The organism is Klebsiella sp. X1-16S-Nf21, assembly GCF_002837615.1.
In the GTDB taxonomy this organism is placed as follows: Bacteria; Pseudomonadota; Gammaproteobacteria; order Enterobacterales; family Enterobacteriaceae; genus Klebsiella; species Klebsiella variicola.
The window spans coordinates 1-57671 of the sequence record NZ_PJDK01000024.1 but is presented as its reverse complement, the minus strand read 5'-3'; the positions used below and the strand labels follow the sequence as shown (position 1 = coordinate 57671).

The 57671-nt window shown below is 56.8% G+C and carries 50 protein-coding genes, 1 pseudogene and 1 riboswitch (1 of these 52 running past the window's edge); of the genes and pseudogenes, 27 read left to right on the top strand and 24 right to left on the bottom strand.

Going from position 1 to position 57671, the window contains the following annotated elements; genetic code table 11:
• The 4 genes from CW267_RS13245 to CW267_RS13230 all read right to left on the bottom strand — a co-directional run.
• Positions 1-70, bottom strand: partial view of a polysaccharide biosynthesis tyrosine autokinase gene (locus CW267_RS13245; protein ID WP_032754960.1) — the beginning only. Its footprint begins 2093 nt before the window's first position; only the first 70 of its 2163 coding nucleotides appear in the window; the start codon lies at positions 68-70; the stop codon falls past the left edge of the window.
• 14 nt (positions 71-84) lie between these two features.
• Complete coding sequence (locus CW267_RS13240) at positions 85-522, bottom strand: protein-tyrosine-phosphatase (protein WP_032754962.1); 438 nt, start codon at positions 520-522, stop codon at positions 85-87.
• Between the two features lie 2 nt (positions 523-524).
• The gene (locus tag CW267_RS13235) at positions 525-1661 is read right to left on the bottom strand and encodes a polysaccharide export protein (protein ID WP_032440188.1); all 1137 of its coding nucleotides are present in this window, start codon (positions 1659-1661) and stop codon (positions 525-527) included.
• 144 nt (positions 1662-1805) lie between these two features.
• The gene (locus tag CW267_RS13230) at positions 1806-3239 is read right to left on the bottom strand and encodes a capsule assembly Wzi family protein (RefSeq protein ID WP_100781302.1); all 1434 of its coding nucleotides are present in this window, start codon (positions 3237-3239) and stop codon (positions 1806-1808) included.
• Between the two features lie 286 nt (positions 3240-3525).
• On the opposite strand from CW267_RS13230, the gene CW267_RS30540 reads away from it, so the two are divergent.
• A complete protein-coding gene (locus CW267_RS30540; RefSeq protein ID WP_373876382.1) occupies positions 3526-3651 on the top strand; it encodes a hypothetical protein in 126 nt (41 codons plus the stop codon).
• A gap of 545 nt (positions 3652-4196) precedes the next feature.
• Here CW267_RS30540 and CW267_RS13225 read toward each other — a convergent pair.
• Together CW267_RS13225 and galF are read right to left on the bottom strand one after the other, a co-directional pair.
• Positions 4197-4826 carry a phosphatase PAP2 family protein gene (locus tag CW267_RS13225; protein WP_032754971.1) on the bottom strand — a complete coding sequence of 210 codons (630 nt, stop codon included), beginning with the start codon at positions 4824-4826 and terminating at the stop codon, positions 4197-4199.
• A 315-nt stretch (positions 4827-5141) separates the two neighbouring features.
• A pseudogene (galF, locus tag CW267_RS13220) lies at positions 5142-6116 on the bottom strand (GalU regulator GalF).
• 770 nt (positions 6117-6886) lie between these two features.
• Between galF and CW267_RS13210 the strand changes: the two are divergent.
• Positions 6887-8470 carry a TerC family protein gene (locus CW267_RS13210; RefSeq protein ID WP_049139673.1) on the top strand — a complete coding sequence of 528 codons (1584 nt, stop codon included), beginning with the start codon at positions 6887-6889 and terminating at the stop codon, positions 8468-8470.
• A 568-nt stretch (positions 8471-9038) separates the two neighbouring features.
• Here the strand turns inward: CW267_RS13210 and asmA are convergent.
• From asmA to alkA, 4 genes are all read right to left on the bottom strand, one after another.
• Positions 9039-10886 (bottom strand): outer membrane assembly protein AsmA, encoded by a 1848-nt coding sequence (asmA, locus tag CW267_RS13205; protein ID WP_065803050.1) that lies wholly within the window; start codon positions 10884-10886, stop codon positions 9039-9041.
• 30 nt (positions 10887-10916) lie between these two features.
• Positions 10917-11498: a dCTP deaminase gene (dcd, locus tag CW267_RS13200; protein WP_004151145.1), complete on the bottom strand. Its 582-nt coding sequence runs from the start codon at positions 11496-11498 to the stop codon at positions 10917-10919.
• 90 nt (positions 11499-11588) lie between these two features.
• Positions 11589-12230 (bottom strand): uridine kinase, encoded by a 642-nt coding sequence (udk, locus tag CW267_RS13195; protein WP_002912442.1) that lies wholly within the window; start codon positions 12228-12230, stop codon positions 11589-11591.
• A gap of 114 nt (positions 12231-12344) precedes the next feature.
• Positions 12345-13193, bottom strand: coding sequence for a DNA-3-methyladenine glycosylase 2 (alkA, locus tag CW267_RS13190; RefSeq protein ID WP_044614006.1), 849 nt, complete (start codon positions 13191-13193; stop codon positions 12345-12347).
• Between the two features lie 137 nt (positions 13194-13330).
• On the opposite strand from alkA, the gene yegD reads away from it, so the two are divergent.
• From yegD to CW267_RS13165, 5 genes are all read left to right on the top strand, one after another.
• Positions 13331-14683: a molecular chaperone gene (gene yegD / locus CW267_RS13180; RefSeq protein WP_077139368.1), complete on the top strand. Its 1353-nt coding sequence runs from the start codon at positions 13331-13333 to the stop codon at positions 14681-14683.
• 289 nt (positions 14684-14972) lie between these two features.
• The gene (locus CW267_RS13175; RefSeq protein WP_023322983.1) at positions 14973-16829 is read left to right on the top strand and encodes a sensor histidine kinase; all 1857 of its coding nucleotides are present in this window, start codon (positions 14973-14975) and stop codon (positions 16827-16829) included.
• A 14-nt stretch (positions 16830-16843) separates the two neighbouring features.
• Positions 16844-17545: a response regulator transcription factor gene (locus CW267_RS13170; RefSeq protein ID WP_012541069.1), complete on the top strand. Its 702-nt coding sequence runs from the start codon at positions 16844-16846 to the stop codon at positions 17543-17545.
• Positions 17546-17782: 237 nt separating this feature from the next.
• Positions 17783-17923, top strand: a complete 141-nt coding sequence (locus tag CW267_RS31700; RefSeq protein ID WP_046621842.1) for a small membrane protein — start codon at positions 17783-17785, stop codon at positions 17921-17923.
• Between the two features lie 115 nt (positions 17924-18038).
• Complete coding sequence (locus CW267_RS13165) at positions 18039-18650, top strand: helix-turn-helix transcriptional regulator (RefSeq protein ID WP_008804083.1); 612 nt, start codon at positions 18039-18041, stop codon at positions 18648-18650.
• 274 nt (positions 18651-18924) lie between these two features.
• On the opposite strand, the gene CW267_RS13160 is transcribed toward CW267_RS13165, so the two are convergent.
• Positions 18925-20199, bottom strand: coding sequence for a dicarboxylate/amino acid:cation symporter (locus tag CW267_RS13160; protein WP_008804082.1), 1275 nt, complete (start codon positions 20197-20199; stop codon positions 18925-18927).
• A 300-nt stretch (positions 20200-20499) separates the two neighbouring features.
• Here CW267_RS13160 and CW267_RS13155 point away from each other — a divergent pair, with 300 nt between their 5' ends.
• From CW267_RS13155 to yegS, 8 genes are all read left to right on the top strand, one after another.
• Positions 20500-21738 (top strand): MdtA/MuxA family multidrug efflux RND transporter periplasmic adaptor subunit, encoded by a 1239-nt coding sequence (locus CW267_RS13155; protein ID WP_049152698.1) that lies wholly within the window; start codon positions 20500-20502, stop codon positions 21736-21738.
• Entirely contained in the window at positions 21738-24860 is a 3123-nt protein-coding gene (locus CW267_RS13150) for an MdtB/MuxB family multidrug efflux RND transporter permease subunit (RefSeq protein WP_049152700.1), read from the top strand. Before CW267_RS13155 ends, CW267_RS13150 begins: the two co-directional genes overlap by 1 nt.
• Positions 24861-27938: a multidrug efflux RND transporter permease subunit MdtC gene (gene mdtC, locus CW267_RS13145; protein ID WP_012541065.1), complete on the top strand. Its 3078-nt coding sequence runs from the start codon at positions 24861-24863 to the stop codon at positions 27936-27938.
• A gap of 1 nt (position 27939) precedes the next feature.
• Positions 27940-29355, top strand: a complete 1416-nt coding sequence (locus CW267_RS13140) for an MFS transporter (RefSeq protein WP_012541064.1) — start codon at positions 27940-27942, stop codon at positions 29353-29355.
• Positions 29352-30854 carry a two-component system sensor histidine kinase BaeS gene (gene baeS / locus CW267_RS13135; protein ID WP_008804077.1) on the top strand — a complete coding sequence of 501 codons (1503 nt, stop codon included), beginning with the start codon at positions 29352-29354 and terminating at the stop codon, positions 30852-30854. The genes CW267_RS13140 and baeS overlap by 4 nt, the downstream gene beginning before the upstream one ends.
• Positions 30851-31573 carry a two-component system response regulator BaeR gene (gene baeR / locus CW267_RS13130; protein WP_004201558.1) on the top strand — a complete coding sequence of 241 codons (723 nt, stop codon included), beginning with the start codon at positions 30851-30853 and terminating at the stop codon, positions 31571-31573. Before baeS ends, baeR begins: the two co-directional genes overlap by 4 nt.
• Before the next feature lie 318 nt (positions 31574-31891).
• A complete protein-coding gene (gene yegQ, locus CW267_RS13125; protein WP_008804076.1) occupies positions 31892-33253 on the top strand; it encodes a tRNA 5-hydroxyuridine modification protein YegQ in 1362 nt (453 codons plus the stop codon).
• Positions 33254-33495: 242 nt separating this feature from the next.
• The gene (gene yegS, locus CW267_RS13120) at positions 33496-34392 is read left to right on the top strand and encodes a lipid kinase YegS (protein ID WP_008804075.1); all 897 of its coding nucleotides are present in this window, start codon (positions 33496-33498) and stop codon (positions 34390-34392) included.
• Between the two features lie 239 nt (positions 34393-34631).
• Here yegS and CW267_RS13115 read toward each other — a convergent pair whose 3' ends face one another.
• The 10 genes from CW267_RS13115 to dalD all read right to left on the bottom strand — a co-directional run bounded on the left by CW267_RS13115 (position 34632) and on the right by dalD (position 46280).
• Positions 34632-35405 (bottom strand): ABC transporter ATP-binding protein, encoded by a 774-nt coding sequence (locus CW267_RS13115; protein WP_012967575.1) that lies wholly within the window; start codon positions 35403-35405, stop codon positions 34632-34634.
• Positions 35406-35415: 10 nt separating this feature from the next.
• Complete coding sequence (locus tag CW267_RS13110; protein WP_032736203.1) at positions 35416-36279, bottom strand: ABC transporter ATP-binding protein; 864 nt, start codon at positions 36277-36279, stop codon at positions 35416-35418.
• A complete protein-coding gene (locus CW267_RS13105) occupies positions 36251-37156 on the bottom strand; it encodes an ABC transporter permease (RefSeq protein ID WP_002912641.1) in 906 nt (301 codons plus the stop codon). Before CW267_RS13105 ends, CW267_RS13110 begins: the two co-directional genes overlap by 29 nt.
• Complete coding sequence (locus CW267_RS13100; RefSeq protein WP_012541059.1) at positions 37153-38190, bottom strand: ABC transporter permease; 1038 nt, start codon at positions 38188-38190, stop codon at positions 37153-37155. The genes CW267_RS13105 and CW267_RS13100 overlap by 4 nt, the downstream gene beginning before the upstream one ends.
• Positions 38187-39809: an ABC transporter substrate-binding protein gene (locus tag CW267_RS13095; RefSeq protein ID WP_048330991.1), complete on the bottom strand. Its 1623-nt coding sequence runs from the start codon at positions 39807-39809 to the stop codon at positions 38187-38189. The genes CW267_RS13100 and CW267_RS13095 overlap by 4 nt, the downstream gene beginning before the upstream one ends.
• A gap of 119 nt (positions 39810-39928) precedes the next feature.
• Complete coding sequence (locus CW267_RS13090; protein WP_008804070.1) at positions 39929-41083, bottom strand: mandelate racemase family protein; 1155 nt, start codon at positions 41081-41083, stop codon at positions 39929-39931.
• A 297-nt stretch (positions 41084-41380) separates the two neighbouring features.
• On the bottom strand, positions 41381-42043 hold the full coding sequence (locus CW267_RS13085) for an HAD family hydrolase (protein WP_086070609.1): 663 nt from the start codon (positions 42041-42043) through the stop codon (positions 41381-41383).
• A gap of 48 nt (positions 42044-42091) precedes the next feature.
• Positions 42092-43369 carry a D-arabinitol transporter gene (gene dalT, locus CW267_RS13080; protein ID WP_008804068.1) on the bottom strand — a complete coding sequence of 426 codons (1278 nt, stop codon included), beginning with the start codon at positions 43367-43369 and terminating at the stop codon, positions 42092-42094.
• A gap of 70 nt (positions 43370-43439) precedes the next feature.
• Positions 43440-44903: a xylulokinase gene (xylB, locus tag CW267_RS13075; RefSeq protein ID WP_100781300.1), complete on the bottom strand. Its 1464-nt coding sequence runs from the start codon at positions 44901-44903 to the stop codon at positions 43440-43442.
• Between the two features lie 9 nt (positions 44904-44912).
• Entirely contained in the window at positions 44913-46280 is a 1368-nt protein-coding gene (dalD, locus tag CW267_RS13070; RefSeq protein ID WP_032736020.1) for a D-arabinitol 4-dehydrogenase, read from the bottom strand.
• A 206-nt stretch (positions 46281-46486) separates the two neighbouring features.
• On the opposite strand from dalD, the gene CW267_RS13065 reads away from it, so the two are divergent.
• On the top strand, positions 46487-47428 hold the full coding sequence (locus CW267_RS13065) for a sugar-binding transcriptional regulator (RefSeq protein WP_012541054.1): 942 nt from the start codon (positions 46487-46489) through the stop codon (positions 47426-47428).
• Positions 47429-47509: 81 nt separating this feature from the next.
• Here CW267_RS13065 and fbaB read toward each other — a convergent pair whose 3' ends face one another.
• The 3 genes from fbaB to thiM form a co-directional block, all read right to left on the bottom strand.
• Complete coding sequence (fbaB, locus tag CW267_RS13060) at positions 47510-48562, bottom strand: class I fructose-bisphosphate aldolase (protein ID WP_047666802.1); 1053 nt, start codon at positions 48560-48562, stop codon at positions 47510-47512.
• Between the two features lie 147 nt (positions 48563-48709).
• The gene (gene thiD / locus CW267_RS13055; RefSeq protein ID WP_008804064.1) at positions 48710-49510 is read right to left on the bottom strand and encodes a bifunctional hydroxymethylpyrimidine kinase/phosphomethylpyrimidine kinase; all 801 of its coding nucleotides are present in this window, start codon (positions 49508-49510) and stop codon (positions 48710-48712) included.
• On the bottom strand, positions 49507-50280 hold the full coding sequence (thiM, locus tag CW267_RS13050; protein WP_064180637.1) for a hydroxyethylthiazole kinase: 774 nt from the start codon (positions 50278-50280) through the stop codon (positions 49507-49509). The genes thiD and thiM overlap by 4 nt, the downstream gene beginning before the upstream one ends.
• A gap of 34 nt (positions 50281-50314) precedes the next feature.
• A riboswitch (TPP riboswitch) is annotated at positions 50315-50412 on the bottom strand.
• 1060 nt (positions 50413-51472) lie between these two features.
• On the opposite strand from thiM, the gene CW267_RS13040 reads away from it, so the two are divergent.
• The 11 genes from CW267_RS13040 to CW267_RS13010 all read left to right on the top strand — a co-directional run.
• Positions 51473-52300 carry a hypothetical protein gene (locus CW267_RS13040; protein ID WP_100781299.1) on the top strand — a complete coding sequence of 276 codons (828 nt, stop codon included), beginning with the start codon at positions 51473-51475 and terminating at the stop codon, positions 52298-52300.
• Between the two features lie 89 nt (positions 52301-52389).
• Positions 52390-52548 carry a hypothetical protein gene (locus CW267_RS30530; RefSeq protein WP_160805878.1) on the top strand — a complete coding sequence of 53 codons (159 nt, stop codon included), beginning with the start codon at positions 52390-52392 and terminating at the stop codon, positions 52546-52548.
• A 10-nt stretch (positions 52549-52558) separates the two neighbouring features.
• A complete protein-coding gene (locus CW267_RS31520; RefSeq protein ID WP_264755079.1) occupies positions 52559-52681 on the top strand; it encodes a hypothetical protein in 123 nt (40 codons plus the stop codon).
• A 40-nt stretch (positions 52682-52721) separates the two neighbouring features.
• Positions 52722-53297, top strand: coding sequence for a hypothetical protein (locus CW267_RS13030; protein WP_100781298.1), 576 nt, complete (start codon positions 52722-52724; stop codon positions 53295-53297).
• 385 nt (positions 53298-53682) lie between these two features.
• A complete protein-coding gene (locus tag CW267_RS30055; protein WP_016161520.1) occupies positions 53683-53928 on the top strand; it encodes a recombinase family protein in 246 nt (81 codons plus the stop codon).
• A gap of 15 nt (positions 53929-53943) precedes the next feature.
• A complete protein-coding gene (locus tag CW267_RS30525) occupies positions 53944-54108 on the top strand; it encodes a hypothetical protein (protein WP_153677459.1) in 165 nt (54 codons plus the stop codon).
• A complete protein-coding gene (locus CW267_RS30050) occupies positions 54101-54307 on the top strand; it encodes a hypothetical protein (RefSeq protein WP_133124643.1) in 207 nt (68 codons plus the stop codon). Before CW267_RS30525 ends, CW267_RS30050 begins: the two co-directional genes overlap by 8 nt.
• 101 nt (positions 54308-54408) lie before the next feature.
• The gene (locus tag CW267_RS13025; RefSeq protein WP_023341984.1) at positions 54409-54705 is read left to right on the top strand and encodes a hypothetical protein; all 297 of its coding nucleotides are present in this window, start codon (positions 54409-54411) and stop codon (positions 54703-54705) included.
• Between the two features lies 1 nt (position 54706).
• Positions 54707-55090, top strand: coding sequence for a hypothetical protein (locus tag CW267_RS13020; RefSeq protein WP_100781297.1), 384 nt, complete (start codon positions 54707-54709; stop codon positions 55088-55090).
• A 112-nt stretch (positions 55091-55202) separates the two neighbouring features.
• Positions 55203-55577, top strand: a complete 375-nt coding sequence (locus CW267_RS30045; protein ID WP_016161525.1) for a hypothetical protein — start codon at positions 55203-55205, stop codon at positions 55575-55577.
• 5 nt (positions 55578-55582) lie between these two features.
• The coding region (locus CW267_RS13010) for a hypothetical protein (protein WP_133124740.1) at positions 55583-57671 on the top strand (2089 nt) is incomplete at its 3' end.

The window sequence follows — 57671 nt, the reverse complement described above, 5'->3', positions numbered from 1 at the left end:
CGCCCACTAATCGACTTAAATCGATATCATCTTCATTTTTACTTGCTGATGTTTTCGTTACAGATACCATTCGCTTATTCCCGATTATTTAGCACCTAGTTTTTGGGCCCATAGATTTCCAGCTTGTGCAATCAATTGATACACCAGAGAAAATGCTTCCTCACTTTTCTTATAAGGATCAGGAATTTCACGTTGCTGAAGCCAATGCCCAAAAAGCATTGTTTTACCCCGTAACTCTGGAGCGATTTTCCCTATTTGTTCAATATGTTTTTTTTCCATTACCAAAATTAACTCGTAATCCCTTCCCATAGATGCCGTAAATTGCTTTCCGATATGGCCATCCAACGACAAGCCATTCATTCTTGATATTTTATCAGCATTTTTATCTGCAGGATGATCAACCAAGGCCCCTGTCCCTGCCGAGGCTATTTTTTTATGTGGAAGTAAACTTTGTAAATATCTTTCTCCAATTGGAGATCTACATATATTACCCGTACAGACAACAAGTATTGAGTCGAACATTTTTACGGCCACTCCTTAATAAATTTTGCTGTTTCTGTCATATCATGTACTCCAGTAATTGTAGGTACAAGTTGTGATATCACACGATTCCAGCGCACTATTGGTGCGGTCGTAACATATACTATATCATATGGTTGTAAATGGAATTCTGTTCCTAAGACCATTGCTGAAGCATCTTGGGCATTCAGTTGGTAAATATTCGCAATTTTTCCTTGCTTATCTCCTTTTAGCTGGCGAATAACAAAAACGCCTGTTGCATCACTGAATGCTTGTGACATGCCTTCAGCATTACCAATTGCCTCGGCTAAGGTCATACCACTACGATCCATTTTCAAGGTACTTTGCTTAACAACTTCTCCCATCACAAACACTTTAAGATCGTCATTACGAGGCACAAACAATATATCGCCAGGATAGAGGAGTCTATTCTGTGATAAGTCACCTTTTTGCATTAAAGCATATAACGAAATCTTAGTATCTTTACCATTATGAGTTAATACAACATTGCGCCAATCAGCATCAGGCGCCAGTCCACCAGCAGCATTGATCGCATCCATAACTGTTAAAGGTATATTTGTTATCGGCTGTTGACCAGACTTCATTACCTCACCGGTAACATAAGTTTTTTGCGACCTAAAAGCAGCAATGCTTACGTCTACTTGAGGGCTCTCAATATATGTAGTTAAACGACTTGCAATATCTTGGCGAACTTGGCTAAGGGTTTTACCCGCCACCTGTACCTTACCGATATAAGGATAGAAAATGGTACCATCGGAGTTTACCCAGTTACCAGTGTCGCTGGCGCTACGGTATTGGCCAGCAGGAGTAGTTAGTTCAGGGTGGTCCCATACGGTAACCATGAGCACGTCACCTACCCCAATACGATATTCATAACTACGGAGTAAATTATCCAACTGCGGGTTGGGACGAGCAAGAACGGTCTCCGGACGCAGTTGATCGATTAGACCCGGAGTCATTGGGTACACATTGACCAGTTTATCCAGATCATAGTCGCTGTCAGGAAGTTCCACGACGTTCTTACGCAGACTGTTTAATCCCTGACCAGGGATGATTGTACAACCCGATAAAAACCCAATTGCCAATGCTAATGCCGAAAATCTAACAAGTTTTTTCTTCATAATGTCACATCATCAGTAAAACAAGATTTGCCAATTCCTGAGCAGCTGTCATAGCCGTTGCTTCCCTGCCGGCTTATGGAGAGATAAAAGCTGACTGCTTCCTGCAGCGCTACCACCCCTCTCCCCAGATTTCAGCATTCAGCCTTATAAACTAAACGGTATCTCTATCCCTGCGCTGGCCCCAACGTCATCGCTGTCGCTGTTGTTAGCGTTGGTGTACCACAGTGAAGTATTCAAGCGGACCGACTGATAAACATCGCCGCTCCAGCCCAGCTGTACACCTTTTAGAGTATCCGCATGAGGGAACGCTTTGTTGATCGACTGATTTTCCGGGTTAACCTTCGCGTATACTAAGCGCGTGCTCCAGCGCTGGTTATCCTCCGTAATAAGCTCAACTTTACCGGCAACGAGTTGACCATCACCACCCATTGCGTCACCCAGCGGATAACCCTGCTGATAATAGCCATCTTTATAGATATGATGGGTATAACTGTAATTGGTTCGGCTCATATTGGTACGCGTATCATGTGCTTCCAGGTACCAGTTTACAGCATCTTTTCCCCATCCGTGGTGCCCTTCGACCCCGCCGAGGAACATATTTGCCGAAGGCAGATAACCTGACTCATCTTCGCCGATCATTTGTCCGTAGAAACTGACCGGCCAGCCGAGGGTCGGCTCGAGTTTAAACTTAAAGTCAAAGCCAGCCAGCTGGTTACCAGGTTCGTTATCTGTCCCGGTATTGTCTTTCCCTGTAAAGCCATCCCAGAAGCTACTAAATGACTCAGGCCGCCCTTCCCCGCCCCACTGCATAATGCGCGATGCGCCTAGTTCAAGTGACTGGAAAGGAGAGAAAGTAAAGCGGCCACCAATAATTTTGGCACGCGGTACAGCGGTGTACTGATTCATCTGGCTGGCAGAGATCTGGTACTGCCACGGGCCTACCCAGCGCAGCCACCAAGTCTCCGGCGCTGTCTGCTCTGCTCGCTGCATCAGGAAGCCAGTCATCGGCCGCATTGCATCCCCACGGATCAGGCTGCCTTCATACCCTGGCCCCCACCACTGGGGTACCTGGCCAAAGGAGAGCCACTGATTCCAGAACTTCACCGCGCCGTAGGCGCCGTTGGCGTTGAAGCGCGAGCCGTTGCTGATCCGCTCTCCCCCTTCGACGTTGCCCTGGAGATGGACATCCCACCACTCGCCGCTGTTGTTGAACGCCAGGCCTAACGAATTATCTGCCGGCTGCGTCTGGCCAAACCCCTGCGGAGTGCCCGGCTGGTCGGTCGAGGTATAGCCGGTAATCCGGAAATCGGCTTTTAAAGCAGACAGTCGCTGGTTAATGCGGGCCAGCACCACTTGCTCAGAAGAATAGGACGGTTTGGCCTTTTTTAGCGCCCGGGCGATCTCTTCCTGGCTCAGCGGCCAGGTCGACAGGCTCAGATGGATGACCCCGCGATCAGAAAGCCAGGCAAGGTCGTTTCGCAGATCGTTATCATTTACGACTAACCCGGCCGCGTAAGCCTGGGCTCCCAGTGAAGAAAGCAAGCCCAATGTCACGGCAATGCGCGCAATTTTTATCATTGTACAAGATCCATTTTCAGCCCCGCTGTCGTATCTCAATGAGAATGAGGGGAATACCAAGATAGAAAGCGCTCGCGGTACCAGCTGACTTCACTGTGCAACACCGGCGAGGCAAGTACATTTACCCTAAGCTGCTTGTTAGCCTTATAACATCCACTCAGCTCACAATGTAGGCGAATTTTACCCTACAGGCTATCGATGAGACAGGAAAGTTAATGTCCAGGCGATATCAGCAGCCGTTCCTGGCCAACTTCTGAGGATATCCGTTGAAAATTGATAGATATCTATTGAGGGCGATCATCCTGACCGGGACGATTTTTCAGCCGTTGAAGAGAACCTCTGTGCAGCAGCAAGCGGCTTTAGCGACGCTACCGCCCCTGGCTTAACAGCTACCAGCGTACTGACTACCTGAACGACTTAATTTTTATCGACCTGTGGATGAATAATTGGTCAGGCCATTATTTTTAGCGGCGTTAAGTTTACGGGATTTCGGTCACAATTGGGAGTGTTGTTACCGAATATCTGCCAATTAATGCCCCTGTCGTTCTACTGACAAAAAATAAGCGGGTCACCAATTAAGATTATTCACTGATTTCCATGGTTAGAAATCTTGCCGGTACTACTACATCATCACACATGCAGCTAACTGACTGTAAAAAAACGTCTTTTTCCATAACCCATCATCATGCAAAAATCAGATGATGGCGTTATAGTCAACTACAATTTCTAATAGTTTCCAGTGTCTGGATATTCAATGAATGTGCATCAGGTAACGTCCCAGCGCATTTAAGAAACGTCTGATCAAAGCTATATCCAGGCAAATTGACAATAACAATGTAGTAGCACTGCATTATTTCATAAATATGAATTATCAATTGCCGGGTATATAGTAGATTATTTTCTTATTTGTCTAATTAACCGGCGAAAACTTAATTTCCCCTGTAAAACAAATGGCGATTACCAGGCCTGCTTTTGAAGGTCTTCTCTGGTAAAAGGTTTATCCAGCGGCCCAATTGCGGTCGCGATTTGCTCCAGCAGGGACTGAGTCGGCGCTTTACTGCCGCTATGCAACAGGATAAGCGGGACCATCACCAGGCATGCAACCCCACCCCAAGGTATAGTTTTATAATCAGAATTAGAAATTCGTTTTTGCAGCAACAGGAACAAAGCGCTACCAGCAGCGCCGAGCAGCAGGCCAGCGATCACTTCCGAGACGGAATGCGCATGGATGACCAGCCGTGAATAACCCACCACAGCGGCCAGAATATAGCCGGTGGCGACGGCTGCTTTTTGCAAGCCCGCGGAAAAACGAGCACTAAGCAGCCACAGGAAGATAGGCCAGAAGGCCGCGGAAAGCGCTGAGTGGCCGCTGAAGCCGGTGTAATCCAGCTCGCGAATACCCAGACCCCAGCCCATAAAGGCCAGTTTGGAGGCGCAGACGATGGCGCCGGTGATGCCGAACAGCAAACTCCACTGCCACGCCAGCAACCGCGACGTTTTACGCAGCATCAGGACAATAAACAGCGCCGCTGCGCTGGGCAGCAAAACGGTGCTATCACCAAAAAATGAGATGAGTTGCCAGTTCATATACCTGTGATCCTTCGATGATGTCCACTGCCGTGCTCAGGGATTATCCGTAATGTCTGTACCAGCTCGCATGCCAATTCATTTCACATTTTTATGCATGCAAGTGAGATGTTTAAAGCGGAAACATGATCGCAGTCAAGTTTTATTTTTGGCTGACGTTGACCGCTTTCCCTGCGCTTTAGGAATTGTCGCACTAAGTGACTATTCACAAAGCATTATTGCCGCTACTCCGACCATTGCACCACAGAGGCCAGAGACAAACTACCAGAAGTCTCCGAAGCCATACGTTTCTTTACAATCGTTATAACATTCACGTTATGAATAATTTCTGCATAACGTTATGAGCGGCGTGGCAAAATACCCCTGCCCTGCCGCTCACCCTTACGCCGGCGCTCAGGCCAGCAATTTTTTAATGCTTTCGCGGAATTTGGTACCTTCTTTCAGGTTACGCATCCCGTAGGTGACGAAGGCCTGCATGTAGCCCATTTTTTTACCGCAGTCATAGCTTTCGCCGGTCATCAGCATCGCGTCAACGGACTGCTTCTTCGCCAGTTCGGCAATGGCGTCGGTTAGCTGGATACGGCCCCAGGCGCCCGGCTGGGTTCGTTCAAGTTCAGCCCAGATATCTGCCGACAACACGTAGCGGCCCACTGCCATCAGGTCGGAGTCCAGGGTCTGCGGTTCGTCCGGTTTTTCAATAAACTCGACGATACGCGCCACCTGCCCTTCGGCCACCATTGGCTCTTTGGTCTGGATAACGGAGTATTCGGAGAGATCCCCCGGCATTCGTTTCGCCAGCACCTGGCTGCGGCCGGTCTCGTTAAAGCGAGCGACCATGGCAGCGAGGTTATAGCGCAGCGGGTCTGCAGTGCCGCCATCGAGAATGATATCCGGCAGCACCACCACAAACGGGTTATCCCCGACTACCGGACGGGCGCAGAGGATGGAGTGGCCCAGACCCAGCGGCTGTGCCTGGCGCACGTTCATGATAGTTACGCCCGGCGGGCAAATGGCCTGGACTTCCGCCAGCAGCTGGCGCTTCACGCGCTGCTCAAGTAGGGCTTCCAGCTCGTAGGAGGTATCAAAGTGGTTTTCCACCGCATTCTTCGAGGAGTGCGTCACCAGGACAATCTCTTTGATCCCGGCGGCGACGATTTCGTCAACAATGTACTGAATCATTGGCTTATCAACGATCGGCAGCATCTCCTTTGGAATTGCCTTTGTGGCCGGCAGCATATGCATGCCTAGTCCTGCGACCGGAATAACCGCTTTCAAATTCGCCATATTCATCTTCACCTGTTTGGTTGCAAAACACGCAGTTTTGCAAAATTGTACATGTCACAAATCCATTGGAACTGATAATACACGGATACTGCCCGGGCATCTGCCCGCCAAATTCTTAAATTCACTGTCACCTAAAAGAATACACACAACTTCCTTTTACCAACAGTTTGAAGTGAGAATAATCTTATTCTCCATCAGGATATTCAGCGGCCCGCTTCCCTGCACAGCGCGATGTCGCCGCAAGGCCCATACATCGCGGCCTTTGGTACGCAGACCCTGCCAGCTGCAGACTGCGGCGCCCATGTGTCCGGAAAGAATAGATATAGATAATTAATTTCGCCAGGCAATATATTTCAGCACAAACAGCCAGATATGGCAGGATAATAACCGTAAAACACGGCAGAGAACTGCGATCTGCGCTATTCTGCGCTAACTTCATGATGTGAATTATGCCGATTTTGTGAGCGGGCTTCGCACTTCACCCGGGGATGAGGAAGGGTGCCTACCGTGGAGAACGACGGGACTGCCCGCGCTTTTGCGCCGGGCAGAACGCAGCGGGTTATGGTTCTGATATCAGCAAGCTTATTCCAGCGCGTTCCGCCATATTGTTATTTTTCCGCTGATCTTTTCTGGAACATAATTCTTTTCTGTTCTCTTAATTTGCTGGAAATATATCCACCCCTGGCGGAGTGATATCCGCGTCGTTATTGCATTTTAGACTCATCTTATCCATGATCGTGGTAACACATACCGCAGTCGTACAGGTTTTAATACATATGGAATGGATTGCCGATCCGTCAATCTGGGCAGGTCTCGTCACGCTGGTGGTTATCGAACTGGTGTTGGGTATCGATAACCTGGTTTTCATCGCTATCCTCGCCGAAAAGCTGCCGCCCGCCCAGCGCGACCGCGCTCGTATCACCGGTCTGCTGCTGGCAATGGTCATGCGTCTGCTGCTGCTGGCCTCTATCTCCTGGCTGGTGACCCTGACCAAACCGCTGATTGTTTTTCACGACTTCAGCTTCAGCGCCCGCGATTTAATTATGCTGTTCGGCGGCTTATTCCTGCTGTTTAAAGCCACCGTCGAACTCAACGAACGGCTGGAGGGGAAGGACAGCGATAATCCCACCCAGCGCAGAGGGGCGAAATTCTGGGCCGTGGTGGCGCAGATCGTGGTGCTCGACGCCATCTTTTCGCTCGACTCGGTGATCACTGCCGTCGGCATGGTCGACCACCTGGCGGTGATGATGGCCGCGGTGATCATCGCCATCAGCCTGATGCTGATGGCCAGCAAGGCCCTGACGCGCTTCGTTAACAGCCACCCGACCATTGTCATCCTCTGTCTGAGCTTCCTGCTGATGATCGGCTTCAGCCTGATTGCTGAAGGCTTCAGCTTTATTATTCCGAAAGGCTATCTGTACGCGGCAATTGGCTTCTCAGTCATGATTGAAGCCCTTAACCAGCTGGCGCTGTTTAACCGCCGTCGCTTCCTGTCGGCCAATATGACGCTGCGTCAGCGCACCACCGAGGCGGTGATGAACCTGCTGAGCGGCCAGAAGGAAAAAGCTGAACTGGATGCTGACACGGCGTCGCTGGTGGCCGATCAGGACCATCATCCTTTGTTTAATCCGCAGGAAAGGTTGATGATTGAGCGGGTGCTGAACCTTAATCAGCGCAGCGTCAGCAGTATTATGACGTCACGCCATGATATCGAGCGCATCAACCTCAGCGCGCCGGAGGAAGAGATCCGCAGCCTGGTGGAGAAAAATCAGCACACCCGGCTGGTGGTGACCGGCGGGAAAGATAATGAAGACCTGCTGGGAGTGGTTCATGTTATTGACCTGCTCCAGCAGTCCCTGCGCCAGGAGCCGCTGGATCTACAGGTGCTGGTGCGGCAGCCGTTGGTCTTTCCGGAGGGGTTACCGCTCCTCTCCGCGCTTGAGCAGTTCCGTCAGGCCCGCACCCACTTCGCCTTTGTGGTCGATGAGTTTGGTTCCGTCGAGGGGATTGTGACCCTGAGCGACGTGATGGAGACTATCGCCGGTAATCTGCCCAACGAGGTGGAGGAGATCGACGCCCGGCACGATATTCAGCATCATCAGGACGGTTCGTGGACGGTTAACGGCCATATGCCGCTGGAGGACCTGGTGCAGTACGTTCCGCTGCCGCTGGATGATAAACGGGAGTACCACACCGTCGCCGGTCTGCTGATGGAGTATCTGCAGCATGTGCCGCAGGTGGGGGAGACCATTGAGATTGACGGCTATATCCTGCGCACGCTGCAGGTCGACAGCCATCGGGTGCAAAAGGTGCAGATCGTCCCGCCGGTAAAGCAGGATGAGCTGGATTATGAGGTGTAATCGTCAGGCATAAAACGGCCCGGGGTATCCCGGGCGGTGGGATGGATAATCAAACCCATGCCTGATGGCGCTTCGCTTATCAGGCCTACGGGATGGCAATGCAGACCGGGGTATTACCCCCACCGCACAACCCAGGCCGGGTCAGGCGTAGCCGCCACCCGGCATCAACATGACATCACACGTTGACGACATTCTCACATCGCGGGGAATTGATGCTCTACAGCTGCCACATTGCCTGATGGCGCTTCGCTTATCAGGCCTACATTAATTGGCGACGCAAGCCGATGATATTGCGCACATCCCAGGCCGGGTCAGGCGTAGCCGCCACACGGCATCATCGTGACATTACACGTTGACGACATTCTCACATCGCGGAGAATTGATGCTCTACAGCTGCCACACTGCCTGATGGCGCTGCGCTTATCAGGCCTACATGGATAGCGACTCAAACTGATGATATTGCACATATCGTAGGCCGGGTCAGGCGTAGCCGCCACCCGGCATCAACGTGGCACACCCTCTGACGACAATCTCACAGCCCGGAAGGTCCGGGCCGCGGTGGTGGAGATTACAGCTTATCGAGCAGCTTTTTGGCGTCTTTGCTCTCTTTGCTGCCTTTATTACGCTCAACCCAGTCGTTGAGACGCTGCTTCGCTTCATCCTGTAGCTGTTTGCGCAGGATCTGATCAACCTGCAGACTATAGCTCAGCGACTGCCAGTCGCCGTAGATGCGCAGCGGGATGGCGGTCTGTTTCAGGCGGTCGATAAGTTTGCCCTCCCCTTTCCAGCCGCCAAGCACGCGCACGTTAAAGCGCATATCGCAGTTCTCTTTCTGCAGATCAAGCTGACCTTCGCCGGTCATCGCCATCACGTCGGACTGCCCCTGCAGGCGGTTCAGCGTCACCACCCCGTTATCCAGCGTCAGCTGGCTGCTCACGGAATCCAGGCGGGTGGCATTGTCGTAATTCTCCTGCGCGCGCACGTTGGTGCTGCGCTCCACGGCCTGCTGCACCAGCTGCTGGAAATTCAGCCCCTCGGTACGGGTATCGGCCATCTGCAGCTGAGCCTGCCCCTGCCAGTGACGGCGGAAATCATCCGCGTCAATGCGTGTTCCGGAAAACTCGCCGGTCAGCGACAGCTTGCCGGTCAGGTTTAATGAATAGTTAAAGGCTTTGATCAGCGAACCGATCTCCACATTCTGCAGCGCCGGCTGGAACGTCGCCTGCGGCGTGTCGCCACGGGCATCCAGAGTGCCGGGGAGAGAGAGCTGCCCGCCGTCGAGGTTGCCCTGCATTTTGCTGACCGTCAGCAGCCCCTGCTGGTTGCTGATTTCGCTCTGCACCTGGGTGAAGTTCAGGCCGCGCCACTGCAACTGGTCGGCGCTCAGGGCCATCCGGCCGTTAAAGCCGCGCAGGCTCTGGTAATCTTCGCGCTCATCGCTGTCGGCGATCACCGGACGCAGCGGTCGCGTCTGGCTCTGGCTCTGCTGGCTGGCGCTGCTGTCGGTCGCTGGCGAGGAGGGCGCCAGCAGGCTGTCGAGATTCAGGGTGGTCGCGTGGAGATCCAGCGACCAGTCCGGGCGATCACCCAGCACCACGCTGCCGTTGCCGGTAAGGGTGCTGCCGCTGGCCATCAGATTCAGGTTGTCAAAGCGCAGAGTTTTGCCATCTTCCTGCCAGCTGGCCTGCAGGCTGCCCTGGCCATTAATGCCATCAGGAGGCAGCTCGGCGCCGCGCAGCTGCCAGCTTAGCTGGCTAAAGTCGGCTTTTAAGGAGTGGGGATAGTCGCCGCCCTGCACGGTAGCGGAGAAGCTCAACGCCAGGTCGCGCTGGTCGCGGTTGATCCGGCCGGAGAAGTCGACGGTGGCCCGGTGATTCTCATCCTGCTCCATTTGCAGGCGGATATCACGCACAGTGACCTGTTCGCCGTTCTCATGCTGGAAGAAGAGCACGCTGTCGGCCACCTGCAGCTGGCGCACGTCGTAGGACCACCCGCGGTCCTCCGGGGCCTGCGGCAGGGTGTTGTCATGCGGCACCACCGGCGCAGCGCTATCGCGTACCGCTTCGGTTTTCGGAGTCAGCTGGATCACCGCCCCCTTGAGCATCACCTGCTTCACCTGCAGCTGGTGCGACAGCAACGGCAGCAGCGCCACGTCGAGGCGCATGTTGTCGGCGCGGATCACCGGCTCTTCGGCGCCCCGGGCGGTCAGCGTCATGCGTCCGCTGAGAATGCTGAGCTGCGGCCAGACATGCCAGCGCAGCGGGCCATCGAGTTCAAGCTGATAACCGCTGCGCTCTGCCACCTCATGCACCATATAGGCGCGAAAATCGTTGGGATTGACCAGCAATACCAACGAGGTAAGCCCGGCGACAATGACCGCCAGCAGGATCATCAGCGTTGTCAGTATTCGTCTCATGGCACCCTCAGCAACACCCCGTTGACGTTATCAATCCTTGTCGATTCGGCTCGCCACCGCGCCCTGCTGGTCGCGATATTTGGCGTCTTCACGGCGGTTATACGGCCGGGCCGCCGGGCCCGATAATGGCTCAAAGCTCAGTGCGCCGATAGGCATTCCCGGGCGCAGCGCCAGCGGCAGTTTGCCGGAGTTGTAGAACTCAAGCACGATGCAGCCGGACCAGCCCGGGTCGATGCGGTGCGCGGTAACGTGCACCATCAGCCCCAGCCGCGCCAGTGAGGAGCGTCCGTCCAGCCAGCCCACCAGATCGGCAGGCAGGGTGACTGACTCATAGGTCACCGCCAGCGCCAGTTCGCCCGGATGCAGGAAAAAGGCCTCCCCTTCCGGCAGGACAATCTCTTCGCTCATCACGCGGTCCAGCGCGGCGCTGACCTCGGCCTTCGGACCGCTTAAATCGATAAACGGCGCCGTGTGGCCGCGGAAGGTGCGGAATTTATTACCCAGCCGTACATCAACCGTCGCGCCATTAATACGCTCAACGGGTGGGCGCGGATTGATGGCGAGTCGCCCTTCATCCAACCAGGCTTCGATATCTCGGTCACACAGACGCATGGGCTTTCTCCTTATAAGGCTGCTTCCCGCACGCTTCGCGGCGGAGAGGGCAACAGGGCTACTCTTTGCACGTTACACAATTCGGCCAGGTTATTCAAAGAACTGACTGATTTTGGCCTTCAGAATATCAATCGCGATGCGGTTTTTGCCGCCGCGCGGCACGATGATGTCGGCATACTGCTTCGACGGTTCAATAAACTGCAGGAACATCGGGCGCACAGTCTTCTGGTACTGGGCCATCACCGAGTCCATGGAGCGGCCGCGCTCGTTAACGTCGCGCTTAATACGGCGCATCAGGCAAATATCGAGCGGGGTGTCGACGAAAATAGAGAAGTTAAGCTCGTTACGCAGGCGCGCGTCGGTCAGCAGCAGGATCCCTTCAAGAATGATCACCTTCTTCGGCTCGACGTGAATGGTGTTCGGCGTGCGGGTATGCTCGACGTAGCTATAGACCGGCAGTTCAATCGGCTGGCCGCTTTTCAGCATCTGCAGGTGCTGGAACAACAGACTGTGGTCCATTGAGCTCGGGTGGTCATAGTTGGTTTTGACGCGCTCTTCCATCGACAGATGACTTTGATCTTTGTAATAGCTGTCTTCCGGAATGACGCCAATATGTTCGTCGCCAACTTGTTCACGCAATTCGCGATAGAGAGTACTGGCAATAAGACTTTTGCCAGAAGCCGATGCGCCGGCGATACCTACAATGACGCACTGATGGGACATATCAGTCATAAATTTTTGCGACCTGATTAACCTGGATAGAGATGGAGGGTGGCGGCGGACCGCCAAACGCGGCAATTATAGGGATTTCAGCGTCCCGATACCAGTGGTATGCGCCCCGGACGGCTATTCCGCCGCCGGGATCCAGTCATCGGTATACCAGATATGCAACAGCGCATACGATCGCATCGGCTGCCAGCGACGGGCATAGCGAGCGATGGCGGCCGGGGTCATTCCCGGAAAGCGCTGTTTAATCAGGTAATCATCCGGCAAAAAGATATCTTTCGCCTGCCAGCCGCGCAGAGCAAAGTAGTTTGCCGTCCAGCGGCCAATCCCGGGCAGGCTCTGCAGTTGACGCAGCCCGGCGTCGATGTCCGCTGGCGCCGTCAGGGGCAGCTCGCCGCTGAGCGCCGCCCGGGCGAGGTGGATCAGCGCCTCCGCGCGCCGAAGCGGCATTCCCAGCGCCTTCAGCGCCTGCGGGTCGGCCCGGGACAGCGCCTCTGGCGTCGGGAACAACACATAGCAGGGCGCCTCCGCCAGCGGTTCGCCCCAGCCAGCCGCCACTTTGGCAGTGAGCCGGGCGGCCATCGCCACGCTCACCAGCTGGCCCAGCACCGCCCGCACCGCCTGTTCGAAGGCATCCAGCGCCCCCGGCAGGCGCAGTCCCGGCCGCGCCTCGGCCAGAGAGCCCAACGCCCCGGCGACCTGCCGCGGGTCGCAGGCTAAATCAAACAGCTGGCCAATTCGCGCATAGCAGATCTCCGCCACCGGTTGCAGCCCCGGGGAGAGGGTCACCCGCAGGCCCTGCGCCTCCTCGTCCGGTGCCAGATGAATCAGCCCGCGATGCCCTTCAACGCCAAAGCTGCGACTATAGCCTCCTTCATCAAAGCGCTCGACGCCGGCGACGGCACGCGCCTGCAGAAAACCAACCATCCACGCCCAGTCATAAGGCGGGGTCCAGGGTAACAGCTCCATAAGCTCTCCTTTATATAGCGTTTCAATGATAGTCGCCCTTGACCGTCAGCGCCTTGCTTTTAAATTCCAGTTGTCGGCTTGGCGACGATCCGCTAAAGTCGCCCCCCTTCTTCACCGGCATGGGGATTTTGCAGACGATGTTTATTGGTTTTGACTACGGCACCGCCAACTGTTCGGTGGCCGTGATGCGGGAAAACACCCCTCAGCTGTTGACTCTGGAAAACGGCAGCGCGCTGCTGCCCTCGATGCTCTGCGCGCCAACGCGCGAAGCGGTCAGCGAGTGGCTCTATCGCCATCATGACGTCCCCACCCACAGCGATGAAAACCAGGCGCTGCTGCGCCGGGCCATTGCCGCCAACCGCGACGAAGACATCGAGGTGCTGCGCAACAGCGTGCAGTTCGGTCTCGCCTCGCTGCATCAGTATGTTGAAGATCCGGAAGAGGTCTACTTCGTTAAATCGCCAAAATCCTTCCTCGGCGCCAGCGGGCTGAAGCCGCAGCAGGTGGCCCTGTTTGAAGACCTGGTCTGCGCCATGATGCTGCACATCAAACTGCAGGCTGAGAGCCAGCTGCCCGAGCAGATCGACCAGGCGGTGATTGGCCGGCCGATTAACTTCCAGGGCCTCGGCGGCGACGACGCGAACGCCCAGGCGCAGGGGATCCTTGAGCGGGCGGCTCTCCGCGCCGGTTTCCACGATGTGGTCTTCCAGTTTGAACCGGTTGCCGCCGGGCTCGATTTCGAAGCCACCCTCAATGAAGAAAAGCGGGTGCTGGTCGTCGATATCGGCGGTGGGACCACCGACTGTTCCTTGCTATTGATGGGCCCGCAGTGGCGGGAGCGCGCCGACCGCCAGCAGAGCCTGCTCGGCCACAGCGGCTGCCGCATCGGCGGCAACGACCTCGACATTGCCCTGGCCTTCAAATGCCTGATGCCCCTTCTCGGTATGGGCGGCGAAACGGAGAAAGGCACCGCGCTGCCGATCCTCCCGTGGTGGAACGCGGTGGCCATCAACGACGTGCCGGCGCAGAGTGATTTCTACAGCACCGCCAACGGCCGTCTGCTTAACGATCTGCTGCGCAGCGCCCGGGATGCCGACAAGGTGGCTCTGCTGCTCAAGGTCTGGCGCCAGCGTCTCAGCTATCGTCTGGTGCGCAGCGCCGAAGAGAGCAAAATCGCCCTCTCCAGCGCCGCCAGCGTCGAAACCGCGCTGCCGTTTATTCAGGACGAGCTGGCCACCGCCATCGCCCAGCAGGGTCTGGAAGCGGCGCTGGATCAACCGTTGACCCGCATTATGGAACAGGTGCAGCTCGCGCTCGACAGCAGCCAGACCACCCCGGACGTGATCTATCTTACCGGCGGCAGCGCCCGCTCGCCGCTGATCAAAAAGGCGCTGGCCGCCCAGCTGCCGGGTATTCCGCTGGCCGGTGGCGATGATTTTGGCTCGGTAACCGCCGGGCTGGCCCGCTGGGCGCAGGTGGTTTTCCGCTAACCCCAGCCCACCGCCGCCGCGCAGCAGGTCTGTCCTGATCGTGGCGCTGCAGATTACACTGGAATATTCCTGGTCTCCCACGCAAAATGGCCTGTTCGTCCGGACAGGCCTGTCCACTCTTCCCCATTTCAGGGGGCGTATTATCCATACCGTAGCCAGATGTCTGCGGTCTGTATCGTTGGCATGCCGCAAGGGGGCGTGATTGAAAAGGGTGTCTGCGATCTTCGCAGCGGTCCGGCGTTGCCGGCCGCAGTTCCTGGCAGGCTGGCTGCTCAGCTGTGGATTATTCTTGCTGCTGGTCGCCCCACAGGCGCAGGCGGCGACGCGCCAGGTGGGCATTGATATTCCGGTCCAGTGGTACGCGGACGCCAGCGGCCAGATGACCATCGATCGCTTCGCCGCCCTGCCCACAGACCAGCTCGCCACCACCCGGCAGATCCCCTCCTTTGGTTATTCGCGAAAAACCTGGTGGCTGCGCAGCGAGCTGCCGGGAACGTGGTTTGCCGGGGAGCCGCGCTGGCTGCAGCTGGGCCCCTCTTTTGTCGACCATCTGACCATTTACTACCGACCTCTGGGCAGCGATGCCCCCTGGGAACAGCGCACCTTTGGCGACCGCGACGTCGCCCGCGAGAGCGACCTGCACTACCGGGAAAGCGTACTGATTATCCCCCCGCCGCCAACCGCCGCCGGCTATGAGGTGGTCTTTCGCCTGCAGAGCACCAGCACCCTGATCCTGCTGGCCTCGCTCTCTTCGCCGCAGGAATTTGTGCAGCGGGCGACCGCCGACACCGCTTTCTGGAGCTTCTATTTCGGCCTGGCCGCCGTCGCCAGCGGCGTGGCGCTGTGGCTGGCGCTGGCCCTGCGCCGGCGTCTGCTGTGGGGCATCTGTCTTTTCTCGCTCAATTATCCGCTGGTGGCCGCCCTGCACGGCTTCCCGGAGTGGTTTTTCGGCCACGCGGCGCTGCCGTTCCAGGACTTCATGATCAGCAGCCTCTCCCTGTTCAGCTATGCTACCGCCCTCTGGCTGCACAGCGAGATTTTTGATTTGAAGAAGAATATGCCGCGGCTTCATCAGCTACTGATCGCCGCGGTGGTCCTCAACCTGGTGCTGCAGGTCAGTATTCCGCTCGGGTTTTACGGCTTCGCGATGCAGATTGAAGGGGTGATCTTCATCATTATCACCCCGGTGCTGCTGTTCACCTCCTGGTGGCTGTGGCGCAAAAAAGCTATCGACCGTAACACCCTGCTGCTGGGTCTGCTGCCGCCGTTCTACGTCGCCGCCGCGGTGCTGGTGCAGTTGTCTATCCACGGGATAATCCCGTTCCATATGGCGATCTATTCCCTCTGGCAGTATGCGCTGATCGTCCACATCATTACGGTGCTGATCATTGCCATCCTGCGGGTGCGCGCTGAAAACCGCCAGCTGGAGCAGAAGCAGCGCCTGGCGCGTGAGCTGCAGATTGAGCGTGAAGCCAGCTTCCATCAGCGACAGTTTATGGGCATGGTAGCGCACGAATTCCGCACGCCGCTGGCGGTGATCCAGGCAGCGCTGGAAAATCTCCGCCTCTCGGCCGCCTCGGCCAGCCAGGAGGCGCGCTTCGATCGCATCGGGCGCGCCGCCACCCGTCTGGTGCAGCTCACCGATAACTGCCTTGCCGACGCCCGGCTCGCCTCACACGACCTGCACGTCGATCGCCAGCAGACCGCCCTGCTGTCGGTGATCAACATGGCCGCCTCGGTGGTGGCCATCTCCCACGACCATTACCTGAACATCCGCCATCACGGCGCGGTGGAAAGCCCGCAGCTGCAGGCCGATGCCGGCCTGCTGTGCATCGCCATCGCCAATCTGCTGGATAACGCGGTGAAGTATTCGCCCCCCGGTGAAATCGCCATCGATATCCGCTCCGAAGCCGGGCATACCGAGCTGCGCATTCGCGACCACGGCCCGGGCCTGCCCGACGGGCAAGCGGAACTGATCTTTGAGCGCTATCGTCGCGGCGAGCACACGTCGCCGGTGCCGGGCGGCACCGGTCTCGGACTGTATGTTGCGCGTCAGATCGTGCAGGCTCATGATGGCAAACTGTGGCTGGCCGAGCATGGCCCGGACGGCTGCACCTTTATTCTCACCCTCCCCACGGTTGCTTAAGAGGAGAACGACGTATGGCTTTACGGCTGGCGATAATTGAAGATAACGCCGATCTGCTGGATGAACTGCTGGCCTGGCTGGGCTATCGCGGCTTCGAGGTGTGGGGCTCGCGCAGCGCCGAAGCCTTCTGGCGACAACTGCATAGCCATCCGGTGGACATCGTGCTGATTGATATCGGCCTGCCCGGGGAAGATGGCTTCAGCGTGCTGAGCTACCTGCATGAGCTGGGGCATTACGGTCTGGTGGTGGTCAGCGCCCGCGGCCAGCAGCAGGATAAACTGCAGGCGCTCAGCCTTGGGGCCGATGCTTACCTGATTAAGCCGGTTAACTTCGCCCACCTTGCGGAGACCCTCACCGCCCTTGGCGCCCGCCTGCAGCAGGATCGACCCGCCGCCCTTCCATCGGAGGCGCCCGGCACCGCGTCATCCGCCGCCACCGGACTGTGGCGTCTGCATGAGGATAAACTGATTTCTCCCGATGCCCGGACGCTGGAGTTAACCCAGCAGGAGTACCGTCTGGTGGAGCTGTTAATGCGCAATCGCAACGAGGTGTGCAGCAAGCTGGACCTCCATGCCTGCCTGTTTTCCCACGACAGCGAGCCTGACCTGCACCGCATCGACGTGGTGATTAGCCGCCTGCGCCATAAGGCGCGCCAGCAAGGGATCCACCTGCCCGTACGAGCGATCTTTGGCAAAGGACTGGCGTTTATTTCCTGATCGAAAGCGCGATCTGGCCGCTGCGCGGGGGGTGAATAACTCGCAAGTGTTAATTTTTCTCATTTTCTGAGAGAAATGAGAGGAATGAGACTGACGACGCGCTTAAGAACTTTCTTATAGTGCTAGCACATCAGGATGATGTCGTATGATTTTCAGTGGACAGGAAAACATATAACAAAACGTAATAGCCGTTCGCGGTAAATTCTGACACCATGCAGCACAAATAAGGTAAAAACGATGGCCATGCAAACGTGGTTAATATTATTGCTATGCATATTTTTCTTCAGCATCTCTGTATACAGTTTTATTTCCTATCTAAAAGACAGGAGACGGCAGAAGTTTACGTTTAACGATAAGCGTTCGACGCGTCGTAAATAATTCACTTTATAATAATTAAAAACGATTACAGGTACGTTTATAAAATCAACACACCGCATACGCCCGGAGGATTTGTCACAGCATGGCGTTATGTTTTGCATAAGGAAATAACGCCATGAGAAACATTAATGTCACCATCAATACCCGCAACACCTTTGTACGTGAATCGCTGGTCGCCATGGTTAATGATCTCTCCCGGGACGATATGCGGGCCCGTTTCTCCTGGCGCAATAACGACCTGTCAGACGAAGATATTATTATATGCGAAGTGATCCCTGGTGAAATCTATCTGTGCAATACCCTGATTAAAAACAGAAAAAAAGGCAGTTCTCTGATTATCCTCCACAGCTACGACCAGCTGCCGGAAGACGATTTCATGATTAATTGCCTGAAAGGGGTCATTTTTGTCTCGCTGAAAACGGCCAGTATTCCACAACTGCTGGCGATCATTAAAAGCGAACTACAGCATTGTATGGACCCGTCGGCCACTGACGCCACGAGCCGGGAACTGAGCTGCGCCAGCTGCCCGCATCGTGTCCTGTCGCGGTCGCAGACCGCTGTGGTGCACGGTATTCTTGAAGGGCTGGACATGAGTAAAATCGCCGCCCTGCAGCGCGTCAGTCCCCGCACCGCCGCCTACCATAAGAATAAGATTATGGAAAAATACAGCCTGAATAATAACCACGACTTTTTCCAGTTTATGAATCTGTTACGTGAGCGTTGGTAGGCAAATAGCGAACAGAAGAGAATAAGATATTCCCGTAGTGATATTGTCTGGAATCCGAAAATAGCCGCAGGATGCTAAAAAAGCGCCAGCGCTGCCGAACATAACGTTAAACTCTGACGCTTCCTCGGTATAAAGACGTTACCGCGCGTTTTTATATAAGAAAAAAGACTAGTTACGAGGAAAACTGATACTTCGTCACATTACCCCTGACGTGCCTGTCAGGGGTCTTTTTTTCCGTGTGGAATAGCGCCCTTTGTGAAAGGGCGCGGCAGGATCAGGCTTCCGCTTTCTCGGCTTCCCAGTCCGGCTGTGCTTCCTCGTCGGTCAGCAGACCTTCGTTTTTCGACAGCATGGCGGTGGCAATGCCGTTACCCAACACGTTGATGGCGGAGCGCCCCATGTCGAGGAAATGGTCGATACCCATCAGCAGCAGGATCCCGGCAACCGGAATATTGAAGCTGGGGATCGTGGCCGCCAGCACCACCAGCGCCGAGCGCGGCACCCCGGCGATGCCTTTCGAGGCCAGCATCAGGGTCAGCATCATGACCGTAATCTCGCTAAAGCTCAGCGGTACGTTATAGGCCTGGGCGATAAACATCGCGGCGAAGGAGCAGTAGACCATCGAGCCCACGAGGTTGAACGAGTAGCCAATCGGCAGGACGAACGAGACGATATTGCGCGAGCAGCCAAACTTCACCAGCCGCTCAAGGGTCTTCGGATAGGCCGCTTCGGAGCTGCTGGTGGTAAACGCGACCAGCACCGGGTCCTTCAGCATATTCAGCAGACGGAAGACCTCTTTCTTCAGCACCATATAGCCAACGGCGATCAGTACCGCGCTGGTCAACAGCACCGCCAGGTAGTAACCGCCGATGAACGAAGCGTAGTTGAGCAGGATCCCCAGCCCCTGGGAGGCAATCACCGACGAAATGGCGGCGAAGATAGCCAGCGGCGCAACGTACATCACATAGCCCGTCACCTTCAGCATAATGTGCGACACCACATTGAGGGCCGCCACCAGCGGGGCATTAAACTTCTCGCCCAGCGACGCGCCGGCGATGCCAAAGAACATCGAGAACACCACAATCTGCAGGATCTCGTTGTTGGCCATCGCCTCGGTGATGCTGGTGGGGATGGTGTGCGACAGGAATCCTTTCAGGCTCATGCCGCTGACCGCCAGGCCGGTATCCACCGCCTCTTTCGGCACCGCCAGGTTTAACCCGGCGCCCGGGTGCTGGAAGGTGACGATCACCAGCCCGACGAGAATGGATAATACCGAGGAGGTGATGAACCACACCATCGCCTTCCCGCCTACCCGGCCAATGGTCGCCGTCTCGCCGAGACGCATAATGCCGACCGTCAGAGTGCTGAACACCAACGGCGCGATGACCATTTTGATCAACCGCAGAAACAGATCGGTCAGCAGCGTAATGTTGTCCGCCCAGGCGGAGATGGTGGTCGGCGTCGCGTAGGCATGGATAGCCGCGCCGGAGAGGATCCCCATCAGCATAAAAATGACGATGAAGAGCGTGAGTTTGTTTGCGTTTGCCACAACAATGACCCCTGATTATTTAACACGTTGATTTTTAAGTGCATATGTTATTATTATGAAAATGCACAGATTTATTCACCGCATAAATCTAATTAAAGCCCTCCCGGATACAACTATTTTTTACTTTTTTAAACTAAAAGTTGATATCACCCCGGAAATCTACAACGAGACCGCCCGGCGTCGCGGCGGTTATCCAGACATTTCTCAACCTTCTTTTCATAATTCCTCCATTTTTACGGCCCCTTCCCTCACTAAACTAGTATCATTCAGCGAAACGCTTCAGGATGAGACCGTAAACTAATGAAAGGCAGTAACATACGTCGTTGGGGCGCCGCGCTGGCGGTAGTGATTATCGCCGGAGCCGCCTACTGGTTCTGGCACGATCGTGGCACGAGCGGCAGCAGCGCTCCCGCAGCAGGACAAGGCCCGCAGGGGCCGGGCGGCGCGCGTCATGGCCGTTTCGGCGGCGCGCTGGCGCCGGTGCAGGCGGCGACCGCGACCGAACAAGCGGTGCCGCGCTATCTCACCGGGCTGGGTACCGTGACGGCGGCCAATACCGTGACCGTGCGCAGCCGGGTCGACGGCCAGCTGCTGAGCCTTCACTTCCAGGAGGGACAGCAGGTCAAAGCCGGCGACCTGCTGGCGCAGATCGACCCCAGCCAGTTTAAAGTCGCCCTCGCCCAGGCGCAGGGTCAGCTGGCGAAAGATAACGCCACCCTGGCGAACGCCCGCCGCGATCTCGCCCGTTACCAGCAGCTGGTGAAAACCAACCTCGTCTCCCGCCAGGAGCTCGACACCCAGCAGTCGCTGGTGGTGGAATCCGCTGGCACCGTAAAGGCCGATGAAGCCGCCGTCGCCAGCGCCCAGCTGCAGCTCGACTGGACCCGCATCACCGCGCCGATTGATGGCCGCGTTGGCTTAAAGCAGGTGGATATTGGCAACCAGATCTCCAGCGGAGATACCACCGGGATTGTGGTTCTCACCCAGACGCACCCGATCGATGTGGTCTTCACCCTGCCGGAAAACAGCATCGCCACGGTGGTGCAGGCGCAGAAAGCGGGCAAAGCGCTCAGCGTCGAAGCCTGGGATCGCACCAATAAGCAGAAAATCAGCGTCGGCGAGCTGCTGAGTCTCGACAACCAGATCGATGCCACCACCGGGACCATTAAGCTGAAGGCGCGCTTCAGCAATCTGGATGACGCGCTGTTCCCCAACCAGTTCGTTAACGCCCGCCTGCTGGTGGATACCGAAGAGAACGCGGTGGTGATCCCCGCCGCCGCCCTGCAGATGGGCAACGAAGGGCATTTTGTGTGGGTGCTGAACGACGAGAACAAGGTCAGCAAACACAGCGTGACGCCCGGCATCCAGGACAGCCAGAAAGTGGTCATCAGCGCCGGGCTTTCCGCCGGGGATCGCGTAGTCACCGACGGGATTGACCGTCTGACCGAGGGGACGAAGGTGGAAGTTGTCACCGCCAGCGGCAGCGAGCAGGCGCAGCCCGCTCCGCGCCAGAGCGGTAAACACGGAGCGCGTTCCTGATGCAGGTGTTACCCCCAGGCCGCACCGGCGGCCCGTCCCGGCTGTTTATTATGCGTCCGGTCGCCACCACTTTGCTGATGGTGGCGATCCTGTTAGCCGGGATCATCGGCTACCGCTTCCTGCCGGTCTCCGCTCTGCCGGAAGTCGATTACCCGACCATTCAGGTGGTTACCCTCTATCCGGGCGCCAGCCCGGACGTGGTGACCTCCGCTATCACCGCCCCGCTGGAGCGCCAGTTCGGCCAGATGTCCGGCCTTAAGCAGATGTCGTCGCAAAGCTCTGGCGGCGCCTCGGTAGTCACGCTGCAGTTCCAGCTGACCCTGCCGCTGGACGTCGCCGAGCAGGAAGTGCAGGCGGCCATTAACGCCGCCACCAACCTGCTGCCGAGCGATCTGCCCAACCCGCCGGTGTACAGCAAGGTGAACCCGGCGGATCCGCCGATCATGACCCTCGCCGTCACCTCCTCCGCGATCCCGATGACCCAGGTGGAGGACATGGTGGAGACCCGGGTGGCGCAGAAGATCTCCCAGGTTTCCGGCGTCGGTCTGGTGACCCTCGCCGGCGGCCAGCGCCCGGCGGTGCGGGTGAAGCTTAACGCCCAGGCCATTGCCGCCCTCGGCCTGACCAGCGAAACCGTGCGTACCGCTATCACCAGCGCCAACGTTAACTCGGCGAAAGGCAGCCTCGACGGCCCGGCTCGCGCGGTGACGCTTTCCGCTAACGATCAGATGCAGTCCGCTGAGGATTATCGCCGGCTGATTATCGCTTATCAGAACGGGGCGCCGATCCGTCTCGGCGATGTCGCCAGCGTCGAACAAGGGGCCGAAAACAGCTGGCTCGGGGCGTGGGCCAACCAGCAGCGGGCCATCGTGATGAACGTTCAGCGTCAGCCGGGGGCCAACATCATCGACACCGCCGACAGCATTCGCCAGATGCTGCCGCAGCTCACCGAGAGCCTGCCGAAATCGGTGAAGGTGCAGGTCCTCTCCGACCGGACCACCAACATTCGCGCCTCGGTGCGCGACACCCAGTTTGAGCTGATGCTGGCCATCGCCCTGGTGGTGATGATCATCTATCTGTTCCTGCGCAACGTCCCGGCGACCATTATTCCCGGCGTCGCGGTGCCGCTGTCGCTGGTGGGCACCTTCGCGGTGATGGTGTTCCTCGACTTCTCGATCAATAACCTGACGCTAATGGCCCTGACCATCGCCACCGGCTTTGTGGTGGATGACGCCATCGTGGTGATCGAGAACATCTCGCGCTATATCGAGAAAGGCGAGAAGCCGCTGGCCGCCGCGCTGAAAGGCGCCGGGGAAATCGGCTTCACCATTATCTCCCTTACCTTCTCGCTGATCGCGGTGCTGATCCCGCTGCTGTTTATGGGCGATATCGTCGGCCGTCTGTTCCGCGAATTCGCCGTCACCCTTGCCGTCGCTATTCTTATCTCGGCGGTGGTCTCCCTGACCCTGACGCCGATGATGTGCGCCCGCATGTTAAGCCACGAATCGCTGCGCAAGCAGAACCGTTTCTCCCGGGCCAGCGAGCGTTTCTTCGAACGGGTGATCGCCGTCTATGGCCGCTGGCTGGGCCGGGTGCTGAACCATCCGTGGCTGACGCTCGGCGTCGCGCTGAGCACCCTGGCGCTGTCGATAATCCTGTGGGTCTTTATCCCGAAAGGCTTCTTCCCGATCCAGGATAACGGCATTATTCAGGGCACCCTCCAGGCGCCGCAGTCGGTCTCTTTCGCCAGCATGGCCGAGCGCCAGCGGCAGGTGGCCAGCATTATCCTTAAGGATCCGGCCGTGGAGAGCCTGACCTCGTTCGTCGGCGTCGACGGCACCAACCCAGCGCTGAACAGCGCCCGTCTGCAGATCAACCTCAAGCCGCTGGATGAACGCGATGACCGCGTCCAGACGGTGATCAGCCGCCTGCAGCAGGCGGTGGACGGCGTCCCGGGCGTGGCGCTCTACCTGCAGCCGACCCAGGATCTGACCATCGACACCACGGTGAGCCGCACCCAGTACCAGTTCACCCTGCAGGCAAACTCCCTCGAGGCGCTGAGCACCTGGGTGCCGCCGCTGCTCAGCCGCCTGCAGGCCCAGCCGCAGCTGGCCGACGTCAGCAGCGACTGGCAGGACAAAGGCCTGGCCGCCTATATCAAGGTGGATCGCGACAGCGCCAGCCGCCTCGGCATCTCAATGGCCGATGTCGATAACGCGCTGTACAACGCTTTCGGCCAGCGGCTGATCTCCACCATTTACACTCAGGCGAATCAGTATCGCGTGGTGCTCGAGCAGGATACCGAGGCGACGCCGGGCCTGGCGGCGCTGGATAATATCCGCCTGACCAGTAGCGACGGCGGCATCGTGCCGCTGACCGCCATCGCCACAGTGGAGCAACGTTTTACCCCGCTGTCGGTAAACCACCTCGATCAGTTCCCGGTGACCACCATCTCGTTTAACGTCCCGGACAACTATTCGCTGGGCGAAGCGGTGGACGCGATCCTCGCCGCCGAACAGTCGCTGGATTTCCCGACCGATATCCGCACCCAGTTCCAGGGCAGCTCGCTGGCCTTCCAGTCGGCGCTCGGCAGCACCGTCTGGCTGGTGGTCGCCGCGGTGGTGGCGATGTATATCGTGCTGGGGGTGCTGTATGAAAGCTTTATCCATCCGATCACGATCCTCTCCACCCTGCCCACCGCCGGGGTCGGGGCGCTACTGGCGCTGTGGCTGGCGGGCAGCGAGCTGGATGTGATCGCCATCATCGGCATCATTCTGCTGATCGGCATCGTGAAGAAGAACGCCATCATGATGATCGACTTCGCGCTGGCCGCCGAACGCGAGCAGGGCATGCCGCCGCGGGAAGCGATCTACCAGGCCTGCCTGCTGCGTTTTCGTCCGATCCTGATGACGACCCTCGCCGCCCTGCTCGGCGCCCTGCCGCTGATGCTGAGCACCGGCGTCGGCGCGGAGCTGCGGCGTCCGCTGGGGATCGGCATGGTCGGCGGTCTGATGCTCAGCCAGGTGCTGACCCTGTTCACCACCCCGGTGATCTATCTGCTGTTCGACCGCCTGTCGCTGCACCTGAAGCGCCGCTTCCCGCGTCAGGAAGAGGAGGCGTAAGTGAAGTTTTTCGCCCTCTTCATTTACCGCCCGGTGGCGACAATCCTCATCTCGCTGGCCATCACCCTGTGCGGCATTCTCGGCTTCCGGCTGCTGCCGGTAGCCCCGCTGCCGCAGGTGGACTTCCCGGTGATCATGGTTAGCGCCTCGCTGCCGGGAGCCTCCCCGGAAACCATGGCCTCGTCGGTGGCCACCCCGCTGGAACGCTCCCTGGGACGGATAGCCGGGGTCAATGAGATGACCTCCTCCAGTTCGCTGGGCAGTACGCGCATCATTCTTGAGTTTAACTTCGACCGCGATATCAACGGCGCGGCGCGCGACGTTCAGGCGGCGATCAACGCCGCGCAAAGCCTGCTGCCGAGCGGGATGCCCAGCCGGCCGACCTACCGCAAAGCCAACCCGTCCGATGCGCCGATCATGATCCTGACGCTGACCTCGGACACCTACTCCCAGGGTGAGCTGTATGATTTCGCCTCCACCCAGCTGGCGCAGACCATCGCGCAGATCGACGGCGTGGGTGATGTCGACGTCGGCGGCAGCTCCCTGCCGGCGGTGCGCGTCGACCTCAACCCGCAGGCGCTGTTCAACCAGGGCGTGTCGCTGGACGCGGTGCGCACCGCCATCAGCGACGCTAACGTGCGCAAACCGCAGGGGGCGCTGGAGGACAGCGCGCACCGCTGGCAGGTGCAGACCAACGATGAGCTGAAGACCGCCGCCGACTATCAGCCGCTGATCGTCCACTACCAGAATGGCGCCGCAGTGCGACTGGGGGATGTCGCCACCGTCTCGGATTCGGTGCAGGACGTGCGCAACGCCGGGATGACCAACGCCAAACCGGCGATCCTGCTGATGATCCGCAAACTGCCGGAAGCCAATATTATCCAGACAGTGGACAGCATCCGCGCCCGCCTGCCGGAGCTGCAGCAGACCATTCCGGCGGCTATCGACCTGCAGATCGCCCAGGACCGCTCGCCGACCATCCGTGCTTCGCTGGAGGAGGTGGAGCAGACGCTGGTGATTTCGGTGGCGCTGGTGATCCTCGTGGTGTTCCTGTTCCTGCGCTCGGGGCGCGCCACGCTGATCCCGGCCGTCGCCGTCCCGGTTTCCTTAATCGGCACCTTCGCCGCGATGTATTTGTGCGGCTTCAGCCTCAATAACCTGTCGCTGATGGCTCTGACCATCGCCACCGGCTTCGTGGTGGATGACGCTATCGTGGTGCTGGAGAATATCTCCCGCCATCTGGAAGCGGGGATGAAACCCCTGCAGGCGGCGCTGCAGGGGAGCCGCGAGGTCGGCTTTACCGTGCTGTCGATGAGCCTATCGCTGGTGGCGGTGTTTCTGCCGCTGCTGCTGATGGGCGGCCTGCCCGGCCGCCTGCTGCGCGAGTTCGCCGTCACCCTGTCGGTGGCGATCGGCATCTCGCTGGCGGTGTCCCTCACCCTGACACCGATGATGTGCGGCTGGCTGCTGAAAAGCGGTAAGCCCCACCAGCCGACGCGCAACCGCGGCTTTGGCCGCCTGCTGGTGGCCGTGCAGGGCGGCTATGGGAAATCGTTAAAATGGGTACTCAGGCACAGCCGGCTGACCGGCCTGGTGGTGCTCGGCACCATCGCCCTCAGCGTCTGGCTCTACATTTCGATCCCGAAAACCTTCTTTCCGGAGCAGGACACCGGGGTGCTGATGGGCGGCATTCAGGCCGACCAGAGCATCTCCTTCCAGGCGATGCGCGGCAAGCTGCAGGACTTTATGAAGATCATTCGTGAAGATCCGGCGGTGGATAACGTCACCGGCTTTACCGGTGGCTCGCGGGTCAACAGCGGGATGATGTTTATCACCCTCAAGCCACGGGACCAGCGCCACGAGACGGCGCAGCAGGTGATCGACCGGCTGCGCAAAAAGCTGGCCAACGAGCCCGGGGCCAACCTGTTCCTGATGGCGGTGCAGGATATTCGCGTCGGCGGCCGGCAGTCGAACGCCAGCTATCAGTACACCCTGCTGTCCGACGACCTGTCGGCGCTGCGCGAGTGGGAGCCGAAGATCCGCAAAGCGCTGGCGGCGCTGCCTGAGCTGGCGGACGTCAACTCGGATCAGCAGGACAATGGCGCCGAAATGGACCTGGTCTATGACCGGGATACGATGTCGCGCCTCGGCATCAGCGTCCAGGACGCCAACAACCTGCTGAACAACGCCTTCGGCCAGCGGCAGATCTCCACCATCTACCAGCCGCTCAATCAATATAAGGTGGTGATGGAGGTGGATCCGGCCTACACCCAGGACGTCAGCGCCCTCGACAAGATGTTTGTTATCAATAGCGAGGGCAAGCCGATCCCGCTGGCTTATTTCGCCAAATGGCAGCCGGCCAACGCCCCGCTGTCGGTGAACCACCAGGGGCTGTCGGCGGCGTCCACTATCTCCTTTAACCTCCCCACCGGCCGCTCGCTGTCGGAAGCCAGCGACGCCATTAACCGCACGATGACCCAGCTCGGGGTGCCGTCGAGCGTGCGCGGCTCCTTTGCCGGTACCGCTCAGGTGTTTCAGCAGACCATGAACGCGCAGGTGATCCTGATCCTCGCGGCCATCGCCACGGTCTATATCGTGCTGGGGATGCTGTATGAGAGCTATGTGCATCCGTTGACCATCCTCTCGACGCTGCCCTCCGCCGGGGTGGGCGCCCTGCTGGCGCTGGAGATATTCGATGCCCCGTTCAGCCTAATCGCCCTTATCGGGATCATGTTATTAATTGGCATCGTGAAGAAAAACGCCATCATGATGGTCGATTTTGCCCTTGAGGCGCAGCGCACCGGCAATCTGGCGCCGGAAGAGGCGATTTTCCAGGCCTGCCTGCTGCGTTTCCGGCCGATTATGATGACCACCCTGGCGGCGCTGTTCGGCGCCCTGCCGCTGGTGCTCTCCGGGGGCGATGGCTCTGAGCTGCGCCAGCCGCTGGGGATCACCATCGTCGGCGGTCTGGTGATGAGCCAGCTGTTAACGCTCTACACCACGCCGGTGGTCTATCTTTTCTTTGACCGTCTGCGGTTGCGTTTTTCGCGTCACTCCTCTCAACCGGTAAGCGAATAACATGACAGACCTCCCGGCCAGCGTGCGCTGGCAGCTATGGATAGTGGCGTTCGGCTTCTTTATGCAGTCGCTGGACACCACCATCGTTAACACCGCCCTCCCCTCGATGGCCAAAAGCCTCGGGGAGAGCCCGCTGCATATGCATATGATCATCGTCTCCTATGTCCTGACGGTGGCGGTCATGCTCCCGGCCAGCGGCTGGCTGGCCGACAGGGTCGGGGTGCGCAATATCTTCTTCACCGCCATCGTGCTGTTTACCGCCGGGTCGCTGTTTTGCGCCCAGGCCAGCACCCTTGACCAGCTGGTGATGGCGCGGGTGCTGCAGGGGATCGGCGGCGCGATGATGGTGCCGGTTGGTCGCCTGACGGTAATGAAGATCGTCCCACGCGATCAGTACATGGCGGCGATGACTTTCGTCACCCTGCCGGGCCAGGTTGGCCCGCTGCTCGGCCCGGCGCTGGGCGGGGTGCTGGTGGAGTATGCCTCCTGGCACTGGATCTTCCTCATCAATATCCCGGTGGGGATCGTCGGCGCCATCGCCACCCTCTGCCTGATGCCCAACTACACCCTGCAGACCCGGCGCTTCGACCTCTCCGGCTTTCTGCTGCTGGCCGCCGGGATGGCGACCCTGACCCTGGCGCTGGACGGCCAGAAAGGGCTCGGTATATCGTCACGCTGGCTGGCGGGGCTGGTGGCCGTCGGCCTCGCCGCCCTGCTGCTGTACCTGTGGCACGCCCGCGGTAACGCCCGGGCGCTGTTCAGCCTCAACCTGTTTCGTAACCGCACCTTCTCCCTCGGCCTCGGCGGCAGCTTCGCCGGACGCATCGGCAGCGGTATGCTGCCGTTTATGACTCCGGTGTTTCTGCAGATCGGCCTCGGCTTCTCCCCCTTTCACGCCGGGCTGATGATGATCCCGATGGTGCTCGGCAGCATGGGCATGAAGCGGATCGTGGTCCAGGTGGTCAACCGCTTTGGCTACCGTCGGGTGCTGGTCGCCAGCACCCTGGGCCTGGCGGCGGTCAGCCTGTTGTTTATGTTTAGCGCCCTGGCCGGGTGGTATTACGCGTTGCCGCTGGTCCTGTTTCTGCAGGGGATGATCAACTCCAGTCGATTCTCCTCAATGAATACCCTGACGCTGAAAGATCTCCCGGACGATCTGGCCAGCAGCGGCAACAGCCTGCTGTCGATGGTGATGCAGCTGTCGATGAGTATCGGCGTGACCATCGCCGGGCTGCTGCTGGGGCTGTATGGCCAGCAGCATATGAGCCTCGACGCCGCCAGCACCCATCAGGTCTTTCTCTATACCTATCTGAGCATGGCGGCGATCATCGCCCTCCCGGCGCTCATCTTTTCCCGGGTACCGGATGACGTCGGCACTAATACCGTCATCCGTCGACGCAACAGGAGTGGATCGTGAAATTTTGGCGCCCGGGCATTACCGGTAAGCTGTTCCTCGCTATTTTCGCCACCTGCATCGTGCTGCTGATCAGCATGCACTGGGCGGTGCGTATCAGTTTCGAACGTGGGTTTATCGACTACATCAAGCGCGGTAATGAGCAGCGGTTAACCATGCTCAGCGACGCGCTGAGTGAGCAGTATGCCCAGCACGGCAGCTGGGCGTTTCTGCGCAACAACGACCGCTTTATCTTCCAGCTGCTGCGCACCTTCGAACGGGATAACGACGACCGCTCGCCGCCGGGACACGGCATGAAGCCGGGTCCGATGGAGGGTCAGGGGCCGGATGGGCCGCCGCCGGATGGGCCGCCCGACGGCTCCAGCGACACCCCACCGCCGAGGCCGGAAATGCCGCCCCACGGCTGGCGCACCATGTTCTGGGTGGTCGATCAGTCGGGCCGTGTGCTGGTGGGGCCCCGTGAGCGCGTACCGGAGGACGGCACCCAGCGCAGCATTGTGGTCAACGGCGTGGAGGTAGGCAAAGTGATCGCCTCGCCGGTAGAGCGGCTGACGCGTAATACCGATATTAACTTCGACCGGCAGCAAAAGCGCACCAGCTGGCTGATTGTCGCCCTTGCCACCCTGCTAGCCGCGCTGGCCACTTTCCCGCTGGCCCGCGGCCTGCTGGCGCCGGTGAAGCGGCTGGTGGAAGGCACCCATAAGCTGGCGGCGGGCGACTTTTCCACCCGCGTGACGGTGACCGGCGGCGACGAGCTCGGCCGCCTGGCGCAGGATTTCAACCAGCTCGCCAGCACCCTGGAGCGCAACCAGCAGATGCGTCGCGATCTGATGGCCGATATCTCCCATGAGCTGCGCACTCCGCTGGCGGTGCTGCGTGGCGAGCTGGAGGCGATTCAGGACGGAGTCCGGCGCTTCACCCCCGAGTCCATCCCCTCCCTGCAGGCCGAGGTGGCTACCCTCACCAAGCTGGTGGACGACCTCCATCAGCTGTCGATGTCCGACGAGGGGGCGCTGGCCTACCAGAAAACGTCGCTGGATATCATCACCCTGCTGGAGGTGGCCGCGGGCGCTTTTCGCGAGCGCTTCGCCAGCCGGCAGCTGAGCATTCAGGTGTCGCTCCCCGAGCAGGCGATGATCTTCGGCGACCGCGACCGCCTGATGCAGCTCTTCAACAATCTGCTGGAGAACAGCCTGCGCTATACCGACAGCGGCGGCAGCCTGCACATCACCGCCCGCCGCAGCGGCCGGATGCTGGTGATTGACTTCGCCGACAGCGCCCCCGGCGTCAGCGATGAGCAGCTGGCCCGCCTGTGCGAACGCTTTTACCGGGCGGAAGGATCGCGCAATCGCGCCAGCGGCGGCTCCGGCCTCGGACTGGCGATTTGCCTCAATATTGTCGCGGCCCACGGCGGCACCCTGCGTGCCGACCATTCGCCTTTTGGCGGGGTTAGCATTAAAGTTGAGTTACCTCTGGAACATGATTTACCGAGAGACGTATGACTGAATTGCCTGTAGATGAAAACACCCCACGCATTCTTATCGTGGAAGATGAACCGAAGCTCGGCCAGCTGCTGATTGATTATCTGCAAGCCGCCGGCTATGCGCCTACGCTGATTAACCACGGTGACAAGGTCCTGCCCTACGTTCGGCAGACGCCGCCGCACCTGATCCTGCTGGACCTGATGCTGCCCGGCACCGACGGTTTAACGCTGTGCCGGGAAATTCGCCGCTTCTCCGACGTTCCGGTGGTGATGGTGACGGCGAAAATCGAAGAGATCGACCGACTGCTGGGGCTGGAAATTGGCGCCGACGACTATATCTGCAAGCCCTACAGCCCGCGGGAAGTGGTCGCCCGGGTGAAAACCATTCTTCGCCGCTGCAAGCCGCAGCGCGATCTGCAGGCGCTGGACGCCCAGAGCCCGCTGATTGTCGACGAAGGTCGTTTTCAGGCCTCCTGGCGCGACAAGCTGCTGGACCTCACTCCCGCCGAGTTCCGGCTGCTGAAAACCCTCTCCCAGGAGCCGGGCAAGGTCTTCTCCCGCGAACAGTTGCTCAACCATCTGTATGACGATTATCGGGTAGTCACCGACCGCACCATCGACAGCCACATCAAAAACCTGCGGCGCAAGCTGGAGGCGCTGGACGCCGAGCAGTCGTTTATTCGCGCGGTGTATGGCGTTGGCTACCGCTGGGAAGCGGACGCCTGTCGACTGGCGTAGTTAGCCTTTTCCCGGCTCGCGCTGCGCTTAGCCGGGCTACACGTTCACCGCCCTCTGCACACCGTAGCCCGGGTAAGGCGTTTACGCCGCAACCCGGGGAACGCCATAGAGCCTATCCCACCAAGCGTTATGAGTGCTGTCAGTGTGAGCACTGCCCAGGTTCAAAATGGCAAACAAATTAGCCATACTGAAAGATACCCATCTGATATTTACTCCCCTTCGCCGCGGCGCTACAATGCCCGCCCTTAATGTGGGGACACTCCCCAACTCGCCGCACCAGGTGCGGCGAATCTGACCTGTCATCAGAACGAGAACACCATGTTTAAACCAGAACTCCTCTCCCCGGCGGGAACGCTGAAGAATATGCGTTACGCTTTCGCCTATGGCGCCGATGCCGTTTATGCCGGCCAGCCGCGCTACTCGCTGCGCGTGCGTAACAACGAATTCAATCACGAAAATCTGCAGCTCGGCATCAATGAAGCCCACGCGCTGGGTAAAAAATTCTATGTGGTGGTCAACATCGCCCCGCATAACGCCAAGCTGAAAACGTTTATTCGCGATCTGAAGCCGGTGGTGGAGATGGGGCCGGACGCGCTGATCATGTCCGATCCGGGTTTAATCATGCTGGTGCGGGAACACTTCCCGGAGATGCCGATCCATCTTTCAGTGCAGGCCAACGCTGTCAACTGGGCGACGGTCAAATTCTGGCAGCAGATGGGGCTCACCCGCGTGATCCTGTCGCGTGAACTGTCGCTGGATGAAATCGAAGAGATTCGCCGCCAGGTGCCGGAGATGGAGATCGAGATTTTCGTCCACGGCGCGCTTTGCATGGCCTACTCCGGCCGCTGCCTGCTCTCCGGGTATATCAACAAGCGCGACCCGAACCAGGGGACCTGCACCAACGCCTGCCGCTGGGAATACAACGTGGCGGAAGGCAAAGAGGACGACGTCGGCAACATCGTCCACAAATATGAGCCGATCCCGGTGCAGACCGTGGAGCCCACTCTCGGCATCGGCGCGCCGACCGATAAAGTCTTTATGATTGAGGAAGCCAAACGTCCAGGCGAGTACATGACCGCCTTTGAGGACGAGCACGGCACCTACATCATGAACTCGAAAGATCTGCGGGCTATCGCCCACGTTGAGCGTCTGACCCAGATGGGCGTTCACTCGCTGAAGATCGAAGGCCGCACCAAATCCTTCTACTACTGCGCGCGTACCGCCCAGGTTTACCGCAAGGCGATCGACGATGCCGCCGCCGGCAAACCGTTTGATACCAGCCTGCTGGAGACCCTGGAAGGACTGGCCCACCGCGGGTACACCGAAGGCTTCCTGCGCCGCCATACCCATGACGATTACCAGAACTATGAGTACGGCTACTCCCTCTCCGAGCGCCAGCAGTTTGTCGGCGAATTCACCGGGGAGCGTAACGGCCCGCTGGCGGCCGTGGCGGTCAAAAATAAGTTCAGCGTCGGCGACAGCCTCGAGCTGATGACCCCGCAAGGTAACGTCAACTTCACCCTCGAGCATATGGAAAATGGCAAAGGCGAAGCCATGCCGGTGGCCCCGGGCGACGGCTATACCGTATGGTTGCCTGTGCCGGACGACCTGCCCCTGCAGTATGCGCTGCTGATGCGCAACTTCACTGGTCAGACAACCAGAAATCCGCACGGTAACTAGTTAATTTGCGTTATTTTTTCATGATGTAAGGATATTAGAATCGGATCACATACCGTTTCGATCGAAACAGGTATCATCCATTTCGCTGAAAAACATAACCCATAAATGCTAGTTGTACCAGGAACCACCTCCTTAGCCTGCGTAATCTCCCTTACGCGGGCTTATTTTTTTGCCTCTCCTCCGGTCTTCGCTTGCGTCATGCGGTACACTTTATGCAACATTAAGCAATAAAGGTTCCCTTGATGATGTCTACGTTTCCTGCCAGCTTACTGATCCTTAACGGCAAAGGTGCCAATGAACCGCAGTTACGCGAGGCGGTTAACCTGTTACGCGACGAAGGGATCGATATTCACGTCCGCGTCACCTGGGAAAAGGGCGATGCCGTGCGGTTTATCGATGAAGCCCTGCAGCTGAACGTTGAAACGGTGATCGCCGGCGGCGGCGACGGCACCATTAATGAAGTGGCGACCGCGCTGGTGGAGCGCGGTAGCAAGATGGCGCTGGGGATTTTACCGCTGGGCACGGCCAACGACTTTGCCACCAGCGTCGGCATTCCGCAGGATCTGGCCAGCGCCCTCAAGCTGGCGATCGTCGGCCGCGATGTGCCGATAGATATCGCCCGGGTGAATGATAAAACCGGCTTTATTAATATGGCGACCGGCGGGTTCGGCACCCGAATCACCACCGAAACGCCGGAAAAACTCAAAGCCGCGCTCGGCGGTGTCTCTTATTTAATCCATGGCCTGATGCGTATGGATACCCTGAAGCCGGACCGCTGCGAGATCCGCGGAGAGAACTTTCACTGGCAGGGCGATGCGCTGGTCATCGGCATCGGCAACGGCCGCCAGGCCGGTGGCGGCCAGCAGCTATGCCCGGAGGCGTTGATTAACGATGGTCTGCTGCATCTGCGCATTTTCACCGGCGAAGAGCTGATCCCTGCCCTGTTCAGCACCCTGGCGAATCCGGAAAACTCGCCGAATATTGTTGACGGTGTTTCCTCATGGTTTGAGATCACCGCCCCCCATGAGATGACCTTTAACCTCGACGGCGAGCCGCTCAGCGGCAAAACCTTCCGCATGGAGCTGTTACCGGCGGCCCTGCGCTGCCGGCTGCCGCCCGACTGCCCGCTGCTACGTTGATCAGGCTTCGCAAAGCAAAGACGGCGCCCGGCTGGTATACAGCAGCCGGGTTCGTTGATTGAGCCTCTGAATGTTAAGGTAAAACGGCACCTGCGGCTGCAGGAAAAACCTGGGCAGGATATCGATCCAAACACCGCACTTACATTAATAGACGATATCTACAACCTCAAACTCCTATAATATCAAATAATTACCCATTAAAATGGGCGCATCTGCCGTGAGACAATGCGCCATCAAGCTTAGTACTCCGCCACCTCGCGCGCCATTTCGCGCGTATATTGCCGACTGGCGTTAACCAGCATCTGCGTATAGGCCGTCCGCGCCTCGCCGCTGACCAACGCATCGACCGTCAGGGTTTCGAGGATCTTCCCGTACTGCATCACCGCCACTTTCTGGCATAAGTGGGCAATAACCCCGAGATCGTGGGTGACCATCAGGTAAGTGAGCTTAGCCTCCCGCTGCAATTCTGCCAGCAGGTTAAGGATCTCAGCCTGCACCGACACATCCAGCGCCGACGTCGGCTCATCCAGCAGCAGCACCTGTGGCTCAAGAATCAGCGCTCTGGCTATCGCCACGCGCTGCCGCTGCCCGCCGGAGAGCTGATGCGGATAGCGCTCACGAAAAGCGCGGTTGAGGCCAACTTTATCCAGCAGCGCATTGATCCGCCGGTCGCGGTCATTGAAACGATGGATCTGCAGCGGCTCTTCGAGGATATCGCCAATGGTGTGACGGGGATGCAGCGATCCGTAGGGGTCCTGAAATACCATCTGCACCTGACGGCAGCGCTCGCGGCTAATTTCATGCCCTAAGGGCTGAGCATCGATGGTCAGTTCCCCCTGCCAGTGGGTAAACAGCCCCGCCAGGCACTTGAGCACCGTCGTTTTACCGGAACCGGACTCTCCTACCAGACCGTAGATCTCGCCGGGCTTAACGTGGAAACTGACGTCATACAGCACCTGGTTACGCTTCTCCCCCTCGCCAAACGCGAGGTTGAGATGTTGAACTTCAATCATTATCCGCTCCTTAATCCGTTAACCAGCTGGCCTGACGCTGCAGCACCGGCAGTATCGGGCGACGATGCTGCATATCCGGCAGCGAGTTAATCAATCCCTGAGTGTAGGGGTGACGGGCGTTATCGAGATCTTTAGCGGCGATGGACTCCACTACCCGTCCGGCGTACATCACCAGTACGCGGTCGCAGAAGCTGCGCACCAGGTTGATATCGTGGCTGATAAAAATCAGCCCCAGCCCGCGCGACTGAACCAGGTCATCCAACAGGCCCAGCACCTGCAGGCGCACCGACACGTCCAGCGCGGAGGTGGGCTCATCGGCAATGATCAGTTCCGGGTCGGTAATCAGCATCATGGCGATCATGATGCGCTGCCCCTGTCCGCCGGATATTTCATGCGGATAAAGCTGATAAACGCGCTCCGGCTGGCGAATACGCACCACCTCCAGCATCTCCAGCGCCCTGGCTTTCGCCTCATCTTTGCGCCCGGGATGATGAGTAAGCCAGGCCTCGGCGATTTGCTTACCCACGCAGACCACCGGATTAAGCGAATATTTCGGGTCCTGCATAATCATAGAGATACGTTTGCCGCGTACGCCGCGCATCTGCGCTTCGCTAAGATGCTGCAGATCGAGGTCGGCAAACTGCATCCGGCTGGCGCTGACGCGGGCCTTTTTCGGATGCAGCTGCAGCAGCGCGCGCCCAACGGTGGACTTACCCGAACCGGACTCGCCGACAATGGCCAGCTTCTCATGCCCCAGCTGGAAGGAGACGCCGCGCACGGCGTGGGTCACCGCGCTACCGTTAACAAAGTCGACGCACAGATCGCGCACGTCGAGCAGCGGTGCATTATTCACTGCGGGGATCGAGGATGTCACGTAGGCCATCTCCTAAGAAGTTGAACGCTAAGCTATTGATCAGAATCGCCAGCCCCGGAATGGTTACGACCCACCAGCACTCCATCATATAAGTGCGCCCGCTGGAGATCATCGCTCCCCACTCCGGCTCTGGCGGCTGCGCGCCGAGGCCGAGAAAGCCGAGGCCGGCCGCGGTCAGAATGATCCCGGCCATATTCATGGTGATACGGATAATGACCGAGGGCAGACACAGCGGCACGATATGGCGCCAGAGGACGCGGGCCGATGAAGCGCCCTGCAGACGCACGGCGGAGATAAAATCGGCCTGGCGCAGAGAGAGCGTTTCGGCGCGCGCCAGACGGGCAATCGGCGGCCAGGCGGTCAGCGTGATGGCGATAACCACGTGCTCCAGCCCCGGTCCTAAAGCGGCGACAAACGCCAGCGCCAGGACCAGACTCGGGAAGGAGATGAAAATATCGGTGACGCGCATCAGCACCATATCGACTTTACCGCCGAAATAGCCAGCGCTGACGCCCAGCAGCAGCCCGAGCGGACCGACGGTCACCGAGACCAGCAGCACGATATAGAGCGTGATGCGGGAGCCGTACACCAGACGACTAAAGATATCCCGGCCAAACTCATCGGTGCCGAACCAGTGCTGTGCATTCGGCGCGACCAGCGCACTATTCAGGTCCTGTACCAGCGGGTTATAAGGCGCAATCAGCGGCGCGAAAATCGCCACCACCAGCAGCAGAAAGATAATGCCTCCGCCGATGGCCGTGAGCGGATTGCGCGCCATTTTGCCGATAAACCCGACGGCCCGCGCCGCCGCGCGTTGCAGCCGCTGACGGCCTTCGCCCGCACCGCCCGAAAGCGGCGAATCCAGAGAAACGGTCATGATTTTGTCCTCGGGTCAAAGAATTGATACAGCAGGTCGGAGAGCAGGTTGAGCATCACGAAGATCACGCCCACCAGCAGCACGCAGCCCATCACCGCATTCATATCGCCCAGCAGCAGGCTACCGGTAAGGTAGGAGCCGAAACCCGGCCATGAGAAGACGGTTTCAATCAGCACCGCGCCTTCCAGCAGCGCGCCGTAGGCCAGCGCCACTACCGTCAGCAGCTGCACGAGGATGTTACGAAACGCATGGTTCCAGATAACCTGACGCTCGGTCAGCCCTTTCACCCGCGCGGTAATAATGAACTCCTGCGACAGCTGGGCCAGCATAAAGCTGCGGGTCATACGGCTGATATAAGCCAGCGAGTGAAAACCCAGCAGCGAGGCGGGAAGAATCAGATGATTAATGGCGTTCCAGAACACCTGGCCGTTGCCTGCCAGCAGCGCATCAACGGTCATCAGGCCGGTGCGGCGCGGCACCACACCATCCAGCCCGAGATCTACCCTCCCGGCGCCGCCTACCCAGCCAAGCCAGGCATAGAACACCAGCAGTCCCATCATCCCGACCCAAAAGATCGGCGTCGAGTAGCCCGCCAGGCTGATAATGCGTACCACATAATCGGAGACGCTATTGCGCCGCGCCGCCGCCAGCACGCCCAGCGGAATACCAAGACCCGCGCCGACAATAATCGCCATCGTCGCCAGCTCCATGGTGGCCGGGAAGACGCGGATAATATCGTCCACCACCGGTTTCCCGGTCAGCAGCGCGTTGCCCAGATCGCCGTGCAACAGGTTGACGAAATAGATACCAAACTGGGTGGTCAGCGATTTATCAAACCCCAGTTGCTGGTAAACCTGCTGATAGGTGCTCTGGTCAGCATCCGGGCCGACAATCGCCAGCACCGGGTCGATGGGCATGACGCGGCCAATGGTAAAGGTCAGCAGCAGCAGGCCGAACAGCGTAATCACCACCTGCAGCAGCCGTTTGGATAAGCGCCGGCCGCGTGAGCCGGGCGCAAGGATTGCGGTACTCATCCTTTATCTCCTTCGCGGACTTTATAGACGTCACGCAGAAAAGTGGTGGCGGAGGGGTGCGGCTGATACTCCCGTACCTCGTTGCGCACGACGACCGAATCAACCATCTGCGAAAGCGGAATTAAAGCCGGAACCAGCTGGTCGTAGCGTGTCTGGATGGCCTGGTAGTCAGCCACCTGTTTTTGCGGATCGCGTTCCAGCAGGGCCTGGTCAATCATCGTATTAAGCTGCGGGTCGTAAAAACCGGTACGCCAGCCCTGGAAGTTGGTCAGGCGCGCCTTATCGCTGTTATCCGGGTTATAGACCAGCGCGCGCAGGCTGGAGTGCGGATGCGGCTCCATCCCGCTGCCGCCGCGACCTACCAGCAGGTCAAATTTACGCTCGCGCATCGCGCCGTAGATCTGGTTACCGGTGCCGGTGATGATTTTGGCGTTAATCCCCGCCTGCATCAGCGTCGACTGCACGGCGATAGCGATGTTAAGAAATGGCTGATCGGAGAGTACCCGCAGCGTGGTATCAAAGCCGTTGGGATATCCCGCTTCCGCCAGCAGCTTTTTCGCCCGCGCCACGTCCAGCTTATAGCCAGGGTCGGGCAGCGTGGATGGCATGCCCGCCTTAATCGGCCGCTGGTGCAGCACGCCGTAGCCCGGCATCAGCGCTTTATTGATACCCTGATAATCAATCAGATAGCGCACCGCCTCGCGCACTTTCGGATTGGCGAAGTGCGCCTCTTTCATGCTCATCGCCACGTAGTACATGGTGCCGCGCTGCACCGCATCGACGGTCAGCTGCGGGTCGCTGCGCAGGGCGTTGATATCGGAAACCGCCATGTTGTTGGCAATATCAAGGTCGCCTTTTTCGATCATCAGACGCAGGGTTTGCGACTCCTGGAAATGGCGCAGCACCACGCGGCTCATTTTCGCCTCGCCGCGCCAGTAGTCAGGATTGCGCTTCATGCGCAGCACCTCTTTTGCCTGCCAGGTTTCCAGCGTAAACGGCCCGGAACCGGCTTCATGGGTGGTTAGCCAGCGGTTGCCCCAATCGTTATCCTGCTGGTGGCTTTGCACCGTTTTACTGTCCAGCACCCCGAGGTTGCCCAGCGCCGCCAGCGAGTAAATCACCAGCTGCGGATCGTTATCTTTGGGTAATACGATTTGCACCGTGAAGCGGTCCGGCGCGCTGACCTGGCTGTCGATATTTTTCTTACTGAAGCCATAGGATTTCCATACCGAGGCCTGGGCCAGGTTGAGGTGCAGGATGCGCCGCATCGACCACACGACGTCGGCGGCGGTCAGCGGGTTGCCGGAGTGAAACTTGACGTCGTCGCGCAGATGAAAGGTCAGGGTTTTGCCGTCGGGGCTGATATCCCAGGATTTCGCCAGCGCGGGCTTAACGGTGGTGAGCTGCTCAGGGTCCAGCTCCACCAGCGAGTCGTAGAGGTTGACCACGATCCCCACCACTTCGTTACCGGTCATCGCCGCCGGGTCAAGGGTGAGCAGGTTATTCATATTCATCCCGATGATCAGCTGGTCGGGCGGGGTTTTCGCCACCGCCTCTCCGCTCCCCATCGACATGGCGAGCGCGAGAATACACGCTGCCAGTAAGGAGGTTTTTTTCATATCTCTGTTTGCCTGTACTGTAGGGTACATGTTGCCGGATGGCGGCATTTTAGCCTTATCCGGCCTACCGGGCCGCAGACCCGATAAGCGCAGCGCCATCGGGCATTTATTTTTTTAAATCAGTCGTGGCTAACGGTATTGGCTTCGATATACGCAAAATTAATGTCTTCGCCGAGACCCGGACGTTGTGACAAATGCACAAATCCCTGATCATCCATCGGGTCGACAATGCTGTTGAGATAGGCCGCCGGTTCATCGTAGTCGAGGAACGGATGCAGCAGGCCGCGCTCATACCAACGGCAGTTACGGATCGCGCCGACCACCGCCAGGCTTGCCGCGCCGTTGCCGTGGACTTCGCAATCCATGCCGAAAGATTCCGCCAGCGCCGCCACCTTCATGGTCGGGGTAATGCCCCCCACGCCGTTAGCGCCGGCGCGCAGAATGTCGCAGGCTCCGGCTTTCACCCATTCGGCGCGCATGTGGTGCTTGCCGCCGAAGCTCTCCGGCCCGACGATGGGAATCGACAAGTTTTCCGCCAGCCACGCGTAGGAGGACATCGAATCCTCCTCCATCGGCTCTTCAAACCAGGCGAAATTGAGTTTTTCCAGCGCTTTGCCGATCCACAGCGCCTCGGCGCGGCTGTACCAGTGATAGCCATCAATCATCAGGTCAATATCCGGCCCTACCGCTTCGCGCACCGCCGCGCAGGCTTTAATATCCATTTTGGGATTGGGCGCAAAAGAGATTGGCGGCATCCAGGTGTGCAGTTTGATGGCCTTGTAGCCGCGGGCGACCAGCTTTTCGGCAAAGGCGGCATACTCTTCCGGGGTCGACAGGCCGCCGGGTAGATCGTCGCCGCACATGGTGCTACCGTAAGCCGGGACGGTGTCGCGATAGCCGCCGAGCAGCTTGTAGACCGGCATCCTGAGGCTGCGGCCAATCAGGTCCCACAGCGCCTGTTCAACAAACGACAGCGCGCGCTCCGTTAGCTGATGTGCGCTGCCGCGCTGCCAGTGGTTAAGATCCTGCCAGATACGCTCGCGGTTAAACGGGTCCTGCCCCACCAGCACTTTGCGAAAAAAAGTATTCACCACGAACGGGCGCACGACTTCCGGAGGCGCAAACGAAAAACCCTGCGCCCCATCATCAGCGGTGATGGTCAGCATCGCCATTTTGGCCATGCTTTCAGCCCCCGGATGGGAGTGCCCGGCGCTGTCGGAAACCCGACGAGTGGGATACTGGAAAACGGTGACATTCACAGATTCAATTTTCATGCTCAATCCTTATCACGGCCAAATCCGATCGACAGAGGTAAATCGGTAAAGCGGTTTCACATTATTGAAAATATGTTTCAATATATAATCTAAGCACAATTACGTAGCAGTGCCTCGGACAAACACCGCTAAGCAAGGCCATAAATTTGGGCATTGGCACAACAAGACGTGACTGTTTTCACAAAAGATGAGCGAAATGTGAGGCGGATCGGCATGGAGAAAAAAGGGCGTGAGCGCAGAAAAGAGAGTGACCGACCGTGTACATCCCGGGATTTTCTGCGCTCACGAAAGCGTAAGTTATGCGACCGCCGCTGGCTCGGCGTTAAGCGCTTCCAGCAGTTCAGGTAAGGTTTGATAGCGGCCGACAGCGGCCTGATAGCGCCCCTGTCGGCTATCTTCGGCAACCACCGCCGTGGGAATACCGGCGGCCTGAGCCGCGCAAAAGCCGGTAAAGCTATCCTCAATCACCAGGCACTGGCTGGCGTTGAGATTGAGCTTGCGCAGCGTCGTCAGATAAACCGCCGGATGTGGCTTTCCACGTTCTTCATCATCTGCGCTGCAAACCACGTCGAAAAAGTGCCAGAGCGAGAGCTTGTTCAGCACAGCGGCAATAACCTGGCGGGATGATGACGTGGCGAGCGCAATTTGATAGCCCGCCTCGCGAAAATAGCGTAACGCCTCATGCACGCCGTGCATCGGCTCGCCTTCGGTGGCGATCAGGCCGGTAATACGCTGCAATATCGCGGCTTCAAGCCGCTGCGGGTCGAGATCAAGCTGAAAATAGCGGCACCAGGTGCCGGCGATTTCGTCGAGGCGTTTGCCTTTGGTGAGGGTTTCACACTCATCCACGCTCGCCGTTGCCCCCCACTGCGCGAGGGCGTCAATCTGCGCCTGTCGCCACAGCGCCTCGGAATCAATAATCACGCCATCCATGTCAAAAATAACCGCCTGCATACTCATTCGTTCACCTCATTAAGGCTGGCATGCGCTTCATGCCAGCCGCATCACCTAAGAGAATTCAACCTGCTCGCGGGCGGTTGCTTCCTTGTGGGAGAACCCCGGCTGCTCCACGCGGATAAAGGCGCAGAGGAAAAAGGCCACCACGTACAATGCGGTGTAGGCGATCACCACCCCGATGGTGCTGAAGAACGGCAGCAACACCACGGCAATCGCCGGCGCGAGAAAGTTCGACATCCCCGCCGACAGGTTATAGACCGAAATCGCCGCGCCTTTGTGCTTCGGCTCCAGCGCCGGGAACACAGCGGCCAGCGGCACGAAGGCGGCGACAAAGATCCCGAGGGCGATGGCGGGGATCAGCGCCATCGCAAAGCTATGGCCAAAGTGCTGAGGGATGTAGTAAAACGCCAGGCTGGAGAGCGCCATCCCGATGCAGCCGAACCAGCGCACCACCTTCATCCAGCCCAGTTTTTCCCCCAGGATCCCCCACAGCACGTTAGAGAAAATGGTGGTGAAGAAGAAGACTGCCCATACCTGGAGCCATTCTGAAGTGGTGAAGCCCAGCTCATCGACAAACATCATCGGCATAATGACCGCAAAACCGAACAGCGAGAGGGTATTGATAATCCTGACCATGCTCGACAGCAGAATATTGCGGTTGGTATAGAGCAGCGTCGCGGCGCGTCCCAGCTCGGAAAATTTCTGGCGAGTGGTGAGATTCTGCATATGCTGCGGCGTTTGAATATGGCGCAGGGAAGCCAGGGCAATCACGCCCCCGGTGACGCAGAAGGCCAGCGCCAGCCATAAAGTCCCCAGTTCGCCAATGTGCGGAATGGTGAAGCTCGGAATATAACTGCCGAACACGCCGATGCCGATGGAATAGACCGCCCAGAACCAACCGATGGCCGAGCTGGCATTGTCGCTTTTGACGTTATGGACAATCGCCACGATAAACGAGTAGAGGAACAGCGGATAGGCGAAGCCGCGGATGCCGTAGAAAATCAGGATCAGCGCATAGTTGGCGTGACCGAGGCCGAAAACGAGGAACAGCACGTGGAACACGCACCACAGCACGAAGCCAATCATCATCGTTTTCAGCGGGGTGATAATTTCCGCCACCACGCCGGAAATCCACGCCGATAGCGCGGCGGCCAGGCCGTAGAGGGTAAAGGCAAAGGAGGCCTCCGCCGGAGAGAAGCCGAGCGCTTTGATATAGTGCGACAGAAAGGCTAATTCGAAACCGTCGCCGGTCATAAATACGGCAATGGCAATGTATCCCCAGAGCAGGTTCAGGGGTAAACCGAGCCACTGTTTATTATTGATAGACATAATGACCTCGTTTTCAGGGTACAGGGTGGCCGCTCCGCAACGTGCAACGCAGCGGCTGTTATGATGAAAATCAGTGCTGCCGATAATTCAGATCGTTTAAATACAGGTCTTTAAACTGCGCGTAGCGTTGCATCAGGGTGTGGTGGCGAACGGGATCCGCACGCCAGGTCTGCCAGACTTCCGGTTTTTCACACACCGCGGCAATCGGTTTGCCCGCCGCCAGACAGGCCAGCCGCGCCGCGCCCAGAGCGCCGCCCGTCTCTCCCCCTTTATGGGTCACCACCGGCATAGCGAGAATATCGGCCAGCAGCTGGGCCCAGAACGGACTGCGGGCGCCGCCGCCCACCAGCGAGCACTGCGCGATCGACGTACCGCTCTCTTTCAACGCCTGCAGGCCGTCGTTGATACCGAAGCTCACCCCTTCCAGCATCGCGTAGCCAAGCTGAGCACGCAGGCTGGCGTGGGTCAGGCCCCAGAACATGCCGCGCGCATCAGGATCGTTATGCGGAGTACGTTCACCGGAGAGATAGGGCAAAAAGAACGGGGCGTGGGCTTTCTCCTCCTCGCTGAGCTCGGCAATTTCCGCCAGCAGCGCCACCTCCGTGGTGCCGGTCAGGCGGCAGAACCACTGCAAACAGCTGGCGGCGCTCAGCATGACGCTCATCTGGTGCCACAGGTTCGGCAGCACGTGACAAAACGCATGTACCGCCGACTGCGGCGCCGGACGATAGGCGTCGGTCACCACAAACAGCACCCCGGAGGTGCCGAGCGAAATAAACGCATCCCCCGGCGAGACCGCGCCGACGCCAATGGCGCTAACCGCGTTATCCCCCCCGCCCCCGGCCACCACCACCGAGGCGTTCAGCCCCCAGCGCGCCGCCACCTGCGGATCAAGGGTGGCGGAAACCTCGCAGCCTTCGACCAGTGTCGGCATGTGGCTGCGCGACAGGCCGCACTTGTCCAGCAGAGCGTCGGACCAGTCGCGCTTCGCCACGTCCAGCCACAGCGTCCCGGCGGCGTCCGACATGTCGGAGACTTTCTTCCCGGTCATCCGATAGCGCAGATAATCCTTCGGCAGCAGCACCGTGGCGGTGCGCTGAAAGTGTTGCGGCTCATGACGGCGCACCCACAGCAGCTTCGGCGCGGTAAAGCCCGGCATCGCCAGGTTGCCCGCCACCTGATGCAGCTCCGGCGCCATCGCCTCCAGCTCGGCGCACTCTGCGGCGCAGCGGGTGTCGTTCCACAGAATGGCCGGACGGATCGTCTCCCCCTCTTCATCCAGCAACACCGCGCCGTGCATCTGTCCGGAGAGGCCAATCGCCTTGATGGCCGGCCAGTGCTGCGCGCATTTTTCCCGCAGCGTGTTCATCAGGTACTCCGTCGCCTCCCACCATAACTCCGGCGATTGTTCTGACCAGTGCGGATGGGGCCGCTGAATACTCAGCGGCGCGCTATGGCTGGCGATAACCTCATAGTTCTCATCAATGACCAGCGCTTTGACTTCCGATGTGCCGAGATCGATACCCAGATACATAGCCACCTCTTATTTAATCAGCGTGTAAACGGCGGCGACTTTCTCGCGCATCAGCGCCAGGAAATCCGCGTTGTTGGCGAGGTCACCAAACAGGGCTTTATCGCGGGCATAGACAGCCACCGGATCCTGAGCCTCATACATCTCATGCACCGCCTGCGCATCCAGGATGCCGTCCTGGTACTGATAGGGCAGCGTTCCCTTATGCCACTGCTCCATAAAGACGAAGAACAGCGCCGGCAGCATGGCGGTCGCCTCAGGGCGGACGCCGCGCTGATAGCACTCCTGCAGCGTGGGGGCGATCATCGCCGGAATTTTCGAGAAGCCGTCGGCGGCGACGCGCTGGTTGGTGTCCTGGATATAGGGATTGGTAAAGCGCTTAAGCACCACATCCCGGTAGGTGGGCAGATCAATGCCGTTATCGCCGAGGCAGGGAATGACATCCTCCGTGACGTAGCGGTCGGCAATGGCGTAGATAACATCGGTCAGCGTGCTTTCATGAATATACTGCTGGCCAATTAAGGTTCCCGCCCAGGCAATGCAGCTGTGCGACGCGTTCAGAATGCGGATTTTCGCCTCTTCATACGGGATGACCGACTCGACCATCTCCACGCCGACCGCTTCCAGGTTCGGGCGGGCATCACGGAAGTGGTTCTCCACCACCCACTGGATAAAGGTCTCCCCCATCACCGGCGCTTTGTCATCAATCCCGGTTTGCGCTTTGATACGGGCCGGCAGATCGGCCGCCGGACGCGGGGTGATGCGGTCCACCATGGTGTTCGGACAGGTGGTATTGGCCGCCATCCAGTCAATCACCGCCTGTTTGCCGGTGAGCTGCAGGAACTCGACCATGCCGTCGTGGAAACGCTCGCCGTTGTGGCGCACGTTGTCGCAGTTGAGCAGGGTCAGCGGCCCGGCGTCGTCGGCCATGCGCTTCTCCAGGATCCGCGCGAGGGTGCCATAAATGGTTTTGCACTCGCCTTGCAGGTCGGCCTGCAGATCGGGGTTACTGGTTTCCAGCTGATGGCGGGTGTTCAGGTAGTACCCCCCTTCCGTCACAGTAAAGGCGATAACTTTGGTCTGCGGGTTCGCCCCTTCGTTAATCAGCGGCTGCAGCCCGGCCTGCCACGGCAGCAATTTCTGGATAGAAGTAATTTCTTCATATTCGCGCTCCCCTTCCGGGCTGACGGTCTCCAGGACGTAACGTCCTCCCTGCGCCGCCAGCGCCTGCACCACCTGCTCGGCGTCGTTACGAATATTTCCTGCCGCGATGTGCCAGCGCTTATCCCCGGACGCTATCAGACGATGCAGATACCACGCCTGATGCGCGCGATGAAAAGAACCCAGACCGATATGAAGCCATGTGAATTGATTGTTCATGTTCTGTTCTCCTTGAGTTGATGGCGCCACTGTAATTGATCATTTGACCAAAATAAGAGCCACGGATCACAAAAGAACAATTACCCAATTAAATTACAAATGACCAATAAAGAGCAAAAGCTTGCCAGTTATGCCAACCACGGCGAGAATGCGGGTATTCGCCGGGCCAATTGCGAGCCCTGGTCAGCAACTTAGGGCGGGAAACCATGAGTAAAGAAGACGATATCCGGTTGGATCAGAAGGTGCGTGCCGCATGGATGTACTACATCGCCGGTCAGAATCAGAGCGAGATCGCCAGCCAGCTGGGCACCTCCAGACCTGTGGTGCAACGGCTGATCGCCGCCGCGAAAGAAGAAGGGATAGTGTCGATTAATTTGCACCATCCGGTAGCAAACTGCCTCGATTATGCGCAGTTGCTGCAGGAAAAGTACCGGCTTCTCGAGTGCAATGTGGTCCCCGCCTTTAGCGAAGAAAGCACCCTCGACAGCGTGTCGTTTGGCTGCTATCAGCTGATGGCTCGCTATCTGCAGGATGATAAGGAGAAAATCATCGGCCTGGGCTCGGGCCTGACCCTGAAAAAAGCGCTGCAGCGCATCGATTTTGACAGCCTGAATACCCGCTGCGTGGCGCTGATCAGCGCCATGAACGCCGACGGGCAGTGCAATTATTACGATGACGTGCCCCTGCTGCTGACCCGCAAAATTAAGGCCAAGTACTATCAGTGGCCGGCGCCGCGCTACGCCCAGAGCGCGGAGGAGCATGAGATGTGGTGCACCAACCGCTTATTCCGCAGCGTCTCCGGCGTCGCCCAAGAGGCGGACGTGATTTTTGTCGGCATTGGTCCCCTGGGCACGCAAAGTCCGATCTTTAAAGACGGGTTTATCAATCAGGCGCAAATGGATGAGCTGACCGCGCGCGGCGGCATCGGAGAGATCCTCGGACGGTTTATCGATGCGGAAGGCCACGTGGTAGACAGCGAGATCAACCGCATGATCACCAGCTATGATATCCGTCAGAACCACTGCCCGCGTATTGCCGCGGCCTGTGGAGAATACAAACGACCGGCGATCCTGGCCGCCCTTAAAGGCGGCTGGATCAATGGCCTGGTGACCGATGAGCATACCGCCCGCTGGCTGCTGACGCGGTAACGGCGCGGCCTGAAGGCGCATAAAGAACGGTAACCCCGGTGCGCGTCGCGCCACCGGGGATCCCAACGATACTCGTGCTTATCAGGCGATAGTCACTTTCCCGTCGAGGTAGACGTCCTGCACGGCATTGATCAGCTTCACGCCGTCAGCCATCGATTTCTTAAACGCCTTCCGGCCGAGGATCAGCCCCATACCGCCGGCGCGTTTATTGATCACCGCTGTGCGCACCGCGTCGGCAAGGTCGGTCTCCCCGCCCGCCGCGCCGCCGGAGTTAATCAGCCCGGCGCGGCCCATATAGCAGTTGGCCAGCTGGTAGCGCACCAGATCGATGGGGTTATCGCTGGTCAGTTTGCTGTACACCCGATCGTCGGTATAGCCGAAGTTAACCGCTTTGTAGCCGCCGTTATTCTCCGCCATTTTTTGCTTAACGATATCGGCGCCGATGGTGGCCGCCAGGTGGTTGGCCTGACCGGTCAGGTCCGCGGAGACATGATAGTCGACGCCATCTTTCTTGAACGCCGAATTGCGCAGATAGGCCCACAGCACGGTGACCAGGCCCAGCTCATGGGCCCGCTCAAAGGCGGCGGAAATCTCTTCTATCTGACGACGCGATTGTTCCGAGCCGAAATAGATCGTCGCTCCCACGGCCACCGCCCCCATATTGAACGCCTGCTCAACGCTGGCGTAGAGGGTCTGGTCGTATTCGGTGGGGTAGCTCAGCGTTTCGTTATGGTTGAGCTTCACCAGGAAAGGGATGCGATGCGCGTATCGGCGCGACACCGAGGCCAGCACGCCGTAGGTCGACGCCACGCAGTTACAGCCGGCTTCGATCGCCAGCTCGACGATATTTTTCGGATCAAAGTACAGCGGGTTGGCGGCGAAGGAGGCGCCCGCCGAGTGCTCCACGCCCTGGTCAACCGGCAGAATGGAAAGGTAGCCGGTTCCTCCCAGGCGTCCGGTATTGTACAGGGTCTGCATATTGCGTAGCACCGGCGGTGGTCGGTTATTATCCACCATCACCCGATCAACATAATCTGCCCCAGGCAGATACAGCTGGTCGGCCGGAATGGTTATACAACGGTGCTGCAACAGGCTCTCGGCATCTTTGCCCAGCAACTGCGTAATATCAGTCATAGCAATCTCCCGTAAGGCCGGCCGAAGCCGGCATGCATTATCCCAACCCAATTTTTTTGGGCAGGTTAAGCCTGGTACCGACTTAGCCTATTTTCCAGCCGGGGGGCCATTTTTTCAGGAGATTCTGCTGTCCCGTTGTGCTGCCATTTACCACCAGGCGTGGAAATGGTGCACCGGACCGATGCCGTGGCCCACTTCCAGAGAGTCGGCCTGCGCCAGGGCCGCCGACAGCCAGGCCTTCGCCTCGGCGACGGTGGCCGCCCAGTCCGCATGACGCGGGCGCAGCGCCGCCAGCGCGGCGGAGAGCGTGCAGCCGGTGCCGTGGGTATTTTTGGTCTGCACGCGCGGCGTGGTAAACCGCTGTTCCCCTTCGCGGGTGAAGAGCCAGTCCGGGCTTTCGGCGTCGTCGAGATGGCCGCCCTTCATTAATACCGCGCCGCAGCCCAGCGCCAGCAACGCCCGCCCCTGCTCCAGCATCTCGCGCTCGGTGCGCGCATGGGGGGCATCGAGTAGCGCGGCCGCTTCCGGCAGGTTCGGGGTGATCAATGACACCTGCGGCAACAATCGTTGACGCAGGGTCTCCACCGCCGAGGCCGACAGCAGCGGATCGCCGCTTTTCGCCAGCATGACGGTATCCAGCACCACGTTGGCCACCCGGTAGCGCGCCAGCCGCTCGGCCACGGCTTCCACAATATCGGTCTCCGCCAGCATGCCGATTTTGGTGGTATCGATACGCACATCGCTGAACACCGAGTCGAGCTGCGCGGCCACAAAATCCGGTTCGATGCGATAGACCGACTGCACGCCGCGGGTATTCTGCGCCACCAGGGCGGTGATCACCGAGCAGCCATAGGCCCCCAGCGCGGAGAAGGTTTTCAGATCGGCCTGGATACCGGCCCCACCGCTGGGATCGGTGCCGGCGATGGTCAGGGCGTTGATGCGTTTCATCCCTGCACCTCCTGATACAGCACGTCGAGAAACGCCGGAATAAAGCTGCCAGGGCCTCCCTGACGGGCGGCGATCTCCCCGGCCTGCTTCATCAGCCCACAGGCGGCGGCCACGTTTTCCAGCCGGTCCCCCGGCAGCGCAGCGCTCGCCGCCACCACCGCCGACAGCGCGCAGCCGGTGCCCACCACCCGGGTCATCAGCGGATTACCCCCCACCACGCTGAGCACCCGCTCGCCGTCGGTGACGTAATCCACCTCGCCGGTAACCGCCACAATGGTGGTTAACTGACTAGCCAGCGCCTGGGCCGCCGGCAGCGCCGCGGCGGCCGTATCGGTGGTATCCACCCCGCGCCCGCCGGCGCTCATCCCGGCCAGCGCCAGAATTTCAGAGGCATTGCCGCGAATGGCCGCCGGCTGGAGGGCCAGCAGCTCGTGACAAAAGGCCGTGCGCACGGTCAGGGCGCCGACCGCCACCGGATCCAGCGTCCAGGGCTTTCCGGCCTGACGGGCGTGTTCCACCGCGACGCGCATTGCCACGGCGCGATCTTCGGTCAGGGTACCGACGTTAATTAACAGCGCATCGGCGATAGCGGCAAACTGCGCCGCTTCGCGGGGATCGATCACCATCGCCGGCGAGGCGCCGACGGCCAGCAGAACATTGGCGGTAAAGGTCTGCACCACGTCATTGGTCATGCAGTGCACAAGGGGGGAATGGGCGCGCAGCAGATGGCGCAGGTGCGCGACAGGCGCGGGATTCAGCAGCTCAGGCATGGTTTGCTCCCGCCAGACGAGGTAGAAGCAATGACCCTGCGGTCTCTGACTTCCCTACGCTGGCATTATCCAGATCAGGTGGTACGGGTATTTCTCAGCCTTCAACGAAGAAGGGCACCCCGAGTCATCGTTACAATAAACTTCTGTAATTCTGCCAGCTTAAGGCAAGTAGCTTGTTAGCACAAGCCTCCCGCAGGGTCATTGCTTCTACCTCGTCTGGCGGGATACGCATTATCACAGTTTTATCTCACTTTTATCACAGCATATGTGACACCTAACGCAAGAAAGCCAACTTAAATTAATAGCCCGGACATAGTATGCATTGATACAATGAACTCTTATCTAGTTAAGGTGAGATTGCAGGGGGGTAATGTGGTCACGACGATATTTATCATCTTAGGGGTACTCTTTTGTGCATGGCTATCACTAGTAATCGCGGGATTTATACATAGCTCTATTTGCAGGGTAAGAAACTCAAGATGGATTATCAATAAGCTTATGAGTGAATATAACTACGAAGAAGAGCTTGCACGCAATATTATTATCCAAGTTGACTCCATAACCAAATGTAAACTTCTTGGCAAAAATAAAGCCGCGTTTTTAGATGCTACGGAGAAGTTTATATACAAAATGACTGGCGAAATTAGTACCAATAAAGACCCCCTCTAAAACGCTCTCAGAGAGTTTACAGGCGGCTTTAGGATAATAGGGAATACCTTTTCTTATTTTTATCATTGAATTGATTACAGAGTCTCCTGTTAACTTAACTCCTATAGACGCAGCATAGCTGCACTCCCCTTTTAAGTGAAAATAAATTTCCTTATAAAACATACAGATGAAAAATAAATTAAAAATGGTTTTGCACAAATCGACTTTTTTGGAGTGTATATACATATAGGGTATGAAAAAAGTAAGAAACATGTAAGACTCAATCATACGCTCTATCGAGCACATTAATCTTCTATCTCTTGGGAGCTTATGAAGCAACCTTAGTTGCTGAATAGCTTCCCGCGTCTGCGCCGCAGGCATTCTGTTATCTCTTTATTATTTAATAATGATTTAATTAATATAATAGGAGGACATATTGTCCTTACTCAGTGGACAAATTGTCCTTACTACCCCGGACATATTGTCCTTAGTCACTGTAAACAGCTATGACCTAATATAATTATAATAATAAGGTAAGCCCTCTATGATTGTTAAGTGTGAAGATGTTTTTGTAGACTCTCTTACAGGCGAGATTATTAACCCTTTAGATTATTGTCTACCAGAAGGCTACGATGTGTCACCAGCGGTGACAGAGTCTTTAACTGGCCTCCCTTTGAAAGGGACTTATACTACTACTGCCGAAATTAAAAAAGGTAAAGGGCGTAAGCCTAAAGAGATTCTTAACCCGTATTGCTCTATCTTCCAAAACCTAGAGCGTAAAGATGTTAGAACTACTACTGCCGAAATTAAATCAGTAGCTATCCTACCGTCAGTCATTGATGATGTAGTGACCGGAGCGTTACGCTTGAATGAGGCAGGGGACAACACAACTGTTCCGCGTAATCAGCTCTTGTTTGTTCTTGCCCATTTAGAATCTCTGTCAGTAGAAAGCATTCAAAGACTGTTCACTGCTAAACGTGAGCTTAAAGGTGATGCTATTCCGGGGGAGAGATATTGCCGCTACATCTTGCGTAAATGTGAAAGCGTCATTCGCAGCCTGTCATATCATATTGAACGCGGTAACTTCTCTCAGCGTACATCATTTGATTTCGCTCAGGATGCTAAGGATTATGAAAAGTATGGATGCGTGCCCTCTTGTGTAATTTCTCCAGCTCCATTTACTAAAGGGGATAAAGAGATAATTCGTAAACTTGCTATTGAAGGGAAGCTCGTAGAAGCGGATAAGTACCTTAAAGCAGTATCTGATGCACAGGATAAACTGATGAAGAAGTTCTCCGCTCCAACATTAAAACAGATTGAAGCTGAGATGAATGCTGAGTTTCCGTATGACCCATACATTAGGCAATATTAATTAATATTATCATCAATAATAAGGAAAAAGAAAAGATGAAGATCATCCCCCTTATGAAAGCGCTGCGTGCTCCTTCCGGGAGCGTCCCCATGTCTGAGCTTATGGCCCACTTAAATATCTCCAGAGAGCATTTAATGCTCGATATTAAATGGGCTTTCATCAATCGCCTGTTTGATATGTACATCAATAACGATGATGAACTGGTATACACCCTCCTCCCGGAAGGTGAATTCTTCCGTAACGCGTAAGGAAATTAACATGCACTTAAAGTTTCCTCAAATCCTGTTCGATACAATGGCAAAAGAAGCTCACAACAAAGGAACCAGTGTAGCTGCTTTGATTGTAAATCTCCTGATGCAACATTATAAACTAACCGAATAACATTTCTTCCTAATACAAATAACAATAAAAGGAAATCAATATGTCTTACATCCCTCGTTCAATCTCTGTAGGCGACATTATCCCAACCAACAACTGCGGCGACATTCGTATTGTTGAATACAAGAATGCTAAACACATCACTGTTGAATTTCTTAACACTGGCTCTCTCAAGGTAGTTAAAGCTTCATCCATTAAAGCGGGTAAAGTAGAGGATAAGATGAAGCCCACCTTTATGGGAGTTGGTTGTATCGGAGAAGGGAATCATCCTACACGCATTAACGGAAAGGTTACTCGTGAATACTCTGCATGGTCTAATATGATTCGGCGGGTATATGGGAATCACCCTAAGTATGCCTCCTACAAAGATTGCACTATCCACCCTCTGTGGCTCAACTTCTCTACCTTCTGCGATACGCTTCCTCAATTGATTGGCTATGCTGAGTGGAAATCTAATGAGAAAGAATGTGCCTTAGATAAAGATGTTCTCTTTATTGGTAATAAAGAATATGGCCCCTTCACTTGTATGTTTGTTGATGCGGCTCTCAATTCATTAGAGAGTAACATCCGCCGTTGGCGTAAAGAGCACGCTGATAAAGTAGAAGGGGAGGCTAAGTGATGGAGCCATTCCTCTATTTAGTTGCCACTACTTTCTTCTTAATTAGTTATTTATGGCCTTAATAATTCAAAGAGCCTAGCCGCAGATAGCTCTGCCCGGGGATGGATGCGTAAGGGTTTGGTCGCCTGAGTGTATCCGGCTCTATCTATCCGGGGGAGAGGAGAACTAGATTATATCGTACTGCCATTCGGTGTAGTCGCTCTTCTGACCTCCTCTCCCCCGCCTACATTCAGGCACACTTTTGATACCTTTATAATATGAAACTAAAAAATAAATATGCACAATATATTTACGACTTAATCACCTTAGCTTGGCTTGACTGGAAGATCATCGCATACATCCTTTCTGTCAGCGCTATAGGGAAATTTCTTATAGGATTTATACTATGACCTTCACTTATACGCGCCCTACTTCTGAACACTTAACTAAATCACGTCAAGCTTCCGCTGAGAAATACCAGCAGACTGTACGTCCTATTGTGGAAGAACTACTCACCTTTGGTTATGGCTATCAGGCCCTGTCAAATGTCCTCAATGCTCGCGGAGTTTTCACTCCACAAGGCAAGCCCTTTAATAAGCAGAGCGTTCGCTATTTACTCTCCATTCTAGAGCTAACCACTGGCAATCAATAATAGGGGGAAGAGAAAATGAACACAGCCGCATCCCTTAAGCGTTTACAAATAAGAATACCTCCGGCAATGCGTGAGCCTTTGAAAGAACATTGTAAGCAGATAGATAAAAGCCCAAGCCTGATTCTTCTCTCTCTTCTTAAAAACTATTTAGAGATTGTCGGAGCTTATGATAATGAATGAATTAATCAAACTGGTTTCCGAAATCGACCCCTTTAAGGGCAGTTTCCCTCAAGTTAAACGCTCCCCTCATAATCCAGATGATGCTCGTTCAAGAGCAGCAAGGAAATATCCTAACAAACAAAGCCCGGCTGAGTATAAGAAAAGCTATCATAAACAATACGCATATAATGAATTCATGCCATTTGAATATGCAGACTAACTCCCTCTCTAAACACCCCGTAGAAGCTCCTGCATCGCGTTCTAAGAGGACTTCCCCTGTCAACCATTAATCGGGCAACATAATTAATATAAAGGCTCCTGATGAATTATACAGAACATAGCATTAAACTACTAAATGAAGAAGAAGCAGCTAAGCATTCCCCCTTTGGCATTGCTTATGCCCTTTCAACTAAATATCCCCTAATGGACAGCAAGCATTGTCAGATAATCAGTGAAGCATTATTCCTCACTGGCATTGAGACATCATTATATGAGCGCCGCTATTGCTCCCCATTGAACGCTGTAGCTTCTGACATACATTTTACAGCAGAAGAATTAGACACGCTCGCAGAGCTGCTGGAAGCGTTTAAAGACATATCAAAAAGAAAAGGAAAATAATATGGCATACCCGTTTGAAGAGATGGTACAGAAACTTATTGAAGCTGGTTATTCTCGTGAAGATGCTATGGCGGCTGTAGCTGCTGATGCTCAGCGCGTAGCAGAAGAGAAGCGAGCCATTGCAACCACTACAACATTACGCAACCAATATGGCGGCTTTGATTTGAGCAAGGCTAAAGACTTCTTCTCCCACGCTCGTAAGCAGGAAGAGGCTAAGAAGTATTTTGACCCACTGGAAGGAATGCAATCCACTGACTCCCTGTCTAAACGTGAGCAGATGGATATGATTCGAGGGAAGCATGTAGGGAAAACAGAGAATGTTTCTCCATTACAGAGCGTTAATGCTGGAGTGGATTTCTTTAAGAAACTGCGTGAGGGTAAATAATAATGGCCCTTCTTATCTATTTCCCTGAGCTTTGGTCAGCCAGTAAAACGCAGGTGATGGCCCTCTATTACATGCTGAAAGATTTAAAATAACATTACAAGAGAATATACACATGTCTGATTTATTTGAGGGATGCAAATCTCCCTTCCGCATTTGGAGTATTCTGGATATTCCTTCTTTTATCTATGAAGGAAACACCATCCCCTTCCCTCCGCAACATCGTATTGTATTTGCTTATATGGCCTCCCTTGCTAATCGCTATGGTGATGTGAGAGTTTCCTATTTTTCTGTGTGTAAACGCACAGGCATGGATGAAATAGAAGAAGTGGCGGCAATCTTTAAATGGCTGGAAGCCTTCCGCCTCATCAAGCGTAAAGTAACTCTCTTTGATGAAGACAAAGGCAAGAAAGAAACCACACGCTATGAAGTTAACTATCCTGACAATCAATTTCCTTATGAAACTCTTCCCCCTTCAATGGAGCGATAATATAAATGGCAGATAATAAATATTCTATTGATGATTTTGAGGATGGGCAGGACTACCAGATTGAAGATTTTCAGGATACAGACGCTGTAGGAGAAACAGCACCCCCTGCTACCTCCACCCCCTCTAATCGTAATCAGGCTGCTACTGTAGCCCTCCTTAATTCTAATGACCCCGTTCAACAAATGGCAACCTATCAGGCTGTTAACGCTGAACTGGTGAATCATGGCACCAGCCCCACAATGCAGGATATTACAGAGCAGGTTACAGCTAATGAGCAAGCCGCTATGCAGCGCACTACAGCCCAATACTTAGCAGACCCCTCTATTTCTGATGAATGGAAGCAGAATGCAATCCATGCAGTGAATGATCGTAATAGCCCAATGTATAACCCCCGCGCTCTGTTAGGTACTAAGGAGGCTGTACAGGCAACTCCCAATCAGACAGAAGAGGCAGCAGATTTACGGGGTTTATGGGCGGCAGGTATTTCCTCCGCAATCGCCGCTCAACGTGAACAACAGAAAACGCTCAATGCTATGAAGCAGAAGAGCAACGCTGTAGCAGATTATTCAGCAGTGGCAGAAGATATGCTCCCTCTGGTATCTGGTGCTAAACAGGCTGGACTGGAAACCGCTATGGGTGGCACTGGTGGAGAAGCGCTTAAAGCTTTCTTCCTCCCCGGTAGCTCACGCGCTGCTATGGCTGAGAAGTTTAACAGCCTTCCTCTGGAAGAACGTAGTGCTGCGTTAACGGCCTTGTCTAATGCCCTCTCCTCTGAGGGGAAAACGATTCTACTCCCGGACTCAATCGACCAGTCTAATTATGAAGCCCTACAGCAGATTGTAGAGAATGGCTCTTACACTATCTCAGATAAATATATTGATAACATCATGGGCCTGTTAGATATTGCTGGCATTGGCTCTATGATTAAGGGTGGCCTGAAAGCAACGGGTAAACTTGCTAAGGCTGCTGGGGCAGTGGATGAAGCAGCAGAAGCCGCCAGTGCTACCGAACGTAGCTGGCAGCGTCGCTTCATTGCTACAGACATCCAGCCCACTTCCCCTTCTCAGGTGATTAAGGATGCTAACCCGGATAAAGCTCGCCAGCTTCACACAATGGCTGAGGCAGATGAGACGGGGGATGTAGCTGAGGCGCTTTATGGTACTAGCCGTACTGAGGCAGTAGCTGGTGATTTAGCTCCCCAGCCCGGTAGCGTAAATGGCTCAGTAAAAAATAAAGTACATCGCCCAGAGATTGCCTCTGATATTGCTGAGATGGCAGACAATGACATTATTAACCTTGTCACTAATACCGCCTCTCCCCATATCTCCCAGCGGGAGAAACAAGCTTTAGCCGCTAACGTGTCTAATGATTTCTTTAACGCTACGGGGATGTCATCACGGAAAGAGATGTCAGCTATAACAGAAGCTCCTGATGGCGGGTTACATATCTCCGCTGTATATGGCCCTACAGACAGTGGATGGTCAAATGTACAGGATGCGTTTAATCAAGCTCAGTTTGCATTAAGTAAATATGGTGTAGATGAAAATGATATTACCATCCTTATGCGTAATGGTGATGAATATATTCCAATTGACAGGGCAGCTCAGGATAAGCTCCTGAAAGGGAATAACACGCAGATTAAAGGCGATTTCCTCCTACAAGTTAATCAGCGTTATGAATATAACGCCAGTGATTTAGCAGATACACAGTTTGAGAAATTCGGGGTAAGTTCAGTATTCAATGTGCTTAACCGCTTTGAATTTGCTAATGGTAAAACTGGGCATGGCTCTCTCACCTCTCAGGTGATTGATCCTGCTTCTATGTTCTCTCCTGAATTCCTTAAAGGGGCTGTATTAGGCGATATTCAGAGCGACCGTGTAGCAGCTAAGCTGATGGAAATATCTAAGCCTTTTGTAGATACGGTTAAGAAGATTCCAGCAGAGCGGCACTTTGCTATGGAGCGTTGTATTAAAGAGGCTAACCTGAAAGGGCAAGCCCTCTCTCCAGTCACGCTCAAGGCTGAGGGATGGAGCGCTCAGGAGATAGCTGGTTTCCAGAGCTTTCGTAAAACTCAGGATACTCTCTGGGCTTTAA

Bases quoted from the DNA above. Each gene is read 5' to 3' on its own strand.
- CW267_RS13240 (WP_032754962.1), bottom strand. From the start codon at position 522: ATGTTCGACTCAATACTTGTTGTCTGTACGGGTAATATATGTAGATCT.
- CW267_RS13235 (WP_032440188.1), bottom strand. From the start codon at position 1,661: ATGAAGAAAAAACTTGTTAGATTTTCGGCATTAGCATTGGCAATTGGG.
- CW267_RS13230 (WP_100781302.1), bottom strand. From the start codon at position 3,239: ATGATAAAAATTGCGCGCATTGCCGTGACATTGGGCTTGCTTTCTTCA.
- CW267_RS13225 (WP_032754971.1), bottom strand. From the start codon at position 4,826: ATGAACTGGCAACTCATCTCATTTTTTGGTGATAGCACCGTTTTGCTG.
- CW267_RS13210 (WP_049139673.1), top strand. From the start codon at position 6,887: ATGGAATGGATTGCCGATCCGTCAATCTGGGCAGGTCTCGTCACGCTG.
- asmA (WP_065803050.1), bottom strand. From the start codon at position 10,886: ATGAGACGAATACTGACAACGCTGATGATCCTGCTGGCGGTCATTGTC.
- dcd (WP_004151145.1), bottom strand. From the start codon at position 11,498: ATGCGTCTGTGTGACCGAGATATCGAAGCCTGGTTGGATGAAGGGCGA.
- udk (WP_002912442.1), bottom strand. From the start codon at position 12,230: ATGACTGATATGTCCCATCAGTGCGTCATTGTAGGTATCGCCGGCGCA.
- alkA (WP_044614006.1), bottom strand. From the start codon at position 13,193: ATGGAGCTGTTACCCTGGACCCCGCCTTATGACTGGGCGTGGATGGTT.
- yegD (WP_077139368.1), top strand. From the start codon at position 13,331: ATGTTTATTGGTTTTGACTACGGCACCGCCAACTGTTCGGTGGCCGTG.
- CW267_RS13170 (WP_012541069.1), top strand. From the start codon at position 16,844: ATGGCTTTACGGCTGGCGATAATTGAAGATAACGCCGATCTGCTGGAT.
- CW267_RS31700 (WP_046621842.1), top strand. From the start codon at position 17,783: ATGGCCATGCAAACGTGGTTAATATTATTGCTATGCATATTTTTCTTC.
- CW267_RS13165 (WP_008804083.1), top strand. From the start codon at position 18,039: ATGAGAAACATTAATGTCACCATCAATACCCGCAACACCTTTGTACGT.
- CW267_RS13155 (WP_049152698.1), top strand. From the start codon at position 20,500: ATGAAAGGCAGTAACATACGTCGTTGGGGCGCCGCGCTGGCGGTAGTG.
- CW267_RS13150 (WP_049152700.1), top strand. From the start codon at position 21,738: ATGCAGGTGTTACCCCCAGGCCGCACCGGCGGCCCGTCCCGGCTGTTT.
- CW267_RS13140 (WP_012541064.1), top strand. From the start codon at position 27,940: ATGACAGACCTCCCGGCCAGCGTGCGCTGGCAGCTATGGATAGTGGCG.
- baeR (WP_004201558.1), top strand. From the start codon at position 30,851: ATGACTGAATTGCCTGTAGATGAAAACACCCCACGCATTCTTATCGTG.
- yegQ (WP_008804076.1), top strand. From the start codon at position 31,892: ATGTTTAAACCAGAACTCCTCTCCCCGGCGGGAACGCTGAAGAATATG.
- yegS (WP_008804075.1), top strand. From the start codon at position 33,496: ATGATGTCTACGTTTCCTGCCAGCTTACTGATCCTTAACGGCAAAGGT.
- CW267_RS13115 (WP_012967575.1), bottom strand. From the start codon at position 35,405: ATGATTGAAGTTCAACATCTCAACCTCGCGTTTGGCGAGGGGGAGAAG.
- CW267_RS13105 (WP_002912641.1), bottom strand. From the start codon at position 37,156: ATGACCGTTTCTCTGGATTCGCCGCTTTCGGGCGGTGCGGGCGAAGGC.
- CW267_RS13100 (WP_012541059.1), bottom strand. From the start codon at position 38,190: ATGAGTACCGCAATCCTTGCGCCCGGCTCACGCGGCCGGCGCTTATCC.
- CW267_RS13095 (WP_048330991.1), bottom strand. From the start codon at position 39,809: ATGAAAAAAACCTCCTTACTGGCAGCGTGTATTCTCGCGCTCGCCATG.
- CW267_RS13090 (WP_008804070.1), bottom strand. From the start codon at position 41,083: ATGAAAATTGAATCTGTGAATGTCACCGTTTTCCAGTATCCCACTCGT.
- CW267_RS13085 (WP_086070609.1), bottom strand. From the start codon at position 42,043: ATGAGTATGCAGGCGGTTATTTTTGACATGGATGGCGTGATTATTGAT.
- dalT (WP_008804068.1), bottom strand. From the start codon at position 43,369: ATGTCTATCAATAATAAACAGTGGCTCGGTTTACCCCTGAACCTGCTC.
- xylB (WP_100781300.1), bottom strand. From the start codon at position 44,903: ATGTATCTGGGTATCGATCTCGGCACATCGGAAGTCAAAGCGCTGGTC.
- dalD (WP_032736020.1), bottom strand. From the start codon at position 46,280: ATGAACAATCAATTCACATGGCTTCATATCGGTCTGGGTTCTTTTCAT.
- CW267_RS13065 (WP_012541054.1), top strand. From the start codon at position 46,487: ATGAGTAAAGAAGACGATATCCGGTTGGATCAGAAGGTGCGTGCCGCA.
- fbaB (WP_047666802.1), bottom strand. From the start codon at position 48,562: ATGACTGATATTACGCAGTTGCTGGGCAAAGATGCCGAGAGCCTGTTG.
- thiD (WP_008804064.1), bottom strand. From the start codon at position 49,510: ATGAAACGCATCAACGCCCTGACCATCGCCGGCACCGATCCCAGCGGT.
- thiM (WP_064180637.1), bottom strand. From the start codon at position 50,280: ATGCCTGAGCTGCTGAATCCCGCGCCTGTCGCGCACCTGCGCCATCTG.
- CW267_RS13040 (WP_100781299.1), top strand. From the start codon at position 51,473: ATGATTGTTAAGTGTGAAGATGTTTTTGTAGACTCTCTTACAGGCGAG.
- CW267_RS30530 (WP_160805878.1), top strand. From the start codon at position 52,390: ATGTCTGAGCTTATGGCCCACTTAAATATCTCCAGAGAGCATTTAATG.
- CW267_RS31520 (WP_264755079.1), top strand. From the start codon at position 52,559: ATGCACTTAAAGTTTCCTCAAATCCTGTTCGATACAATGGCAAAAGAA.
- CW267_RS13030 (WP_100781298.1), top strand. From the start codon at position 52,722: ATGTCTTACATCCCTCGTTCAATCTCTGTAGGCGACATTATCCCAACC.
- CW267_RS30055 (WP_016161520.1), top strand. From the start codon at position 53,683: ATGACCTTCACTTATACGCGCCCTACTTCTGAACACTTAACTAAATCA.
- CW267_RS30525 (WP_153677459.1), top strand. From the start codon at position 53,944: ATGAACACAGCCGCATCCCTTAAGCGTTTACAAATAAGAATACCTCCG.
- CW267_RS30050 (WP_133124643.1), top strand. From the start codon at position 54,101: ATGAATGAATTAATCAAACTGGTTTCCGAAATCGACCCCTTTAAGGGC.
- CW267_RS13025 (WP_023341984.1), top strand. From the start codon at position 54,409: ATGAATTATACAGAACATAGCATTAAACTACTAAATGAAGAAGAAGCA.
- CW267_RS13020 (WP_100781297.1), top strand. From the start codon at position 54,707: ATGGCATACCCGTTTGAAGAGATGGTACAGAAACTTATTGAAGCTGGT.
- CW267_RS30045 (WP_016161525.1), top strand. From the start codon at position 55,203: ATGTCTGATTTATTTGAGGGATGCAAATCTCCCTTCCGCATTTGGAGT.